The organism is Leptolyngbya sp. GGD, from assembly GCF_026735145.1.
Taxonomy (GTDB): Bacteria; Cyanobacteriota; Cyanobacteriia; order Leptolyngbyales; family Leptolyngbyaceae; genus Leptolyngbya; species Leptolyngbya boryana.
Genome location: NZ_JAPQKE010000002.1, coordinates 1205771 through 1261714, shown reverse-complemented (window position 1 = coordinate 1261714; position 55944 = coordinate 1205771). Strand labels below are relative to the sequence as shown.

At 47.0% G+C, this 55944-nt stretch carries 58 protein-coding genes and 1 tRNA gene (2 of these 59 only partly in view); 24 read left to right on the top strand and 35 right to left on the bottom strand.

What is annotated here, in order from left to right; all coding sequences use genetic code 11:
• Positions 1-83 carry the beginning of a hypothetical protein gene (locus tag OU814_RS14835; RefSeq protein ID WP_268183909.1) on the bottom strand. It extends 208 nt beyond the left edge of the window, so only the first 83 of its 291 coding nucleotides appear in the window; its start codon is at positions 81-83; the stop codon falls past the left edge of the window.
• 128 nt (positions 84-211) lie between these two features.
• Positions 212-283 (bottom strand) — tRNA-Val (locus tag OU814_RS14830).
• A gap of 174 nt (positions 284-457) precedes the next feature.
• Here OU814_RS14830 and OU814_RS14825 point away from each other — a divergent pair.
• Positions 458-673: a hypothetical protein gene (locus OU814_RS14825; RefSeq protein WP_017286758.1), complete on the top strand. Its 216-nt coding sequence runs from the start codon at positions 458-460 to the stop codon at positions 671-673.
• A 68-nt stretch (positions 674-741) separates the two neighbouring features.
• Here OU814_RS14825 and sppA read toward each other — a convergent pair whose 3' ends face one another.
• Entirely contained in the window at positions 742-2547 is a 1806-nt protein-coding gene (gene sppA / locus OU814_RS14820; protein ID WP_268183907.1) for a signal peptide peptidase SppA, read from the bottom strand.
• Positions 2548-2653: 106 nt separating this feature from the next.
• On the bottom strand, positions 2654-5293 hold the full coding sequence (locus tag OU814_RS14815; RefSeq protein ID WP_268183905.1) for a DUF4912 domain-containing protein: 2640 nt from the start codon (positions 5291-5293) through the stop codon (positions 2654-2656).
• A 256-nt stretch (positions 5294-5549) separates the two neighbouring features.
• On the opposite strand from OU814_RS14815, the gene OU814_RS14810 reads away from it, so the two are divergent.
• From OU814_RS14810 to OU814_RS14780, 7 genes are all read left to right on the top strand, one after another.
• Positions 5550-7052, top strand: coding sequence for a glycosyltransferase (locus OU814_RS14810; RefSeq protein WP_190651917.1), 1503 nt, complete (start codon positions 5550-5552; stop codon positions 7050-7052).
• Between the two features lie 57 nt (positions 7053-7109).
• A complete protein-coding gene (locus OU814_RS14805; RefSeq protein ID WP_268183902.1) occupies positions 7110-7943 on the top strand; it encodes a glycosyltransferase in 834 nt (277 codons plus the stop codon).
• Positions 7943-9358, top strand: a complete 1416-nt coding sequence (locus OU814_RS14800) for a NupC/NupG family nucleoside CNT transporter (RefSeq protein ID WP_017286753.1) — start codon at positions 7943-7945, stop codon at positions 9356-9358. Before OU814_RS14805 ends, OU814_RS14800 begins: the two co-directional genes overlap by 1 nt.
• Before the next feature lie 3 nt (positions 9359-9361).
• A complete protein-coding gene (locus OU814_RS14795; RefSeq protein WP_190651915.1) occupies positions 9362-10096 on the top strand; it encodes a hypothetical protein in 735 nt (244 codons plus the stop codon).
• Positions 10096-11436, top strand: coding sequence for a cobyrinate a,c-diamide synthase (locus tag OU814_RS14790; RefSeq protein ID WP_017286751.1), 1341 nt, complete (start codon positions 10096-10098; stop codon positions 11434-11436). The genes OU814_RS14795 and OU814_RS14790 overlap by 1 nt, the downstream gene beginning before the upstream one ends.
• A 7-nt stretch (positions 11437-11443) precedes the next feature.
• Entirely contained in the window at positions 11444-12322 is an 879-nt protein-coding gene (locus tag OU814_RS14785; protein ID WP_268183897.1) for a hypothetical protein, read from the top strand.
• Between the two features lie 81 nt (positions 12323-12403).
• Positions 12404-13315, top strand: a complete 912-nt coding sequence (locus OU814_RS14780; protein ID WP_017286749.1) for a TIGR04168 family protein — start codon at positions 12404-12406, stop codon at positions 13313-13315.
• A gap of 114 nt (positions 13316-13429) precedes the next feature.
• Here OU814_RS14780 and OU814_RS14775 read toward each other — a convergent pair whose 3' ends face one another.
• The 4 genes from OU814_RS14775 to OU814_RS14760 form a co-directional block, all read right to left on the bottom strand.
• Positions 13430-13633: a phycobilisome linker polypeptide gene (locus OU814_RS14775; protein ID WP_026148458.1), complete on the bottom strand. Its 204-nt coding sequence runs from the start codon at positions 13631-13633 to the stop codon at positions 13430-13432.
• A gap of 306 nt (positions 13634-13939) precedes the next feature.
• Positions 13940-14425, bottom strand: coding sequence for an allophycocyanin subunit beta (apcB, locus tag OU814_RS14770; protein WP_017286747.1), 486 nt, complete (start codon positions 14423-14425; stop codon positions 13940-13942).
• Between the two features lie 61 nt (positions 14426-14486).
• Positions 14487-14972, bottom strand: a complete 486-nt coding sequence (gene apcA, locus OU814_RS14765) for an allophycocyanin subunit alpha (RefSeq protein ID WP_017286746.1) — start codon at positions 14970-14972, stop codon at positions 14487-14489.
• 332 nt (positions 14973-15304) lie between these two features.
• Positions 15305-15523: a hypothetical protein gene (locus OU814_RS14760; protein ID WP_017286745.1), complete on the bottom strand. Its 219-nt coding sequence runs from the start codon at positions 15521-15523 to the stop codon at positions 15305-15307.
• A 182-nt stretch (positions 15524-15705) separates the two neighbouring features.
• Between OU814_RS14760 and OU814_RS14755 the strand changes: the two genes are divergently transcribed.
• Positions 15706-17301, top strand: coding sequence for an Hsp70 family protein (locus tag OU814_RS14755; RefSeq protein ID WP_268183892.1), 1596 nt, complete (start codon positions 15706-15708; stop codon positions 17299-17301).
• Here OU814_RS14755 and OU814_RS14750 read toward each other — a convergent pair whose 3' ends face one another.
• Positions 17302-18096: an Rpn family recombination-promoting nuclease/putative transposase gene (locus OU814_RS14750; RefSeq protein WP_268183890.1), complete on the bottom strand. Its 795-nt coding sequence runs from the start codon at positions 18094-18096 to the stop codon at positions 17302-17304.
• Positions 18097-18111: 15 nt separating this feature from the next.
• The gene (hisC, locus tag OU814_RS14745; protein WP_268183887.1) at positions 18112-19155 is read right to left on the bottom strand and encodes a histidinol-phosphate transaminase; all 1044 of its coding nucleotides are present in this window, start codon (positions 19153-19155) and stop codon (positions 18112-18114) included.
• 30 nt (positions 19156-19185) lie between these two features.
• Here hisC and yidD point away from each other — a divergent pair, with 30 nt between their 5' ends.
• Both yidD and OU814_RS14735 read left to right on the top strand, forming a co-directional pair.
• Complete coding sequence (gene yidD, locus OU814_RS14740; protein ID WP_017286741.1) at positions 19186-19443, top strand: membrane protein insertion efficiency factor YidD; 258 nt, start codon at positions 19186-19188, stop codon at positions 19441-19443.
• On the top strand, positions 19403-20089 hold the full coding sequence (locus tag OU814_RS14735; RefSeq protein ID WP_268183884.1) for a M15 family metallopeptidase: 687 nt from the start codon (positions 19403-19405) through the stop codon (positions 20087-20089). Before yidD ends, OU814_RS14735 begins: the two co-directional genes overlap by 41 nt.
• Here the strand turns inward: OU814_RS14735 and OU814_RS14730 are convergent.
• The 3 genes from OU814_RS14730 to OU814_RS14720 form a co-directional block, all read right to left on the bottom strand.
• Entirely contained in the window at positions 20086-20526 is a 441-nt protein-coding gene (locus tag OU814_RS14730; RefSeq protein ID WP_017286739.1) for a peptidylprolyl isomerase, read from the bottom strand. The two genes, OU814_RS14735 and OU814_RS14730, sit on opposite strands and share 4 nt — an antisense overlap.
• Positions 20527-20789: 263 nt before the next feature.
• Positions 20790-22295, bottom strand: coding sequence for a UDP-N-acetylmuramoyl-L-alanyl-D-glutamate--2,6-diaminopimelate ligase (locus tag OU814_RS14725; RefSeq protein ID WP_268183882.1), 1506 nt, complete (start codon positions 22293-22295; stop codon positions 20790-20792).
• A 30-nt stretch (positions 22296-22325) separates the two neighbouring features.
• Positions 22326-22580: a glutaredoxin family protein gene (locus tag OU814_RS14720; protein ID WP_190651901.1), complete on the bottom strand. Its 255-nt coding sequence runs from the start codon at positions 22578-22580 to the stop codon at positions 22326-22328.
• A gap of 31 nt (positions 22581-22611) precedes the next feature.
• On the opposite strand from OU814_RS14720, the gene OU814_RS14715 reads away from it, so the two are divergent.
• From OU814_RS14715 to OU814_RS14700, 4 genes are all read left to right on the top strand, one after another.
• The gene (locus OU814_RS14715) at positions 22612-23412 is read left to right on the top strand and encodes an SDR family oxidoreductase (RefSeq protein WP_268183879.1); all 801 of its coding nucleotides are present in this window, start codon (positions 22612-22614) and stop codon (positions 23410-23412) included.
• Positions 23413-23417: 5 nt separating this feature from the next.
• The gene (gene sbcD, locus OU814_RS14710) at positions 23418-24686 is read left to right on the top strand and encodes an exonuclease subunit SbcD (protein ID WP_268183876.1); all 1269 of its coding nucleotides are present in this window, start codon (positions 23418-23420) and stop codon (positions 24684-24686) included.
• Between the two features lie 253 nt (positions 24687-24939).
• Positions 24940-25743 carry a PEP-CTERM sorting domain-containing protein gene (locus OU814_RS14705; RefSeq protein WP_268183874.1) on the top strand — a complete coding sequence of 268 codons (804 nt, stop codon included), beginning with the start codon at positions 24940-24942 and terminating at the stop codon, positions 25741-25743.
• Positions 25744-25849: 106 nt separating this feature from the next.
• Positions 25850-26293, top strand: coding sequence for an SH3 domain-containing protein (locus OU814_RS14700; protein WP_268183872.1), 444 nt, complete (start codon positions 25850-25852; stop codon positions 26291-26293).
• A gap of 196 nt (positions 26294-26489) precedes the next feature.
• Here the strand turns inward: OU814_RS14700 and OU814_RS14695 are convergent, their stop codons facing one another.
• The 5 genes from OU814_RS14695 to OU814_RS14675 form a co-directional block, all read right to left on the bottom strand.
• Positions 26490-26855, bottom strand: coding sequence for a response regulator transcription factor (locus OU814_RS14695; protein WP_017286732.1), 366 nt, complete (start codon positions 26853-26855; stop codon positions 26490-26492).
• A gap of 11 nt (positions 26856-26866) precedes the next feature.
• Positions 26867-28243, bottom strand: a complete 1377-nt coding sequence (locus OU814_RS14690; protein WP_268183868.1) for an adenylate/guanylate cyclase domain-containing protein — start codon at positions 28241-28243, stop codon at positions 26867-26869.
• Entirely contained in the window at positions 28209-31055 is a 2847-nt protein-coding gene (locus OU814_RS14685) for an ATP-binding protein (RefSeq protein ID WP_268183865.1), read from the bottom strand. The genes OU814_RS14690 and OU814_RS14685 overlap by 35 nt, the downstream gene beginning before the upstream one ends.
• A 26-nt stretch (positions 31056-31081) precedes the next feature.
• The gene (locus OU814_RS14680; RefSeq protein WP_268183862.1) at positions 31082-32158 is read right to left on the bottom strand and encodes an AEC family transporter; all 1077 of its coding nucleotides are present in this window, start codon (positions 32156-32158) and stop codon (positions 31082-31084) included.
• A gap of 169 nt (positions 32159-32327) precedes the next feature.
• Entirely contained in the window at positions 32328-33488 is a 1161-nt protein-coding gene (locus OU814_RS14675; protein WP_268183859.1) for a pyridoxal phosphate-dependent aminotransferase, read from the bottom strand.
• A 106-nt stretch (positions 33489-33594) separates the two neighbouring features.
• Here OU814_RS14675 and OU814_RS14670 point away from each other — a divergent pair, with 106 nt between their 5' ends.
• Positions 33595-34329, top strand: coding sequence for a DUF561 domain-containing protein (locus OU814_RS14670; protein ID WP_268183857.1), 735 nt, complete (start codon positions 33595-33597; stop codon positions 34327-34329).
• Positions 34330-34395: 66 nt separating this feature from the next.
• On the opposite strand, the gene OU814_RS14665 is transcribed toward OU814_RS14670, so the two are convergent.
• From OU814_RS14665 to OU814_RS14650, 4 genes are all read right to left on the bottom strand, one after another.
• Positions 34396-34770 carry a DUF4870 domain-containing protein gene (locus tag OU814_RS14665; protein ID WP_017286725.1) on the bottom strand — a complete coding sequence of 125 codons (375 nt, stop codon included), beginning with the start codon at positions 34768-34770 and terminating at the stop codon, positions 34396-34398.
• A gap of 185 nt (positions 34771-34955) precedes the next feature.
• Positions 34956-35585 carry a lytic transglycosylase domain-containing protein gene (locus OU814_RS14660; protein WP_190649033.1) on the bottom strand — a complete coding sequence of 210 codons (630 nt, stop codon included), beginning with the start codon at positions 35583-35585 and terminating at the stop codon, positions 34956-34958.
• Between the two features lie 184 nt (positions 35586-35769).
• Complete coding sequence (fba, locus tag OU814_RS14655) at positions 35770-36852, bottom strand: class II fructose-bisphosphate aldolase (RefSeq protein ID WP_017286723.1); 1083 nt, start codon at positions 36850-36852, stop codon at positions 35770-35772.
• Positions 36853-37079: 227 nt separating this feature from the next.
• Positions 37080-37919 (bottom strand): acyl-CoA desaturase, encoded by an 840-nt coding sequence (locus OU814_RS14650; protein WP_017286722.1) that lies wholly within the window; start codon positions 37917-37919, stop codon positions 37080-37082.
• Between the two features lie 183 nt (positions 37920-38102).
• Here OU814_RS14650 and OU814_RS14645 point away from each other — a divergent pair, with 183 nt between their 5' ends.
• Positions 38103-39278, top strand: coding sequence for a TetR/AcrR family transcriptional regulator (locus tag OU814_RS14645; protein WP_268183852.1), 1176 nt, complete (start codon positions 38103-38105; stop codon positions 39276-39278).
• A 38-nt stretch (positions 39279-39316) separates the two neighbouring features.
• Here OU814_RS14645 and dnaG read toward each other — a convergent pair whose 3' ends face one another.
• A complete protein-coding gene (dnaG, locus tag OU814_RS14640; protein ID WP_268183850.1) occupies positions 39317-41221 on the bottom strand; it encodes a DNA primase in 1905 nt (634 codons plus the stop codon).
• A 128-nt stretch (positions 41222-41349) separates the two neighbouring features.
• Between dnaG and OU814_RS14635 the strand changes: the two genes are divergently transcribed.
• A complete protein-coding gene (locus tag OU814_RS14635) occupies positions 41350-41955 on the top strand; it encodes an HD domain-containing protein (protein WP_268183848.1) in 606 nt (201 codons plus the stop codon).
• Positions 41956-42074: 119 nt separating this feature from the next.
• Here the strand turns inward: OU814_RS14635 and OU814_RS14630 are convergent, their stop codons facing one another.
• Genes OU814_RS14630 through OU814_RS14610 form a run of 5 tightly spaced genes read right to left on the bottom strand, consistent with a single transcriptional unit; the run spans position 42075 to position 45169 of the window.
• Positions 42075-42266 (bottom strand): type II toxin-antitoxin system PrlF family antitoxin, encoded by a 192-nt coding sequence (locus tag OU814_RS14630; protein WP_190649047.1) that lies wholly within the window; start codon positions 42264-42266, stop codon positions 42075-42077.
• 9 nt (positions 42267-42275) lie between these two features.
• Positions 42276-42611 carry a cupin domain-containing protein gene (locus OU814_RS14625; protein WP_268183846.1) on the bottom strand — a complete coding sequence of 112 codons (336 nt, stop codon included), beginning with the start codon at positions 42609-42611 and terminating at the stop codon, positions 42276-42278.
• On the bottom strand, positions 42596-43813 hold the full coding sequence (locus OU814_RS14620; protein WP_268183843.1) for a caspase family protein: 1218 nt from the start codon (positions 43811-43813) through the stop codon (positions 42596-42598). The genes OU814_RS14625 and OU814_RS14620 overlap by 16 nt, the downstream gene beginning before the upstream one ends.
• A gap of 48 nt (positions 43814-43861) precedes the next feature.
• Positions 43862-44704: a M28 family peptidase gene (locus OU814_RS14615; RefSeq protein WP_268183841.1), complete on the bottom strand. Its 843-nt coding sequence runs from the start codon at positions 44702-44704 to the stop codon at positions 43862-43864.
• Positions 44705-45169, bottom strand: coding sequence for an acyl-CoA thioesterase (locus OU814_RS14610; protein ID WP_268183840.1), 465 nt, complete (start codon positions 45167-45169; stop codon positions 44705-44707). It lies immediately after the preceding gene.
• Positions 45170-45305: 136 nt separating this feature from the next.
• Here OU814_RS14610 and OU814_RS14605 point away from each other — a divergent pair, with 136 nt between their 5' ends.
• Positions 45306-46151, top strand: a complete 846-nt coding sequence (locus OU814_RS14605) for a universal stress protein (RefSeq protein ID WP_268183838.1) — start codon at positions 45306-45308, stop codon at positions 46149-46151.
• Positions 46152-46240: 89 nt separating this feature from the next.
• Here OU814_RS14605 and OU814_RS14600 read toward each other — a convergent pair whose 3' ends face one another.
• On the bottom strand, positions 46241-47587 hold the full coding sequence (locus OU814_RS14600) for an HlyD family secretion protein (protein ID WP_268183835.1): 1347 nt from the start codon (positions 47585-47587) through the stop codon (positions 46241-46243).
• Between the two features lie 248 nt (positions 47588-47835).
• Here OU814_RS14600 and OU814_RS14595 point away from each other — a divergent pair, with 248 nt between their 5' ends.
• The 3 genes from OU814_RS14595 to sixA all read left to right on the top strand — a co-directional run bounded on the left by OU814_RS14595 (position 47836) and on the right by sixA (position 50376).
• Positions 47836-48345 carry an HNH endonuclease gene (locus OU814_RS14595; protein ID WP_017286710.1) on the top strand — a complete coding sequence of 170 codons (510 nt, stop codon included), beginning with the start codon at positions 47836-47838 and terminating at the stop codon, positions 48343-48345.
• Between the two features lie 221 nt (positions 48346-48566).
• Positions 48567-49817, top strand: a complete 1251-nt coding sequence (locus tag OU814_RS14590) for a DHH family phosphoesterase (protein WP_017286709.1) — start codon at positions 48567-48569, stop codon at positions 49815-49817.
• A 70-nt stretch (positions 49818-49887) separates the two neighbouring features.
• Entirely contained in the window at positions 49888-50376 is a 489-nt protein-coding gene (gene sixA / locus OU814_RS14585; RefSeq protein WP_190649061.1) for a phosphohistidine phosphatase SixA, read from the top strand.
• Positions 50377-50482: 106 nt separating this feature from the next.
• Here the strand turns inward: sixA and OU814_RS14580 are convergent, their stop codons facing one another.
• From OU814_RS14580 to OU814_RS14560, 5 genes are read right to left on the bottom strand one after another with little or no spacing between them, the layout of a single operon-like run.
• Positions 50483-50701, bottom strand: coding sequence for a type II toxin-antitoxin system HicB family antitoxin (locus OU814_RS14580; RefSeq protein WP_190649063.1), 219 nt, complete (start codon positions 50699-50701; stop codon positions 50483-50485).
• The gene (locus OU814_RS14575) at positions 50698-50925 is read right to left on the bottom strand and encodes a type II toxin-antitoxin system HicA family toxin (protein ID WP_190649066.1); all 228 of its coding nucleotides are present in this window, start codon (positions 50923-50925) and stop codon (positions 50698-50700) included. The genes OU814_RS14580 and OU814_RS14575 overlap by 4 nt, the downstream gene beginning before the upstream one ends.
• A 57-nt stretch (positions 50926-50982) precedes the next feature.
• The gene (locus OU814_RS14570) at positions 50983-51642 is read right to left on the bottom strand and encodes a pentapeptide repeat-containing protein (protein WP_017286707.1); all 660 of its coding nucleotides are present in this window, start codon (positions 51640-51642) and stop codon (positions 50983-50985) included.
• The gene (locus OU814_RS14565; protein ID WP_268183828.1) at positions 51643-53004 is read right to left on the bottom strand and encodes a DICT sensory domain-containing protein; all 1362 of its coding nucleotides are present in this window, start codon (positions 53002-53004) and stop codon (positions 51643-51645) included.
• Positions 53005-53013: 9 nt separating this feature from the next.
• Complete coding sequence (locus tag OU814_RS14560) at positions 53014-54585, bottom strand: photosystem II high light acclimation radical SAM protein (protein ID WP_268183825.1); 1572 nt, start codon at positions 54583-54585, stop codon at positions 53014-53016.
• 358 nt (positions 54586-54943) lie between these two features.
• On the opposite strand from OU814_RS14560, the gene OU814_RS14555 reads away from it, so the two are divergent.
• Together OU814_RS14555 and OU814_RS14550 are read left to right on the top strand one after the other, a co-directional pair.
• Positions 54944-55264: a DUF1830 domain-containing protein gene (locus OU814_RS14555; protein ID WP_017286704.1), complete on the top strand. Its 321-nt coding sequence runs from the start codon at positions 54944-54946 to the stop codon at positions 55262-55264.
• 147 nt (positions 55265-55411) lie between these two features.
• Positions 55412-55825 (top strand): DUF4079 domain-containing protein, encoded by a 414-nt coding sequence (locus tag OU814_RS14550; RefSeq protein WP_026148455.1) that lies wholly within the window; start codon positions 55412-55414, stop codon positions 55823-55825.
• A gap of 17 nt (positions 55826-55842) precedes the next feature.
• Here the strand turns inward: OU814_RS14550 and OU814_RS14545 are convergent, their stop codons facing one another.
• Positions 55843-55944, bottom strand: the 3' end of a protein-coding gene (locus OU814_RS14545) for an adenylate/guanylate cyclase domain-containing protein (RefSeq protein ID WP_017286702.1). Its footprint extends 888 nt past the window's final position; only the last 102 of its 990 coding nucleotides appear in the window; its start codon lies off the right edge, out of view; the stop codon is at positions 55843-55845.

The window sequence follows — 55944 nt, the reverse complement described above, 5'->3', positions numbered from 1 at the left end:
ACGTCCACAACTTGCAGGTTGATTTTATAAGTGCAAGTTGTGGACGTAACCGGCAAAACTGCGATATCAGTCTCGGTATTCATGACTTTTTAGTGGGGTTTCTCCCCTTAAGAAACTGTGAATACGCTTTGATATCGCGTCTCACTTATTCAGTTGTGTTTCAATTTGGGGATTTTTTAGGGATTTCATAAAACCGATATCTTGAAACCGATGGGCGATACTGGATTCGAACCAGTGACTTCATCCCTGTCAAGGATGCACTCTACCACTGAGTTAATCGCCCGCAGTTATTTACAGTAGCAAACTTCTCTCGGCTTGTCTAGTCCTAATTTTTTATCCGCAAATCCAATGTGAAACGTAAACAACTTTAAAGAAGTATGGCGCAATTTGGGGACTTGCTGGAATAATCAGTTTGTAAGCTAAACATCTGTCGTGAGTTTGATAGGGAGAATACGTTTTGGATTCGCGCACTCAGCAATCGGCACACTTGCCCTCTCAAGTCGCTGCTCAAGAGGACTTCAGTGAATACGTCGCTCATCTTCAACTTCATATGGCGTTACAAGCTCGGAATCTCGTTCCCCGACTGACCAACACTCCGGATCATCGGGAGCAGTTACTCCATCAAACCCAAGCAGATTTTGAGAAGTTCGCTTCTCGGCAAATGTTTTTCTAACTGGGCTTCCATCGATAAACGCTTCAATGTAGTCAGAGCACGAATGCTCTGACTTTTTTATTTCAGATTTATTTGATGAATAAATCCACGGGTAATCGCAAGTAAACGTTTTGAGGATCATTCATCGATTTCAGGCTTTCTAGCTCGGCTTGGAACTTTTTCATCTCGCTGGTGAGCGGATCGATCGCGGTAGATTCTTCAATGCTCGATCCCATCAAACTTTCGAGCAAGCGCTCTTCAAACGATCGCGGTTTTGGAAATTCTTCAATTTGCCAATCTTCCCCAAGGTTTGCTCGCTTGGCTGCGGCTCGAATTGCGTCTTGCAACCCACCCAATTGATCAACTAAGCCCAATTGCTTCGCCTGAATCCCTGACCAAACCCGACCTTGAGCAATTTCTGCCACCTTGGACTTCTGCAACTTGCGAGAAGCTGAAACCTTGGTGAGAAACTGATCATAAATACGATCGACACTCTTTTGAATCAGGGCTAGCTCTTGAGGAGTTTTCGGACGAGAAACGGTTTGAGCATCCGCAAATCGACCCGTTTTGACGACATCCCAAGTAATTCCATTGCGATTCGCAAGTTGCTGCACATTGAGAATTCTGCCGAAAACGCCAATCGACCCTGTAATCGTCGTTGGCTCTGCAAAAATCTCACTCGCATAGGTAGAAATCCAATATCCACCCGATGCGGCAACATTGCCCATCGAAACAATCACAGGTTTGACCTGATTGGTCAAAATTGCCTCACGCTGAATAATCTCTGAAGCGGTCGCACTACCACCTGGACTATTGACTCTCAGCACGACAGCTTTCACATCGTCATCTAACCGTAATTCTCGCAGTTGTCTCGCTAAGCGATCGCCTCCGATTTGCCCAGTCGCACCTTGCCCATTGACAATTTCGCCTTCAGCATAAACAACGGCGATTTGATTGCGACTGGATCGATCATTGCGGTTGCTCTCTGCAACTCGTGCATAATTTCTTACGCTAATTTGTCGAAACGACTTGGTATCATCGTCTTGACCCGTAATCTTCTTCAGGTCTGCAATCACTTCATCGAAATACGCGACTCGATCGACTAATTTCTGTTTGACGGCTTCTTGAGGGTCTAACAGCCCGGCGCGATTTGTGATTGCTTGCAGTTGTCGAGGAGTCAGCTTTCTAGCTTTGCTCGTTGTACCTAAGATCTCAGTCCAAATGTCACTTAATAGCTTCTGAGTTTGTTGGCGATCTGCCGGACTGCGACGATTCTGCAAAAATGGCTCAACCGCCGATTTATATTTACCGACCCGCGTCACCTGCACACCTACCCCAAACCGTTGGAGAGCCTGAGCAAAAAACACGCCCTCAGAACTTAATCCATTCATTTCCAGCCCACCGATCGGATTCATGGCGATCGTATCTGCGGTAGAGCCTAAATAATATTCGCGTTCCTGCCAATCGACATCATACGCGTAGATTCGTTTGCCGCTCTGTTTGAAGCGCTCTAGAGCGGAACGGACTTCTCTTAACGTTGCATAACCTGTCGTATTCGGATTGTTGCCCCCATTCAGATATAGCCCGACAATCCGATCGTCTTTTGCTGCCTCATTGATCGCATCTAACACCGATCGCAACCCAATCACATTGGGACGATTTCCAGCGATCGCATCATTGAGAACATCCCGAGTACTAGCACTAGCAGGCGCATCCGTAATTGTCTGCGAAAGGTCAAACACTAAGACAGATTTGTCTCGCACCGTCGGAGCCGAATCACGAGCCGCCATCATCGAAATCGAGATGAGTAGCAGTAAAAGCCCACCCACGCTGATACCTAGAAAAATAAACAAACCAAGTACAGTGGCGAGGGTGTGTTTCAGAAAGTCACGCATACGTTAGAGAAGCATGGGAAGAAGTCGCTTTTCCATGCTACATCTGTTTTTGCAGAATCAGTTGGAAGGCGGGGGAGTGGAGATATCTCTCTATCCCCCTATCTCCCTAATTTTCTGGAACATAAGCTGGCAGCGATCGCACCAGACTCGTCCACTCCTGATTTGCATTCACATAGCCAATCTCAGCCATATAAGTGCGATCGCCTTGCGAAATCGGCACATCACAGCTCAATGCCATATCGTCGATGTCATGTTCCTCATAGCGAGCAGGCAATTGCGTTCCTGCATCTGTCACATCGTACAGCCGCAAGACCAGATTCTCACCAGAACTGATATCCAGTCGAGAACGCAACGATCGAGGAATATCCCAGGACGCATAAGCCCATCGAGAATTTCGAGGAGTCAACACCAAACGCCCTTCACTGATGCTTGTCGTAAATGAATTCGGTTCACCTGAGACAAACACATTGGTATCCACGAGATCGGGATCAAATTCATGGGAATCGATCGCTGTCTCGCCCGTGACAAACTGATTCGGTTCAGTGACAGCAGCGTCTTGCGAGTCTTTGCGTTGACCCGATAAGAATGACCAAGCTGCGGCTCCTGCTCCGGCTGCTGCGGCTCCTGCAGTTGCTGCGCCTCCTGCAAAAGTATTCACCCCTGTTTGAGCAGTATCGCTAGCAGTCTCCCCGGCTCGATTCGTAATTCGTTGGAACCAATTCGGCGAGTCAGAAGGTTCTGCTTCAGGCAATTCAGTAGACGCATCATCGAGATCGCCTGACAAGAAAGATTTTGCAGAATCGACTGCACCTGTTGCAGCTGCGGCTCCGCCTGCCACTGCTGTACTACCCGCGTTCGCTATATTGCCCAGGAAATTAGAACTCGAAGTTGCCGGAACGCGCACATGGGTCGATCGAGCTAATCCCAACCATTGACCTTCTGGAGTGAGATAGCCAATTTCAGCGAGATAATCGCGATCAGGGAGTGCGATCGGCAAGCGTTGACGTTGGGTTAATTCATCACAATCAAATTGTTGAACACTGTGAGCAGGCTGATTTTCCAAGTCGATATCGGTGACATCGTACAGCCGGAGCGCTAGCTTCTCGCCCCCCTGCTGACGCATTGCCTGACGCTCCTCGCTCGGAAGATCCCAAAATGCCTCAACTTCTTGAGGGCTACGCGATTTGAGCACGACTCGGCTCTGCTGACCCCGATTACCAAAGGTTGACCAAGCGGCGGCGCCTCCCGCGATCGCAGTTCCTCCCGCGATCGCAGCGCCTCCAAGATTGCCCCAATCCCCGAATCCATCTTGACCTGCCCGAGTCGCATCTCCGACGAAATTTGCGTCTGCATTGGCATCGACACCTAGCCCAGTCCCGAATTCAGGCGCATCAACCGCTGCGGAGCCATTGCGATCGCCGTGGAGCGGATCAAACCCACCTTCTACATAAGGGGCGCTGAACGTATCATCGCGTTCTGGTAAATCTCCGGCGGCATAGCCAGGAGCATTAAAGCTACCTGTTGCACCTGCATCGACTGGACCGCGACGACTGCGAGCGAGCATCCAGAGCAGGGTTGCACCAGAAGCAATTGGGAGGAGCCACCAGAGCCAGTTCGGTAAGCCCCCTGTGCCTGCTCCTGCGCCATTCGCCCCGGCTGTATCGCTACTTGGGAACAAGAATGCTAAAGGATTGCTGTCCCCAGTTTGCGAGGTTCCATCTTGAGCGTTATTGCCGCTTGGAGAGGTAGCTGTGGTTCCCGCTGTGCCTGTTGCGTTCTTTTCAGTTGCAACTGGGGCTTTTTTATCGTCTGTACCTGCTTTGGTCGGTGCTTTTGCCTCAGGTTTAGCCTCTACTTTCTTGCCTGAAGCTGGAGCGGCAGCACTCACCGCGATCGCCTCCGCGACTCCGGATTGGGTGAGCGTTTTTTGTCCGACTGGAGCCGTCGCAAATCCTAAAAAGGCTTTCACGGCATCGTTCGGTTCACCTTTATAAACGTAGTAAAGCGCTTGCGAGAAGGGATAGCGAGGATCGGTTGGGGCGACATTATCCAAGGCTATTGCCTTCGCGCCCGCCAAACCTTTCGTTTGATTCGCCGTCACGTAGCCGATACCAGTGTTGCCCAGTCTAGAGACAACTGCTTTCGTCGTATCTTCGTTCAGTTTCTCAACCGTTGCGCCTGTTGCAAAATTCCCTTGTCTGAAGACAGGATAGCTTTTGAACGCTTCGCGGGTGTCGCTAGAATCCGGTCGATCGACAAATTTCACCGGGGCAGAAGATCCACCCACTTCTGACCAATTTTTGATTTCGCCGCGAAACATTTTGGCAAATTGGGTAATCGTGATGCTTTTTGCGAAGGGGTTGTCTGCACCGACCAAAATCGCAATTTTGTCTCGTCCCACGGGTACAGCCGTTAAGCCTTGCGCTTTTTCTTGCTCGTTGAGCGGTCGCCCGATCGCTGCGAGATCCACTTTTCCTTCAACAACGGCTTTGATGCCTTCGGGAACTCCGTTAGCCGCAACGTTAACTTTCGTGCCTTGAAATCTCTGCTCGAATCCTTTCTTCAAAACATCGTTGACCGCTGCCATGCTGGTTGAGCCATCGATTCGGACATTGGTGCCCGCTTTCACGGAAGCCGGAAGTTGGAAGGTGGGAAATTGTTGTGCTCGAACCAGTTGTACTTCTGCGACGGTGGTGGTCAAGAGAAGTGCAAAGCCGACTGCGGAGGAATATTTTTTATGCACCATACTTTTTACCTGTGGGAGCAAAAACTTTTTTACACCGTTGCAGCCCATAAAGACAAGTGCAACTGGATACGAACGGCTCTGAATCGAACCCTGAATCGAACCTGAGAACGTCCGAATTCATATCAATTCATACCATTAGATTCGCGTATTGATCACCATAGGATGAATTTAATCGTTTTGATCCGCTGTTAAGAGTTTATTAATGGTTGGATGAATATGGGAAGATTGGGGCGTTCAAAATATCAATCAGTGTGGAATGCAGAATTCGCAGCGGCAAGAAGAAGTCACGCTCACGATGTCAGGCAAATTGATCGATTCAGGCTATCAAAATGCTTTTAAAGCAGAGGTGCGATCGTATTTCGATCACATTGCAGCGCAGATCGATCGCTGGAATCAGCGCAATCAATATTATTATCAAGACCTTGATCGCTTGCATCAATTCTTCATTCCACCGGGTCGCCGAGTCCTAGAAATTGGCTGTGGAACTGGAAATTTACTCGCTGCACTTGATCCTGCGATCGGAGTCGGCATTGACTTTTCTGAACCCATGATTCAGATTGCTCAAGCAAAATACCCTCATCTCCAGTTCTATTGCTTAGATGCAGAAACGCTCAGTCCGGATGATCTCAATCCGGCAGAATTCCAGTTTGATTTTATTGTGCTTTCTGGAGTATTAGGACACTTAAGCGATGTGCAGCAAGTATTAACAAGACTGCATCCTTTTTGCCATCCTCGAACCCGATTGCTTCTAACCTTTCACAATTTTTTATGGCAGCCTTTGTTGCACTTCGCTGAGAAAATTGGTCAGCGTCGTCCCCAGCCTGCTCAAAGTTGGTTATCGATGACCGATGTGCAAAATTTACTTCAAATTACAGGCTACTTACCGCTGCGATCGAGCAGGCGTTTCTTGTGTCCCAAGCAGATTCCCGTAATCGCACCCTTTTTTAATCGATTTTTGGCGCATCTGCCGATCCTGAATCATTTAGGCCTCACCAATTACATTGTGGCAAAGCCTCAGTTTGGAGCAAATACACACCATTACTCTTGCTCTGTCATTGTGCCTGCTCGCAATGAGGCAGGCAATATTCGAGATGCGATCGCGCGTTTACCGCAATTAGGAAGTCATACCGAAGTCATTTTTATCGAAGGACACTCTCAGGACGAGACTTGGAACGAGATTCAAAACGTGGTCAGTCAAGGGCATCCGCACTTTACTTTAAAAGCTTTACAGCAGACGGGAAAAGGTAAAGGAGATGCGGTGCGGCTTGGATTCGCACAGGCAACGGGCGATATTTTGATGATTTTGGATGCAGATTTGACGGTGCAACCCGAGGATTTACCCCATTTCTTTGAGGTGATTGCTCGCGATCGCGGCGAATTTATCAATGGCTCAAGGTTGGTTTATCCGCGATCAGGCAAGGCAATGCCTTGGTTAAATAACTGGGCAAATAAGTTTTTTAGCTTGGCATTTTCTTTCTTACTCGGACAACCGATCAAAGATACGCTATGCGGCACAAAAGTTTTGCGGCGAGATGATTACGAAAAAATTGCAGCCGGACGAAGCTATTTTGGGGATTTTGACCCGTTTGGTGACTTTGATTTACTCTTTGGGGCAACCAAACTGGGCTTGCATTTAGTCGATGTGCCTGTTCGGTATCAACCTCGAACTTATGGCACATCTAATATTGCGCATGTTCGTGAGGGATTAGTTTTATTGCGAATGTGCCTCTACGCCTCTCGGAAAATTAAGTTTTTCTAGGGTTGAGCGTTTCTAAATCCTGTATCTTGAGTGAAGCGGCAATTTGCACAATAAAGCATGAAAAGACCTTGGAACCCGATCGAGGCTTGGGCAAAACTGACGAATCCGCGTCCTCCCCAACATGGACATGAATCTGCTCCACATTCGCCCCGGTTGAATCCACTTGAGCAAGTCTCGATCGTGCTTCCGGTTTATAACGAACAAGCTTGCATTCAGCGAACGTTTGAAGCGGTTTTGCACTATCTCAAAACGCATCCCAATTTTACGTTCATTTTTGTAGATGACGGATCGAGCGATCGCACGAAACACATCATCACCGCCGGGATTCGGATTGCAAAAACGCCTCAGATTAAATTGCTGTCTTACAAACCGCGAGCAGGCAAAGGGTATGCGATTCGGCGAGGAGTTGAATATGCAGATGGTGATTTGATCTGCTTTCTTGATGGCGATTTGGCTTATTCACTTGCCCACCTAGATAAATTGATTGAAAAATTGCAGACTTGCGATGTCGTTATCGGCAATCGCGCTCTGATACGAGGTCGTCACCAGCCCGAGAACTTCGATCGCAAAATTACCGAAAAAGTTTTCAACTTCTTATCCCGTAGGATTTTGAACTTGCAATACAGCGATATGCAGGCAGGGCTAAAAGGATTTCGGAGATCGGCTGCGAAACAATTATTTTTTTACCAAATTTTAACCGGATTTTCGTTTGATGTGGAGCTAATTTATTTAGCGAAACAGTGGGGATATACGATCGGAGAAGTTCCGGCGATCGTCTCGAAACAGCATCAGAAAAAAATGTCGAAAGTTCATCTGTTACGCGACTCGATTAAAATGCTTCTGGATCTGCTCAAAATCCGATTTAATGATCAGCTAGGTCGATATCAATAATGTCTTGGTTAAATTTAGTATCGTTTGCTGGAATCTTTATCCTGTGTGGAATTGCCTGGATCGGGTCTGAAAACCGCCGTGTGATTCCGTGGAAAGTGATTCTCTGGGGCATCGCACTGCAATTAATTCTCGGATTGCTGGTGTTTTCGTTTCCTGTCACCCGCGCGGTTGTGACCGTGATTAGCAACAGTGTGAATGCCATCTTAGATGCCACTGAAGCAGGAGCAAGGTTTCTGTTTGGCTCGCTCTTGGTTCCAGATGTCAGCACACCTGGTCCAATTTTAGCGGGGCGCTGGATTGCCCGCGCGATTACGCCAGCTTATGTTCCAGTTGCAGGCGATCGCTTAAGTCCAGACAATCTCAATTTAGGCTACGTCTTTGCCTTCCGAGCATTACCCTCGGTGATCTTTTTCTCGGCATTGATGTCTTTGCTATATCATTTGCGCGTCATTCAACCGATTGTAAATTTCTTTGCAAAAATCTTTCACCGATTGTTGAATCTCAGTGGTGCAGAAGCACTCAGCGGGGCAACTAATATTTTTGTCGGAATTGAATCTGCGTTAGTGATTCGTCCGTATCTCGCCAATATGACTCGTAGCGAACTCTGCGCGATTTTGACTTGCTGCTACGGGAGTATCGCTTCTACTGTTCTTGCACTTTATGCGGGATTGTTACGTCCAACATTTCCGAATATTACTGGGCATTTGGTTTCAGCCTCGTTCATGGCAATTCCAGCGTGTTTTGTCGTGTCCAAACTCTTGGTGCCGGAAACAGAAACGCCTAAAACGATCGCTGCTTTACCCAAAGAAGAAGAACCTGAAGAGAGTACGTCGAGCGCGATGGAAAGCGTGATTGCAGGCGCATTGGACGGTGTGAAATTAGCGATCGCGATCGCGGCTTTGCTCGTTGCTGTGCTCGGTTTAGTGGCGATCGTCAATCTCTTTTTTGCGAACTTAGGTGGACTTGCCGAAAGTAACAATTTAACGATTCGGCGCATTGGCATTATTTTCCAAATTGTGACGCTGCAAAATATCGTCGGTGCACTGTTTGTTCCACTAACGGCAATCACAGGTGTTTCTGCAAACTGGAACGAGATCTGGGAAACTTCGGTGTTGATTGGACGCAGATTGCTCGAAACAGAAGTGCCGGCTTATCAACAGCTTGGGGTATTAGCAAGTCAGGGGAGAATTAGCGATCGAGCTTTAGTGATTACGAGCTATTGTCTCTGCGGATTCGCGCATTTGCCTTCAGTTGGAATTTTCGTCGGTGGATTTTCTAGTTTGATTCCATCGCGTCGTAAAGAACTCGCAAGTGTTGGCTGGAAAGCGCTTTGGGCTGCAACTCTCGCAACTTTGATGATTGGTTGTGTGGCGGGTGTTTTTTATCTTGGTAATCCATCGGTTTTGAGAGGGTAGAACATGAAACGCAATTGGCTTATTGGATGGTTTGCTCTCGCAATTGTCCTATTCACAACTCTCTCCAGCATTGCCCAAACTCCTGCCCCTACCCCAACTGGAGCTTTAGGCGTTCCGGTTGCTCCGATTCCGGTTGATCCGTCTTTACCTGCGAATCGTCCGCCAATTCCGACAGCTTCTCCTTCACCTACAACTTCTCCGGTTGCGTCTCCTGGGGCATCCCCTGCGCCAATTCCAATTGCGCCTCCTGCGCCTGCGCCGCTACCTGCTGCACCCACGGCAGATCCACTGCCGACCAGTGGCGACTATAAAGATCCCAACGGACGTTTTATCGTTGGAATCCTGAAAGACTACAAAGTCAGTCCGCTTGCTGGAACGGTTCTGATCGAATCTCCAGATGGAAATTTAGCTTATAGCGTTCTTGCTCAGCCTCAATCTCAGTTGGGTGTCGCTGGAAGTATTATTCCAAATGAAGCATTAGTGACTGCTGCACAGAATGCATTTCGCCAGGGGGAAGGATTTCAAACAGGTGAAGTGCGATCGATTCCTGGTGGTGTGCAGATCGATTGGACAGGGAATTTGACGATCGCAGGTGCAACTCAACCGGTTGGCGGTGTAATTGTGGCAAGACAGACCAGTAATAGTGTTTTGCTCGTTTTAGTTGCAGCCACAAACGAAGGGGGAAGTCGCGTTTTAGGTGCAGCAACTACAATTGCAAATAGTTTGCGGGCAAGTTAATGGCGTTTGTAATAGCAGGAGAACGGAGTGGAGCAGGCAAAACAACGGTCACGCTCGCGTTGTTAGCTGCATTGAGACGGCGCAATCTGACAGTGCGGTCGTTTAAAGTTGGACCTGATTACATTGATCCGATGTTTCATCGTCATGTGACGGGGCAAGCTTGCTATAACCTTGATCCGGTTTTAACTTCGGAAGCTTATGTACAGCAGTGCTTTGCTCAACGGGCTTCCGAGTATTCGATCGTAGAAGGGGTGATGGGCTTATTCGATGGAGCCGCTGGACACAAGGATTTTGCCAGTACTGCTCATATCGCTCGATTATTAGATCTGCCGATTTTGCTCGTGGTTGACTGTCGAAGCTTGTCTTACTCGGTTGCTGCGATCGTGCATGGCTATCGATCGCTTGATCCGCGATTGAAATTTGCGGGAGTCGTTTTAAACCGAGTCGGCAGCGATCGCCATTTAGAACTGCTGAAATCTGCCTTAATAGATGTGCCGATTTTGGGAGTTTTACGGCGACAAGACGCGATCGAGATTCCCGATCGCCATTTAGGATTAGTTCCAACCGATGAACTGCCAGGATTGACTGAGTTAATCGATCGCTTAGCCGAATTAGGGGAATCTTGCTTCGATTGGGACGCATTGATGCCCTATTTGAAAACAGCAACAACCCCAAAAGTCTCAGTTCCTGAATCTTCAAGATCTGTCAAAATCGCGATCGCAAGAGATGCCGCGTTTAATTTTTACTATCAGGACAATCTTGATCTGCTGAGGCAAGCAGGAGCGGAACTAATCGAATGGAGTCCTTTAAGAGATACATTCCCCAATGATGTAGATGGACTGTATTTTGGTGGTGGCTTTCCTGAAATGTTTGCAGAAACGCTGAGCGAAAATCATGCAACACGACACGCAATTCGAGCAGCCATTCAATCGGGAATGCCAACTTATGCAGAATGCGGTGGACTGATGTATCTCAGTGAAAAAATTATCGATTTCTCGGAACAAGCTTTTTCAATGGTTGGAGCAATTCCAACCACAACCGTCATGCGATCGCGCTTAACCTTGGGATATCGCAAAGCGACCGCATTACAAACAACCCCGATCGTCAAAAAAGACGAAACACTACACGGGCATGAATTTCATCGATCGAGTCCTACAACTGAATCAGAGAAACCTCTATTTGAATTGACAGGCCTTTCTCGATCGTCGATGCAATACGACGGTTGGCAAACACCCAAATTACACGCTTCCTATCTGCATCTACACTGGGGCGCAACCTCGCAAATCCCACAGCGATTTGTTCGATACTGTACTAAATTCCGCAGCGATCGCTATCCTTAAAAAGAACATGGATAACAGATTAGACATGGCTGGATCGATTCAAGAAATTGCTCAACGTCTTACCGCCCTAGATCAGAAAATTGAGACAATGGGCGACACCTTCACCGAAACCTATCGCAGCTATCTTCAGCAACTCGGTCAAACCGTGCGGCAGCAACTCATTCTGTCGTGCTACAAAATCTGTACCGAAAATTATCCCAAACGCTTTTTAGCTCTCCCCCTCAGTCAGCGTCAACAACTCCAAGACGACCTCAAAGCGCTCGCCGATCAAACTGCAACCGATTTACAAGAACTGCTTCAACCGATCGAGCACACCCAACCCGAGCCAGTCGAACTCCCCGACGAACTCGCAGCCCTGCTCTCGGACGAAGATCTCGATGACGAGGACGACGAATATCAAGAAGAACTCGAACCTAAAACCCCTCTGACCCCGATCGAAGCATTGACCATTTGGCAAGAACAACTCGATCGCTCCATTCACAAGACCCTAAAAACTGCCTCGAATCGCGCCAATCAATATCTCCAAGACGCTGAAATTCTGCAAAAGCGCATTCCCCAAGCGGTAATTGATGCTGCATCCAAATCCGAAGGCAACGATCCCAATTCTCCTAACCTACTCAATGTGCTCGTCAGCGCGAGTGAAAAATCTGGTACAGATGGAACTCCCGCAGCAGCGGCAGCAGCACTGAATGCACTCATCCATGTCGTTGCCGTCAATCTCAAGCTAAACGAATTAGAATTCAATGACATTCCGCTGATGAACTTGCGAAACAAGATCCGAGATCTCAAGAAACAATTTCAAGTGATCGCGCGTGAGTATCAGAAAAAACAGCGGGAACACGCCGTTCTCGAAGCCCAACATGCCTGGAAATCAACCTGGACATAAACCATCCTCAATCAATCGAGCTATGCCAAAATTCCCCACCCCGCCTATCCTAGAAAGAAGGAAACCAAGGGGAGGCGCGTAGTGGTAAAGCAAACCATTAAATTAGCCGCGATCGGAGATGTTCACGATCGATGGGAGGCTGAAGACGAAGCAGCGCTGAAAGCTTTAGGAGTAGATTTAGCTCTGTTTGTCGGAGATTTTGGCAATGAATCGGTTGAAATCGTCCGCTTAATTTCTCAGGTGCAAATACCAAAAGCAGCGATCATGGGCAATCACGACGCTTGGTATAGTGCAACCGATTGGGGTCGTCAAAAAAGCCCCTACGATCACCGCAAAGAAGATCGCGTTCAGCAACAGTTAGATTTGCTCGGTGAAGCTCATGTCGGGTATGGGAAGCTTGATTTTCCCAACTTCAATCTCAGCGTCGTGGGGAGCCGTCCGTTTAGCTGGGGTGGCTCGAAGTGGAAATATGAGCAATTTCATCATGAACGCTTCGGAGTCGAGAGCTTTGATGAATCGGTGAATCTAATCATGAATGCCGTGGAACAAACCGCGAGTGATACGATTCTCTTCATCGGACACAATGGACCCAAAGGACTAGGAGATCGACCTGAAGACCCTTGCGGCAAAGATTGGCAACCGATCGGGGGTGATCACGGTGATCCAGATTTTGCAGACGCGATCGCGCAAGCTCGTCAACTCGGAAAAAAGATTCCGTTCGTGACGTTTGGGCATATGCATCACACGTTGCGTCACACGCAAACCGAACTCCGTCGCGCCATTCACGTTGATACTGCTGGAACGGTTTACTTAAATGCTGCCAGCGTGCCCAGAATCATCAAACAAGACGGACAAAAACTGCGGAATTTCTCGATCGTCACCCTCGAAGATGGCATCGTCACCCAAGCCGAACTCCTTTGGCTCGATGCCAACTTTAAAACTGCATCCAAGACTGTTCTCTATCAAATCCAGGAAGCAGAAGCGATCGCCTAGCAACTTGCATCTAAGCCGAGGAAAGCACAGGTAGCATTTAGCAATAAAAAAGGAGGTTCAAAAAACCTCCTACGAGTGCTCAGAGTTAGCAAACGTTAAGAAACGGCATCAGCCTTAAGCCAAACCTGTATTCATCCCAGGTCTGCCAGTTGCCAATTCAACCTTGACAATCTTGCCGCCCATCTTCTGGATGCGTTGCTGTTCTTTAAACCAGTTTTCGTAAGGAACAAGCTTCGTGAAGAACGTATTTTGCAATTCTCGCTGAGTCCGGATGCGGGTCTGGCTGGGGACGCAAGCCGTAATCTTGAACATTCTCATGAGTCGGTCTCTCCTAATGGATAAAAAGGTAGGAAGAAGTGCCCCTACGAATGAAGGGAAGTCGCGTTTAGAAAGATCTCAAAAATAGTGCGATCGCTTAGACTCAGCTATTGATGATAGCGCCTTAACAAATCGTAAACGAAATCGCATCACAGAACAATGCTGTTTTTAAAAGGTTGGAAGCCAAGAGTCAAGATTAAATCGTAAAAGCCAAAACGAGCCTCAACAACCTAACCGTCACTCCAGACTTCCAAACTTAGAAGCTAAAGAACAAAAGCGATCAGCATTTCGTTCTGTAACTTAGTCTTAGCTCAAGCCAGAGCAGATGTAGTCGAAGTAAACGCCCATTTCTTTACCAGCGTCTGCACCAACCAAGCTAGCGGTGACTTCTTTCATTGCTTGGATTGCTTGTACAGTCGAAGTAACAGGCACGCCCAAGCTGTTGTAGGTTTCTTTCAATCCGTTGAGAACGCGCTCATCGAGGATCGAAGGATCTCCAGCCAACATTGCATAGGTGGAGTAGCGGAGGTAGTAGTCGAGGTCGCGGATGCAAGCAGCATAACGACGAGTCGTGTACATGTTGCCACCGGGACGGGTTACATCCGAGTACAACAAGGACTTAGCAACTGCTTCTTTCACAATCGCTGCTGCGTTAGCAGAGATGGTGGTTGCTGCACGAACGCGCAGTTCGCCAGTTGCGAAGTAGCCTTTGAGTTTGTCGAGCGCAGAGCTATCCAGGTATTTACCCTGAACGTCAGAAGTGTTGATTACCGAGGTAATTGCGTCTTGCATGATTTCAAGTTCCGTAAGTCGCGTGGTCTTAAATTAAAAAAGAATCGATCGTGGCGAGCAATTACTGCATTGCACCGACGAGGTAGTCGAAGTAAGCACCTGCTTCTGCTGCATCATCAGCTGAGAGCAAGGAGGTTGCAACGCTCTTCATAGCACGAACGCCTTCTGCAACTGCGGGGATCGGGGTTCCCAAAGAGTTGTACATTTCTTTGACACCAACGACTCCGATTTCTTCGATCGGGGTTACGTCGCCTGCTACGATTCCGTAGGTTACGAGGCGCAGGTAGTAATCCAAGTCACGCAAGCAGGTTGCGGTCATTTCTTCGCCGTATGCGTTTCCACCAGGAGAAACAACGTCAGGACGCTTTTGGAACAATTGGTCGCCTGCTTGCTTCACGATGCGCTCACGAGCACCCGTCAAGGTTTCAGCAATGCGTAGACGCTTTTCACCAGTGGTGACGAAGCCTTTGATCCGATCCAATTCGCCGGGGCTGAGGTAACGTGCCTCAGCGTCAGCATTCACGATTGATTTCGTGACAATACTCATTGATGGATTCCTCCAAAGAAATGTAACCGAATTTGTTTAAAAGGGAGTTCCCCAAGTGGTTTTGGAGTCACGCGATTGGGTTGAGCCACCGCCTTTGACTTCGCCACCTTCCGAAAATTATTGTGCGGCATTGCGTTAACCTTCCTGGGCGCTCTGCAACATTTTGTAATATCTTTACTCAGGTTTGAGGCAAGTTCTGAAATTCCGATTAAAAACGTGCCACAAGTTTGTATAATTTCTACCGCTAAAAATCGTGTGCTCGATTGCTAGCCCATTCTGTAGCGAGGTGCGATCGCTGGCAACCCTGGTTCAGTTGCCAGATTTGATTCCAGCTAAAAGAGTTTTGTCGGTTTGAGAAAGAGCCAACTCACGAAGAAGAACGAGGCTGTGAACAGTTGTGCGATGTCGAGTGCTGAGAGGTAGCCGTCCATTAAAGCAGCGATCGATCGGTCTGCGATGCCAAAGAGCCAGGATGAAATGCCGAGAATCCAGATACTAGAGCGCAGTCGCGCCAAAAACGCGACGGATTCGCCAGAAGGTTTGCGAAACATAATGTGGGTTCCGAGAGAGTGCAACAGGTTCAAAGTGCCTCTATGTTACAAAATATTATTTATGCTTGCCATAAGTCCACCGATATACATAGTGAAGTTCTGACTTTTGGAGTCTTGCTCTAGAGGCAGGAGTTGTGATTTGGTGAGGTCAGAAGAATCTGTTCGTTTCACCTTCATCTCCAATGCCCTACGCGATCGATTTCGGAACCAGTAACACCGTCATTACGCGCTGGAATGCTGTGACTCAGCAGCCAGAAACTTTAGCAATTCCAGGAATTTCTCAACGTCTCGCCCAGAATCCATCGCTGATCCCCAGTTTGTTGTATGCCGAAAATGCAGCACAGGGCAAAGTTACGATCGGGCAGGAGGTACGCGATCGCGGTTTAGATATCAGTCAGGATTCACGATTTTTCCGCAACTTCAAACGCGGGATCGGAACAGAGGTGCAAGGATTTCTGCCCGAATTAGATGGTCAGGTGATTCGATTTGAGCAGGTGGGCGAGTGGTATCTCACCCAAATTATCAATCAGTTGAAAACGACCGATCCAGAGATTGCAGAGTCAATTGTCTTTACTGTCCCAGTGGATAGTTTTGAAGCGTATCGGCTTTGGCTCGGGCAGATTTGTGAGTCTTTGGATATTAATCAGGTGCGGATGATTGATGAGCCAACAGCAGCGGCATTGGGCTATGGATTTGTCGATCGACAAACTTTACTCGTGGTCGATTTTGGTGGGGGAACGCTGGATTTATCGATCGTTCAAACAAATGTGAATCAATCGTCAAAGCCGACAGGATTCATTTTGAAATGGGGACAGAAATCATTTAAGGAACAGTCAGGACAACAAGCAAAGACAGCGAGAGTGATTGCAAAAGCTGGACAAAATTTAGGCGGATCGGATCTGGATAATTGGCTTGTGGATTATTTTGTGAACACGCAAGGATTAACAGCAACGCCATTGACTTCGAGATTAGCAGAACGATTGAAAATTCAGCTTTCGCTCTCCACTGAAGCGCAGGAAGTTTTCTTTGATGATGAGCGTTTTGAAAGCTATGACTTGTCTTTAACGCGATCGCAGTTTGAGCAGATTTTGAGCGATCGCGGTTTCTTTACGAAGCTCGATGAATCGATGGAACAAGTCTTGCAACAAGCCCGCAGACAAGGGTTAGCTGTGAGTGATATTGATGCGGTTTTACTGGTCGGTGGAACGGTTCAAATTCCAGCAGTGCAGAACTGGGTGAAGCAGTATTTTGATGAGCGTTTGATTCGGTGTGAAAAGCCGTTTGAAGCGATCGCTCAAGGGGCATTGCAACTGAGTCAAGGAATTGAGCTAAAAGATTTTCTCTATCACGGCTATGGAATTCGCTACTGGGATCGGCGGCAGAATCGCCATAATTGGCATCCTTTGATTAAAGCAGGACAGCCTTACCCGATGGAGAATCCTGTGGAATTGGTGCTAGGAGCGTCGTTAGAGAGCCAGCCAAGTATTGAACTGATTGTAGGTGAGTTAGGAGCCGAAACAGTTCAGACCGAGGTTTACTTTGATGGCGATCGCTTAGTCACTCGCAATGTTTCAAGCTCGCAAACGCAGGTGCAGGCATTGAATGATAAAGATGGCTCACGGAGCATTGCTGAACTTGATCCGCCGGGAAGTCCGGGAAGCGATCGCATTAAGGTGCAGTTCATGGTCGATCGCGATCGATTTCTGCGCATTACAGTTGAGGATTTATTGACCGCTCGAACATTGGTCGAGGATCAAGCTGTTGTGCAATTGAGTTAGCTACTTTGCTGATTGAGTTTGAGCGGCTTCTCTGACTTGCTCGATCGTCAATTCCAAAATTTCTGCAACTTTTTCTTGGCTCAAACCATATTCGAGCAATTTTGGCACTGTCTTGAGCTTAGTTTCTAGACTACCTTCTGTTTTACCTTCTGCTTTGGCTTCTTGGTAAACTTTAGTTTCTTCTAGTCTCAATCCCATCATGGCTTCTACCTCATCACGGCTTAATTTTGAGAACCTGTAGACTGCAATCGTCGTGATGCTATCTATTATCTCTCGTCTCGTTAGATCTGACATCGATTCTTGCTGAACCTGCTCAATCAATTGTCTTGCTTGACTGGGGAGTTTCTTCTTTGTCGCTAGCGTAAGTAAGACGATTTGTAGATTGATCGGCAACTCGTTGGGATTGCCTAATTCGTTCAAGTAAATGCGCTGCACTTGCGGACCATTCAACAGAGATCGATGAATTTCTGTTCGTTTTGGTTCCAGTCTCCGCGATTTCAGCAGAATCACACCATACCAATCGTCATAAATAGGGTTGCGATGGAGGTAGAGCATCGATTCGGCAAAGAAGCGATCGTAGAGTGTTTCATCACGCTGAAACTGCACCTCCGTGAAGAAGATAGTTTTAGAAGCAGCCGATTCAGGAGGAAGAAAGACTCCATCAATGCGAAAGGTGGGTTCTTTCACTTCCACCGAATCAAAGCGATATCCCTCCATTTGGGAACGACCAATCAGATCGAAGAACAAATTTGGAAATCGCTGAAATAGCTGATAAAAGATAACGTCTCGTTTCACAATTCGGCGCAGTAATTAAAGTATCTGGGAAAGAGTATTGATTAGAATTCGATTCTGCTCATCTGTGCCAACGCTGATCCGAAGCTTGTCATCAAGGTTGGGTTGGTTGAAATAGCGTACTAGGATGTTTTGCTGCTTAAGCGCCTCATAGATTTTTGCAGCATTGCCGGGAGGTTGAGTGAGGAGAAAATTCGTTTGGGAATCCCATACCTTAAAACCCAGTTGTCTCAGTTCGATCGCTAATTTTTCCCGCGATCGCTTCACTTTTTCCGCACATTCATTTTTATAGTTCTGATCCCGCATTGCAGCAGCACCGACTAAAGTTGCGATCGCATCGACACTATAACTATCGCGAACTTTGAATAAGCCTCGAATGAGGTGAGGTTGCGCGATCGCAAATCCAAGCCGCAATCCTGCTAAACTGTAGCCTTTTGAAAGCGTTCTCAAAATGATCACATTCTGGAACTGTTCTATTAAAGGCAAAGCTGTCTCTTCAGCAAAATCGACATATGCCTCATCAATCACAAGTACGCCGTTCAAGTTTGTTGCAAGTTGACGCAAGTCGGACATTGCAACTACATGCCCTGAAGGACTATTCGGAGAAGCAATAAAAGTTACAGCCCCTTGGGCTGCAATCAGTTCATTTAGTGGTAATTGATTGTTTTCACCATAAGGAATTTCTAAGCGATCGGCATCTTGAATTTCCGTCAAAGTCCGATACAGGACATAAGTCGGCATCGGATACACGACTTTACGCCCCGGCTCTGCACAGGCTCTCACGACAACATTCAACATGTCATCGCTGCCATTTCCTACCATGATCCAATCTTTGGGAATGTTCAATGCTTCGCTTGTCGCTTGTCTGAAATCATTTGCATAAGGATCAGGGTAGCGGCGAAGCCATTCGGGATCGAGATTTTTCAGAACTGCGATCGCATTCGGCGAAGGCAAATAGGGATTCTCATTCGTATTTAGCTTAATGATGGGCGTTCCAGGTTTCGGCTGTTCTCCTGGCACATAGCCCGCCATTGCATCCACACTTGGGCGAAAGTAAGACATAGGATAGAGTTTTGAACTACGATCGAAGACATGAAAATTCTGCTGATCGGATTGGTAAGAGGCTATCGTATCGCAATTTCACCGTTGTTTCCGCCGACTTGTCGGTTTTACCCAACCTGTTCACAATATGCGATCGAGGCTTTAGAAACACATGGCGTACTCAAGGGCAGTTGGCTCTCGGTGCGTCGAATTTGTCGCTGTCATCCGCTCAATCCGGGCGGTTATGATCCTGTTCCACCGAAAAAAGATGAAACCTTATCAGAAAGTTGCGATCGCCGAATGCCATGAACCTCTGGTCGAAATTTCAGAGCAGTTCGATCGAGTCACCCCACATCCTTATGCAAAATTAGGCGCACCTTATGGAGAGAAGTCGCCATTTTTTGTCAGAGCAGGAATTCTCGATCGCTTAATTCAAGCCGATGCAGAATTGCAGAAAATTCGACCCGGCTGGAAAATCCAAATCTTTGATGCCTATCGCCCAGTTGCAGTTCAGCAATTTATGGTCGATTACACGTTTACAGAATTAGTCAATGCAAATGGATTGCCATTAGAAACACTTTCAGAAACGCAGAGAGAAGAATTTCAGCAACAAGTCTATCAATTTTGGGCAATGCCGAATCTAGATCCTGCGACACCTCCACCTCATAGTACGGGAGCCGCGATCGATATTACCTTAATTGATGACAATGGCAATGTTATCGATATGGGATCAGAAATTGATGAGATTTCAGAGCGATCGTTTCCAAATCATTTTCCACCAGATTCAGAATACGGTCAGCATCGCAAAATTCTATTAAACGCAATGACCGCTGCCGGATTTAAGCAGCACTGGAACGAATGGTGGCACTTTTCTTATGGAGATCAGATTTGGGCATGGCTGACAAATCAAGCAGATTCATCAGCCCATGCGATCGCGAAATATGGCAGAGTTTAGCCTTCGATCTTGACGGAAAGAATGCGATCGTTTCCACGAATTGCATTCACAACATCCATATCTTCGGTTTTACCAAAGACGGTATGCACGCCATCGAGGTGAGGCTGTGCAGAATGGCAGATGAAGAATTGGCTGCCGCCCGTGTTGCGTCCAGCATGAGCCATCGATAAGCTGCCTGCTTCGTGCTTGTTCGGATTGATTTCGCAGTTGATTTTGTATCCAGGGCCTCCGGTTCCTGGCATTCCAGGTGCGCCTTCCCGCGAGTTTGGACATCCACCTTGGATCATAAAGTTGGGAATGACGCGATGGAATGCAAGCCCATCGTAAAAGCCTTTGTTTGCTAAATCGACAAAATTCTTGACGGTGTTTGGGGCATCCTTGTCAAACAATTCGAGATTGATTGTGCCCTTGTCGGTTTCCATGATTGCGCGAGTCATAATCTAAGCCCTTCGTTTTCGGCTTTTCCATCCTATCAGGGAGATTGAGGATCGAGGCATGGGTGGGAGGGGAAAATGGTGGGGAGTGGGGAGTAGGGAGTAGTCAACCGCATGAATTTTGCAGAGTGGGGAACTAGAGAGCACTCTGAGTCCGGTTTTTTCTAATCCCTCTATCAGATTGATTGTGGTAAACGAGTAGGAGAGTCAGGCAATTTCTCATTCCCCCACTCCCCACTCCCTACTCCCTACAGCTATCACTCAAATTAATACCGATCGCTCAACGCCGCCCGCGCCTGTTCTCGATCGTCAAAATGAATCTTCTCCGTTCCCAAAATCTGATAATCTTCATGTCCCTTGCCTGCAATCAAAACTCCATCTCCTGGTTTTGCCTGTAGGATTGCAGTCTTAATTGCAGTTGCGCGATCGGCAATCACTGTCGGATTGACTGTATCGGAAATGCCTGCAACGACATCCTTCAAAATCTGCTCTGGATCTTCAGTTCTCGGATTATCAGAAGTTACGATTACTTGATCTGCCAACGTCGCAGCAATATTTCCCATCTTCGGGCGTTTGGTACGATCGCGATCTCCTCCACAGCCAAACACACAAATCATCTGCCCCGAAATAAACGGACGAGACGCTTTCAGCATGTTTTCCAAACTATCAGGCGTATGGGCATAATCCACAATTACGCTAATGTCTTGATCTGGTTTAATCTGCACTTGCTCCATGCGTCCTGGAACACCAGAGAAACCAGGCAGCGCTTCGACGATCGCGCTTAATTCCAATCCAGAATGCAATGCGGCTCCAACTGCGGCGAGTAAATTTGCCAGGTTAAATTGTCCAACTAAAGGCGATTTGAAGGCTGCATCTCCCATTGGCGTGTGCAAGGTTCCACTCACACCATCAGACTCATATTGCAGATTGCTGGTGCAAAGGTCGGCTTTCTCTTGAGTGCTATATGTCCAAACTGATTTTGGATCTAGCTTTTCCACCAATTTCTTACCATAGGCATCATCCAGATTGACGATCGCTTTTCCTTTCAAATAGCCCGAATCAAACAACAATGCTTTTGCCGCAAAGTAGTCATCCATATCGCGATGAAAATCGAGGTGATCTTGCGTCAAATTCGTAAAGACTGCCACCTCAAATTCACAACCCAAAGTTCTCCCCTGCGCCAACGCATGAGAACTCACTTCCATCACGGCAAAGTCACAACCTGCATCGATCGCGCTTTTCAACTGATGTTGTAATTCAACCGGAAAAGGAGTGGTATGCAGTGCCGTTTGTTGAAAGCCTTTCCAACGGGTGTACAGCGTTCCTAATAAAGCTGGAGATTTGCCCGATCGCTCTAGCAGATATTCGATTAAATGCGTCGTCGTCGTCTTACCATTCGTGCCAGTCACTCCGATCATTTTGAGCTTTTGGGCAGGAGAGTGATAGAACGTCGTTGCCAGTTGGGCGCAAGTTTGAGCCATATCACTAGACGGAATCACCAAAGGCGGATTCTCAGATTGAAAGGCAGGATCGCTTTTCGCTTTTTCAGCAGCTTGAGGTGAAACAACGGCAGCGATCGCTCCAGCAGCGATCGCACTTTGCCAAAAATCGCCACCATCCACCCGCGTCCCCGGCATTCCGATAAACACATCTCCAGGCTGAACCGCTAATGAATTCGTCGTAAGCCCCTTCACTTCAGCCTCTAACGCAGGATGATTCGGGAGTTCTCCCAACGTTGCCAAAAGTTCTCCCAAAAGTTCTCTGAGTTGCATCGCTCTCTCCTTGCCTGAGTTTTTCAGTTTCTAATCGTTTGCTGACATGTAATTCTGTAACATAGATTCCAATTGTGCGATCGACGACCTTGGCGAAGGACGGGGCAGAGCGCGATCGTCGAGATACAAAACCGGAATTTCGTACTGATAAGCCGCAAACCAATCCTCACGAGTGGTGATATCTCGAACCTCAAGATCAAAAGCAAGCGAGTGAATTTGCTCAAGTTTTTCTTGCAGTCCTTCACAGAGATGGCATCCTGGCTTACTGTACAGAATTAGTTTCATTTGGATTCTCGTCGTAACTCACTGAAATCTTATGTCTAAAACAGTTCTCATTACGGGTGCATCGACGGGAATTGGTCGATCGACTGCGATTTTGTTTGCCGAAAAAGGCTGGAACGTGATCGCAACCATGCGAAATCCAGAAAAGGCAAATTTCTCATCCGATAAGATACATGTTTTGCCGCTGGATGTGACAAATTTAGACTCGATTCGCGAGGCAATCTCAAAATCTCTCGAATTCAGCAAAATTGATGTTCTCGTTAACAATGCAGGCTATGGTCTTATGGGCGCATTCGAGAATTGCTCCCCTGCTCAAATCCAACGGCAGTTTGACACGAATGTATTCGGATTAATGGAAGTCACACGCGCCTTATTGCCGCATTTTCGGGAGTCCCGGTCGGGCGTGATTATCAACGTTGCCTCGATCGGTGGAAAAATGTCTTTTCCAACTTACTCGCTCTATAACTCGACAAAATGGGCAGTAGAAGGCTTTTCAGAAGGATTGCAGTACGAATTAGACCAATTCAATATTCGAGTCAAACTGATCGAACCTGGCCCGATTAAAACCGATTTCTACGATCGCTCTCCTGAGATTGCAACTTCAGATCTCAAGGTTTACGACGAGTACGTCAACAAGATCATTCCGAAGATGAACCAAGCTGGAGAAAAAGCACCTGCACCCGAAGTCGTTGCCAAAACGATTTACAAAGCTGCAACCGATCCGTCTCGAAGACTGCGATATCCGGCTGATCCGGGCGCATGGACTGCGGTCATCTTAAGAAAGCTCCTGCCCAGCCATATCTTTAGTACAATTATTCGCAGTAACTTTCACTGATCGGTATGGTCAAAATTCTCCACCTGTCGGACATTCATCTTGGAAGCGGGTTTGCTCACGGCAAGATTAACCCTGAAACTGGGTTGAATACTCGACTGGAGGATTTTGTCGCCACCTTGACGCGCTGTATCGATCGTGCGATTTCTGAATCAGTTGACCTAGTGTTATTTGGTGGCGATGCCTTCCCAGATGCCACTCCGCCACCTTACATTCAGCAAGCCTTTGCCCGTCAATTTCGTCGCTTAGTGGATGCAGATATTCCAGCCGTTCTGCTCGTTGGCAATCATGACCAGCATTCTCAAGGGGTTGGAGGCGCAAGTTTGTGCATCTACCGAACCTTGTGCGTTCCGAATGTGATTGTGGGCGATCGCTTAGAAACGTATCGCCTTCAAACCCGCAGCGGAGACGTGCAAATCATTACCTTGCCGTGGTTAACGCGATCGACGTTATTAACGCGACCCGAAACCGAAGGATTATCCATGTCGGATGTCGGGCATTTATTACTCGATCGATTAAGAGTTGCAATGGAAGGCGAAATTCGCAAGCTTGATCCAGAAATCCCAACGGTTCTCCTCGCACATTTAATGGTCGATGCTGCTCACTATGGCGCAGAGCGGTTTCTTGCGGTTGGAAAAGGATTCACAATTCCATTGGAGTTTCTAACTCGCGACGCGTTCGATTATGTGGCATTGGGACATGTGCATCGACATCAAATTTTGTCAGAAGATCCGTTCGTCGTGTATCCAGGAAGTATTGAACGAGTTGATTTTAGTGAAGAACACGAAGAGAAAGGCTTTGTTTTAGTCGATCTAGAACGTGGTGCTACAGCGATCGAGTTTTGTCCTTTGCCAGTGCGATCGTTCTGCACCATTGAAGTAGATTTAACCGAATCCGACACGCCTCAAGCCGATTTACTCAAAGCGATCGCAAAAAGAGGCATCGAAGATGCAGTCGTGCGCGTCATTTATCAAGTTCGCCCAGAGCAGATTGATTTGATCGATGATGCAATTTTGCATGAAACGTTAGAAGTTGCTCATACTTACACGATTCAGGCAGGCTTAATCAGTCAAATGTCGCGATCGCGCTTACCTGAATTAGGCGTTGGCAGCGCGATCGCGCCTTTAGATGCATTGCAGGCCTATTTAGCCAATCGAGAAGACCTGAAGCTTTTAGCAGAACCGATTCTAGAAGCAGCAAAAGCTTTGCTCGCTCAAGAAGAGTTTTACATCGAAACAGAAGCAGGCGTTGAAGAGACGCAGTTGCGGTTACTGTAGACGAGCAATACTAGTAAAAACACTGATTTGCGGAGTTTAAAATATACAGTACTACTACTTACGTATTAGCTTCACGATTCGGGCAATTTTAATAAAGACTTAGTTAATTGCTTTAGAGATCAAGGTGATTTCTCGACAGTTCGCTAAGATTTAGTCATGAAAGCCCCATAGAAACGACGAAATCTATGCAATTAGACTGCGTTCAGCAGGTCTAAAACATACCAGTATTCACCTAGATTCAGACTAGAGAATCATGAAAAAAATTAATAAAAGCAGCGTGTTTGCGATCGCTTGTACCGCATTCATGGGCGCTTTTGGCAATTCTCAAGCAACCGCAGCAACCCTAAATCTCAAAGATCCAATCTTGCAAAGTGGAACTTTGAACGGAGCACTCTTTCAAGAGATTGATCCAAATGATCCAGCCGGAACAGGCGTTTTGCAATCTTTCGTGCGGCTACAATCTCCTGGCAATAGCACTGTTGAAGAAGGCTACAACACAGATGGTCGCCCCCTGGAGTTCGATGAGAATAACAGCCCGCAATTTACGCGATCGCTCAAACTCAGCGATATTCCGCTGTTCACAATTGGAGGCGTGGAATATCGTCAGTTTCTCCTAGACATCAACGAACCGAATGCCACTCCGAGAGACCAAGACTTACCCCTGCTTGACCTTGAGAGCTTGCAAATTTTCTTGGGAAATGCAGGCAACTTGTTGAACTATCCAACCTTCGATGGCAATGCTGTAAAGATCTTTGATTTAGACAGCAATGAGGATAACATCGTCAACCTCCGGGATACCAATGCCGGAAGTGGCAGAGCGGATCTCTTGGTATACATCCCTAACAGCCTATTTTCAGTCAGCACAAATGAGTATGTGTATCTGTACTCGAAATTTTCCGGTGCAGAAGGTGGGTTTGAAGAATGGGCAGTGAAAGTAAAAGAAAAACCCGACACTCCACCCAAATCTGTACCAGAACCCGCAACGCTTGCAGGATTGGGCTTAGTCGCTGGAGCAATGGCATTTGCTCGCCGCCGTAAGTCAAGCCAAACTGCTTAGACCAAATTTTTCGCTGATTTGCCTGTCATCTCGCAAATCAGCGAGAACTGCGTCAGTTTAGAAAATCTGGTGTTAAAATCTGGTCGATATCCTAGAGTCGATCGTTATGCGCTGGTCTACAGTTCTGAAATTCTTCCTTGGTGTGCTGCTTGCGATCGCAATTTTGGCGGCTGGCGGGCTAGTTGCAGCACGGGTGATGATTGCACGGCTGTCTGTGCCGCCCTCAAAACCGATGTTTCCGAACGATACACCCACCACGAAGCCACCAGCAGCAAAGCCTGCGGCAACGGCAAAACCAGCAGCGGCAAAAGCCGAAACTCCTGCAACCCCGCTTCCAACTGGAGCTTTCCCGGCAAAGGTAACGCAATCGATCGGGCTAGTGATCCGCGATGCACCTTCGCTGGACGCTGTTTCTATCGGTGGGGTTGATTTTAATCAGCAAGTGACGGTGATTGAAACCAGCGCAGATGGAAGCTGGCAAAAAATCCGTTTGGCTAACAATACAGAAGGATGGGTGCGCGCTGGAAATGTCGAGAAAGTGAGTAACTAAGTTCGGAACATATCCTGCTTGAGTTTCGACCTCGCTCAAACCGTGAAAAAACTTAGCGATCGATCACGTGTTGAGCGGACTTGAATCGTGGAAACTCTTCATTGAGATATAGCAATGCTAAAAAGAGTGGGGAGTTCTTCCTAAGAGATCAAAACTTCCCACTCTTTTTAGCATTTACACTTCAAACAGAATTGCTCTACAAACCCAAGACTTCAACAGCCTTTGCCATGACTTCATCAGGATCAAAAGGTTTCGTCAAATAGAGATTTGCTCCCACTTCGGCTCCTTTTTGCTTGTCAAATTCCTGACCTTTGGCAGTCAGTAGAATGATATAGATATCTTCAATCTCCTGCTTGACCGTCTGACACACTTCAAACCCGTTCATAAAGGGCATCATCACATCCAAAAACACAAGTTGTGGACGTTCCGATTGGATCACCTCGATCGCTTCTTTTCCATTCGTCGCAGTCAAAAGCTCAACATCTTGATCCTCAAGCTCCTCTAAAGTCTGTTCTAGTAACAAACGGATATGAGGCTCATCGTCAACAATCAAAATTTTCATGATTCTATCCTCTAGTACAGTACTTCAAATACATCAACCGTCTGGGTTTTACCTTTCACAGTCAATGTCCCAACCTCTCGAAACGAAAAGCAATCTTTCGCTGCCTCATAGACATTGCGATTGACTAAAATCTGTCCCCCCTTCGCAACCGACTGCAAGCGAGAGGCAACATTCACTTCATCGCCGATCGCCGTATAGTCCATATGCTGCGGAGAACCAATATTGCCAACAATCACGCGCCCTGAACTAATGCCAATCCCCGTCAGAAAATGCTTCTGAATCCAATCAATCGGGATTGTCCGAATTCTTTGCTGCATCGCGATCGCGCTTTTGATCGCACAAGTCTCATGATGACTCACCTCAAAAGGCGCACCAAACAACGCCACAATCATGTCACCCACAAATTTATTGACCGTGCCTTGGTGAATAAAAATCTCATCCACCATATGCGTAAAGTAAGTGTTGAGATATTCCACCATCTCAGTGGGTGGGAGTTGTTCGCATTGCTGAGTAAAATTGCGAATATCCGAGAATAAAACGCTGATTTGTCGATACTCTGGAACCAGCGAAAAGCTCCCACTCGCATCGAGAATCGCTTGCACAAGCTGCGCGGGCACATAGCGCTCAAGATTACTTTTGACTCGTTCTTGATGCAATCGTTGCTTGTGCAAAAGCGCATTCTCTAGAGCGGATGCGGCTTGCGAAGCTAGCGTATTGAGTAACTTTAAATCAGCTGCGGTGTACGTAATCGCCTGTTCGCTGCCGAGCATCATGACCCCGATCGTGCGATCGCTCACCTTCAAAGGAGCCGCAATCAACGCATGGAGTTTTGCTTCTTCTGAATTACATCTCGCATCTGAGAAAACTTCGTTGACGATATCGCTTTTTTGATGCTCTAGAACCGCTTCTAGGATTCCACCCTGCAATTGAGTCGGCGAATTTCCAAATGCAGTAACAACCTCCAACTCAGACGACTTCAGAAGCATCACAGCCCCACAATCGCTTTGAATCGATCGCCTCGCTTCACTGAGCACTAAAGCCGCGACTGCTTCGACTTCTAGGCTTGCAGTCATTTTTTCAGAAAGATTGTGGAGCAGAGTTACTTCTTTATAGCGATCGAGCGTTTCCTGAGCCAACGTTTTTTTCTCAATCTCTCGAGCAGCAATGTAGCTCAGAACCGATGCAAAAGTTGCTTCACCAATCACATAGCCGATCAGTTCTCCATCGACCTGAATCGGATATTTCGATGATTCAGTCGGCGTGCCCCAAATTGTCTGCCCTTCACGATCTTGAATTGAAACTGAAGTTGCACTGAGCGCTTGAAGACGAGCCAGAATCTCCTTGACCTCAGATTTAGCAACGAGTCGTTTCAAGCGAATGGGAACCATGATGTTCTGCAACTAATAAAAACACAGCGTTTTGTAACCCTTCAGCTTGTGAAAGATCCTGCGCCCTATCTGAGTGTTCCCAAAATTTGACGCTGGCAATGACCATATCCGGTTGGGTAGATGCAACTTTCTTGAGTAATTCTGCATCGTTCGTTGCTTCAACTGCGGTAAAGCCTTTCGAGCGAAGAATATCCACAAGAATCTTCGAGGTCGTTTCATTCTCATCGACTACCAGAATTTTGCGCGGGGATCTCCCTTGAGCGATTAACGATTCGACTTCTTGGCAAAGCACTTCTAAGTTGATGGGTTTCGTGAGATGGCGATCGATTCCCAACGAATGACAGCGTTCAGGCGCATCGACGATCGACAAAATAATCAAGGGAATTCCCATCGTCTGAGGATGATGTCGCAAGACCGCAGCCACATCAAACCCGTTCATTTCAGGCATCATCACATCCAGAATGATCAAATGAGGAAGCGATTCCTTCGCCATCTGAATCGCTTCTTTACCATCTCTAGCTTCTTCGACCTGATAGCCTTCTGTTTCTAACTGTTGGCGCAGCAGCGCACGAATCGGAGCTTCATCATCCACGATCAAAATCCGTTTTTGCGTTGCATTGACCTCACTACCCTGCTGTAATTGCTGAATCAATGCACTGAAATCAATTTCTCTGATGTGAGTCGGAGAAGCAGAACTCGGCAAGCTAAATGAGAACGTACTGCCTTTGCCAATTTCACTCTCGACCCAGATCTGTCCATCATGATGCTCGATAATTTGCTTACAGATCGGCAACCCTAACCCGGTTCCCGTTGGCTTATCGGTCAGCGTATCCCCCACTTGCTTAAACTTCTCAAAGACTTTGGGCTGATCTTCAGGACTGATGCCAATGCCCGAATCTGTAATGCTCACCACAATCGTGTCGCCTTGCCGAGCAACTTTACACGTAATATCGCCGCTGTCGGTAAATTTGATCGCGTTCGAGAGCAGATTGATCACAACTTGGATTAAGCGATCGCGATCGCCAACCAATTGCGGCAAATGTGGATCAAATTGTTCTACTAAGGTGAGATTCTTCGCTTGCAGTAAGGCAGACGTTGCCGCGATCGCACGCTCTACAACTTCGGTAATCTGAAGTGGCTCAGATTTCCAGTCCACTTTACCTGCTTCCATTTTGGCAATGTCGAGCACATCGTTGATCAACGCGGTTAATCGCATTCCTTCAGACACGATGATGTCGATATTGTCATTGACCTGACGTGCCGCTCGCTGCATTTTCTTATCAGTCGTATCCAGTGAGGGGAAAACAACCTCCTCTAGCTTTTTCTTAATGAGTTTGGCAAAGCCTAAAACTGAAGTCAGCGGTGTTCTCAGTTCATGAGAAACCGTTGAAATGAAGTCGGTTTTCATCTGATCGACTTCTTTTTCAGCCGTAATATCATGAATTAAAACAACAGTTCCAATCTTAATTCCTGTCCCATCCAGAATTGATGTAGCAACTGCCTTACCAACACTGCCTTGAGCAATTTCAACTTCAGTCACCAGTGTTTCTTGATTTTGCGATCGCTCGATCAGATTCACTAAGTCTTGCTTAAAAATGGCTTGAACTGACTTGCCATTCAAAGATTGTTCTTCTAAGCCAAACAGTTTAAGCAGTGCCGGATTGTAGCAAGTAATACTTCCCTCGGTATCACTAACAAGTAATCCATCAGCCAAGTTATCTAGAATTGTTGCTAGATATGCCAGAGTCGATTGCAGTTGCTGACTGGTCGCTTGTAATTGATTGTTTAATGCCGTTTCTTGCTCAGCTCGCTCGCGAATTTCTTCCCAGTGCTTCAACTGTGTGAGTGCAGTAATCATAACTACAACGAGCAGTCCTGCCATGACCATCGTTAGCGTATTCAACGCATTTAATTGCTCTTCTAAGTTCTCACGTGGAATGACTAATGCAACTGACCAATTTGCACGACGAATCGGCATATAAGCAACATAAACCGATCTGTGATCGAGTGTGACCATTTCAACGCCTTGTTTGCGGGCTGTCATCGACCGAGCGATCGCGGCAAGAGTTGGATCAGTATTCTGGGTTAAACTCTTTAGCCCTTCAGTAAATGCTGAGTTAGGATGAGCGATCGCAACGCCTTGAGCATCGAGCGCAAACGCATAGCTTCCTTTGCCAAGCTGAGTTGCTGAAATTGCTCTTGTTACTTCAGCAATGGGAATGTTTCCTGCAAGAATACCCGTTACTTTCGACTGCTCATTTACGGGTAAATTGTAGAAAGATAAGCTTTTCGATCGCATTTCTGCTCGATCTTTGTCCGTTGCTTTCGCCAACGGAATTGACCAAACTGGCACAGCAATATTAATTTGCCGTTTGCCTGTGGTACGGGAAATAATCAAATCGGAGACGTTCGATTCTCCTTTCATAGATTTTTGGAAATATTCGCGATCGCTCAAGTTCTTCCCGGTTGCAAATCCACCGCGTGTGGTGGCATACGAGCCATCCGGATTGACTAAGATAAACATCCAGAAGTCAGCCAGTCGATCTTGTTCTAGCTGTAAGAACGGCTCTGCAATCTCCCAATTCATCGATCGGACTTCGACGCTATTCGACATTGACTCGACTTCGCCTAAGCGCCGATTCAGCCAAGAATCAATCTCTAATCCCGCAGATTGCACTTTCAGTAATGCATTTTCTTTGAGGGTGCTGAGAATAATACCCCGCACAATCCAATAGCTCGTAAACGCAGTCACTCCCACAGCAGCGATAAAGCTACCATGTAGTAGTAAAGATACGATTTTACGACGAGTCATTGATTTCATAGGATTCCTCTGGCAGGTTATTTAGCGAATAGGGCAACCGTGAACTTTCGAGCAGCAACAAACAGCAGAAATACTCCCAAACAGAACATCCCGGCTAAGTTCAAGTGAGCAGGTGCATAGAAAAACTGATCAGCCGAAAAGATAAAGAGTAGCGTGATCACCGAAAAAGGCATTGACATCGCCAGCATTGCTGTTGCAAAGCCTAAGTCAAAGAATTGTTCAGCTTGTGCCGGGTATAGTTCATTAATTTTGGTGGTATGTAACAATGCCCAGAGGCTACAAGATGCTTGCGGAAGTGCCACATACAAAGCTGTTGCTTCGATCGAAGTGGGTTGCAGCACCACGATCGCGCAGCTACTCAGTAGAAATCCTACGCCTGCTCGCCCAAGCAAAATCGCCAAGATTTTACTTGCTTCTAGTAACTTCAATTTCAACGAGATCCCCACATACATCAGAATGAGAGGAGTTGAGCAAAGAGCAATTTTCTGAATTGTCTCGACTAAAACACTGGGAAGTGTTCCTGCATTTAGCCCCAACGTTGCCAAAACCATCCCCAATACGATCGCAATATTCACAGGTTCAGTTAGTAAAAATTTTCCTAGTTCAGCCCACTGAATTTTGTTATCTTGCTTCTGCGATCGAGCGACCCATAAGTAAGCCAGAATATACAACCCAATCAGCACAAAAATCTTATTCCCCATATCTGCCAACGCTGCCCAAGCCAGCCCCTGCCGCCCGACAAACTGCTCAATGAAGGGGTAAACAGTAAGACCCGGTGCTAGCGATGGAAACATCAAAATTAAAGCTCTCGCTTGCGCCGCATTCTTCCGGTCGAGCACTAACGGCGTAAATAGAATTCCGAGAATTAAGAGATAGAAGTTAACACAGAGCGCAAACGCAGGAAGTAAAACTAAATTTAGGCTAGTGTTGATCTCGATAGTCGATAGAAAAATGGTTGCAGGTAAAGCAGCATTTAAGATAAATGTGCGTAAAACTGCGATCGAATTAGGTGCAGAAAATTTCGGTTTGAGCAGATAGCCAATGCCGATGAGCAAGAGAAGGGAGACAACTTTTTCGAGGATTAAGGGGTTCATGCGCGGGTAGCTCTCTGAACGTTTCCTTAGTACCCAAAAATTGCCTCTGCAACGACATTTTCGGAATAATCACCGAGTCTTTACGGAGTGAGGAGATGGAGAGAACCCAGACTCAGATCCCTCCCTATCTCCCTATCCGATTGATTGGAATGAACTACTAAACGATTCCTTAAGTCTCCAAGATTGTTTTCAATCCTGTGACCAATCGTTGAATTCCTTCGATCGCGGTTTCCTTCTCCAATGCTCCATAGCCAACTCGGAGATAACATCCCTCTTTCAGCCCAAACGTGAATCCTGGCAAGACTGCGACCTGATGATCTCGAATCAATTGCTGGACTAACTCCATCGCATCTAAATCAGTCTGCACTTTCAGCAAAAAGTAGAATGCTCCCTCTGCTTTTGGCACGGTACACAGATGCGGAATGGTTTCTAATTTTGCCAAAACAATTTCTCGGACTTGGGCGATCGCGTTTAACTTTTCCTGACAATACGCTCTCCCCGCTTGCAATGCTCCCACCGCTGCAAACTGAGACACCACCGCCGGACAAATCACATTCGTATCCTGAATTTTTTGCACGGATTCCAACAAAAATTTCGGAATCACCATATACCCAATCCGCCAACTCGCAAATCCATACGCTTTTGACAAACTAAAGATCGAAATGGTATGAGCAGCGCTTTCAGCAATGCTGCCTGCTGAAAAATGTTCAACCCCATAAGTGAAATATTCGTAAGCCTCATCTGTAATGTGAAAGCAATTGTGTTGGCGACAGATCTGATTCACTTCTCGCAATGCCGATTCAGCATAAACTGCCCCAGTCGGATTATTCGGTGAAATCGTCACGACTGCGCGCGTTCGCTGCGTCATTGCTGCCCGAATCAAATCAGGTTGGATTTGATAATGTTCATCCGTCGGTACAAGAACGGCTCGACAGTTTGCCAGATCGATCGCCATTTCATGATTAAAGTAAAACGGCGTTTGCAAAATGATTTCATCGCCTGGATCGGCGATCGCCAAAACCACATTCAAAAACGCCATATTGCTGCCAGCGGTCACGACAATTTCGCGATCGCTCAAATCGATTCGATTTTCTGTAATTAACTTCTGAGCGATTGCCCGCTTCAATTCTGGAATTCCTTCTACCGCTTGATACTTGTGATTTGCAGGATCAGCGAGGAAATTTGTAATTTGTGCGATCGCCTGATCAGGGGGCGGATAATTTACGACACCTTGCCCTAAGGAAATCGTTCCGGGGGTTTGCCGAATCAACTCTCCTACGATCGGAATAATTGGCGACTGCACCGCTCTCATCCGCATCGAATCCTGCATCTTTCAATCTCTCCCTCTGCAAATCCAAAATTCAAACTTTCAAAATCCAAAATCCTTCTCTAACTCTGGCACAATGTTCTGTACTCATTTACTCGAATGAAGCAACATGATTTCTACGCTACAAACCGCGCTCACCAACCGCCACGCACTCAAAATCATCAGTGGCTTAAACAACTTTGATGCCAATAACGTCGCCTCGGTGATCAAAGCTGCCGATCTCGGTGGTGCGACCTTCGTTGATATCGCTGCCGATGCGACCTTGATCCGTATGGCAAAACAACTGACCGATCTGCCAATCTGCGTCTCTGCGGTCGAACCTGAAGCCTTCACAATGGCAGTCGAAGCAGGCGCAGATTTAATTGAAATCGGTAACTTCGATAGCTTCTACGCTCAAGGTCGCCGCTTTGAAGCTGAAGAAGTTTTAGCCTTGACTCACGCGACTCGTGCGCTCTTGCCGAACATCATGTTATCGGTCACGGTTCCCCACATCTTGCCGCTTGACCAGCAAGTTGAACTGGCAGAACAGTTAGTCAAAGCAGGCGCAGACGTGATCCAAACCGAAGGCGGCACTTCTTCGAGTCCCGAACACGCGGGCGCATTAGGCTTAATCGAGAAGGCTGCTCCAACCTTGGCAGCGGCTTACGAAATCTCTAGAGCCGTAAGCGTTCCCGTTCTCTGTGCATCGGGTCTTTCTAGCGTCACTGCGCCTCTCGCGATCGCGGCTGGAGCTTCTGGAATCGGAGTCGGCAGTGCCATTCACAAACTCAACGATGAACTGGCAATGATCGCTGTGGTTCGTTCGTTAGCCGAATCTCTGACCCGCGCATCCGTCAACGTTTAAAGACAAAAAACCGGAACGGCTTAAACCTGTTCCGGTTCTCATCTTTGAGCAACTGATTTGAGCACCTTAGAGCAAACGGAAAATAAACGGGTAGCGATACGCTTCATCTGGCTTGGCAATGCAATGGAGCAACGCCACGATCGTTAAACCCCAGTGCAGTAAGAATCCGAATGCAATCACCGGAAAGAACAGCAACCCACCTAATCCGAAGGTAATAAATGAGAGGAATGCGATCGGTGTCCCGATGACGATCGCCCAGAACCAAACATTCAAGTGAAAATTCATCGATTCTTTTGCGTTGGCTTTCACCACTGGATCATCTGAAAGCAAATTGATCGCAAACGGTACACCAAACGAAAACAGAGTGGTACTAAAGAAAATTGAGCCGTGACTGAGGCAGGATAACAAGCGGCGCTTATCGGGATTAAAAGTGGTTTGCATCCTGGAGTTCTCCTATAGTGCTTTCGATTTACAGGTTGATCTTATCGTTTTGTATCTTGCCTGTAGTAGTGAAGCTTACCGCACTTCTAACTGTTCTCGCCTTTTCCTTTAGGCATATTAATTTCAGACTAAACGGAACTCTCACGAGAGCGGTTAGCCGAAATCCTCGATCGATTTCAGACCGATTAAACGCCTCGTTGCGGCTGCGATGGATTTTGTGCATTCAAAATGAGCTGATATCGTCGCAAAATCGACTGGCTATAAGCCGCAATACTCGGATATCGATGTCCTGCATAATATTGCGTCTTAGTTGAGGTATATTTCTCCGGTTTCCCGCTGTACCACCAAGCGGCAACACGTTGAATTGCGATCGCAACATTTCCACGACTTGCCACAATTGACTTCTGCCAGTACTGATTTAGCTTAAAATCCACGATCGCGATTTGCAATTCAGGGCTTGCCAAAAAGTCTTTTCTTGACACAGAAAAGCCCAACGCTTCTTTCGACCATTGCGGCAAATTTTCTGGCATGACTTGAGCATATCCCAACGCACCAGAATGTCGATTAACCGCTTGGAAATTTGCACCACTTTCCTGCCCAATAATTGCTTGGCGGATCAGCATAACCTCTGGTGCAATCTGCGTTTGAGGTTTAATTTCTAAACTGATGAACGTCGAAAATGAATCAACAATATCTGCCGCATAAACAGGCGAGTTTGTAACAAGTGGAGATGCGATCGCAAAAACAAGAATACTCGTAATCTCAGGCAAACGAAATCGGGTACAAAAGCTCTTCGCTTGAAAATTCAGACTCATTCAGGTAAAGAAGAAACGAACTCAAAAAGTCTACAGGTATCTGTGTCTTTTGTTGAATATGATTGAAATTTCTGATGCGTTCGATCGAGGAAAACAGAATAAAAAAATCGTTTTTATAAGAGATTTTCATAAAAAAAGCTGGATGTCTAAGACATCCAGCCCTCCCAATTCACATGAAAAAGAATTAGACCGCAGCAGCCGTTTTGTTGGTTACTGCATTCAATTCGCCTTTCTTGTACTTCACAGCAAACAATTCCATCGGTTGCTGTTTGATTTTGCTCGCTTGACCTGCTGCACCAAACTGGTTGTAACGGTCAGCACAAACTTTTTGCATGTACTTGATCGACGGTTTCAAGAAGTGGCGGGGGTCAAACTCTTTCGCGTTTGATGCCAAAGCTTCACGAACCGCAGCAGTGATTGCCAAACGGTTGTCGGTATCGATGTTGACTTTACGAACACCCGACTTGATGCCTTTTTGAATTTCTTCAACAGGAACACCATAGGTTTCAGGAATCGCACCGCCATATTGGTTGATCAACGCGATCAAATCTTCAGGAACTGAAGAAGATCCGTGCATGACCAAGTGAGTGTTCGGCAAACGACGGTGAATTTCTTCAATCCGGCTGATTGCCAAGATTTCACCCGTCGGCTTACGAGTGAACTTGTAAGCACCGTGGCTGGTTCCAATTGCAACTGCCAAAGCGTCTACTTGAGTCCGCTCAACGAAATCAACCGCTTCATCGGGATCGGTCAACAGCATCGAGTGATCCAATTCACCTTCAAACCCGTGACCATCTTCCGCTTCACCTTTTCCGGTTTCGAGCGATCCGAGACAGCCCAACTCACCTTCGACCGAAGCGCCGATCGCATGAGCGACCTTCACCACTTCCGAAGTCACAGCCACGTTGTATTCGTAGCTCGAAGGAGTCTTCGCATCTGCTTCCAAAGAACCGTCCATCATGACGCTGGTGAAGTTATTCTTCAGCGCCGTGTAGCAAGTTGCAGGCTCATTTCCATGATCTTGGTGCATCGCGATCGGAAGATGAGGATAGGTTTCAACTGCCGCCAAAATCAAGTGGCGGAGGAAATTTTCACCAGCGTAGTTCCGTGCACCACGCGAAGCTTGCAGAATGACCGGGCTATCGGTTTCATGGGCAGCAAACATGATCGATTGGATCTGCTCCATGTTGTTGACGTTAAATGCAGGGATGCCGTAACCGTTTTCAGCCGCGTGATCCAGCAACAGCCGCATCGGGACAAGCGCCATATCGAATTCTCCTGGTTATCTCAGCAAGGTCTGTTTTCACAAACTTAATTGTTACGATAATCTTAAGGCAATTTTTGCCTCTGTAGTCGTCGAATTTCTAGGTTTGTTAGGTAAAAATAGCTATTAAATATTCTGATAGGTTTTAGAAGCATTAATAAGTCGGGATCAAAACGCGATCGCAAAAGTCGATTCAAACCTCCACATTCGCGTTTTGACGCTCAGTAGATTCAATGCGGTGGCATGATCACGCGACGAGCCAAACCAAGCGATTGCAACGCTCGAATCGCCCACCAGGTCATATCAATCTCCCACCATTTCCGTCCAGCTTTCGCGACATTCGGCTGAGCGTGGTGGTTATTGTGCCATCCTTCGCCATAGGTCAGCAGCGCTGCCCACCAGAGATTTCGCGAATTATCCTCAATCTCATAGGTCTTGTACCCAAACACATGGGTTACGGAATTAATGAACCAAGTGCTATGCCACAGCAAGACTGCCCGCAGCACAAATCCATAAATCACAAATGACCATCCCCCCAACCAGTAGAGAAACAGCACCACTGGGATTTGCAGCATCAAGAAATTGGGCGTGCGATCGAGCCAGCGATATAAGGGCTCTTTGTCGAGATCGGGGGCAAACTTTCTGTAGGAGTTGTAATCAAAAAACTTTTGTCGGGGATAAAGCACCCAGAGCATATGGCTCCACCAGAAGCCGCGTTGTGCGGAATACGGGTCGTTATCCACATCTTCCGTATGCAAATGGTGCATCCGATGTCCCGCAACCCAGAAGATTGGGCCGCCTTGCATTGCCAAGGTTCCAATAATAGTCAACACGTATTCCAAAGGCTTGGGAACTTGTAAGCTCCGATGCGTCAGCAATCGGTGATAGCCCAAACAAATCCCAATACTGCCAAACAACCAATGCAACAAGAGCATCACGCCTAGCGCTTTCCAGGAAAAACAGAACGGAGCCAGCAGCGCTAGAGCATGAAATGCCCCAAAGAAAAAAACGTTCGTCCACTCCAATTTCAGGGCTGGTTCAGAGTTGACTTGAACAGAATTAGAAGTCATGAAAATCCCTTACTAACATTGACTCTCGATCGACCAACATTGAGGACGACCGAATTCGTATCACCCAACTTACGACAAATCCGTTAAAGTTGAGAAACGCAATTGCAAGTAACACTTACATTTTTAGACTAGCAACGACTGAATTTAAATGCAAGTGCCACTTGCATATTTATTTCTAAAGACATGCCTACCCCACGCAACTCGACCCGGGAACGCCTCATCCAAGCCGCCTTAGAGTTATTCACGGCGAACGGTATTACCGACACTACTACCAAACAAATCGCTGAATTAGCCGACGTAAATGAAGTGACTCTGTTTCGGCATTTTGGCAACAAACATGGGCTGTTACTGGCTGCGATCGAAGAAGCGGCGGTTTTTACTCAACTCGGTCAAACGCTGGTAGAACGGGCAGATCAAGCTGATTATATCGACCAAGCGCTGAAAGAATATGCGATCGCCTGTTTGGAAGCGCTGGAGCAGGTTCCAGAAATGGTGCGATCAGTGGTGGGTGAAGCGGGACAATACCCGACCGAAAATCGAGAAGCGTTAGGGCGGGGTCTGACCCAAGCCAATCGCTATGTGGCGGAATATTTCGATCGCGTGATTCATCGCCGCCAAATGCAGCCTAATTTATCGTCTGAAAGTCTTGCAAGTCTTCTAAATGGCATGCTGTTAGGCTATGCAGTGATCGAATTCACCAGCGAATTTCACGAGCTTTGGCAGAGTCGCGACGATTTTTTAACGAATCTTGTAACTTTATTTCTACAAGGAGCGATTCAGCCGACCCAGGTTGAATCTTTAGACGTTCGTGATTTGCCAGCGGACACGGTTCATCTCATTTTGCAACGCGCAAAAAAGCAAGGTGTTCAGGATTATGCGATCGCTTATGTTTTATTCGGTGCAGGCTTAAGTGCGCGAGAACTCACTGAATTGACGCGATCGGATTACCACGTCAAGCAAATTCAAGTTTCGACGCGCCAAGTTCCGTTAAATCAATGGATATTAGAAAAACGCTACGGTTCTCATACGAAAAATCCGCTGACTCAATGGCTCAAAACTCGTAAAGATGCGTTTCCTGCCATGTTTCTAGCGAGTGAGAATCAGCCCATTACCGAAGCTGATATTCTGCAACGTTGGACTGATTGGACTGAGGGAATTCCAAATGAACCAGGGATCGAACAAGCCTATCAAACTTGGTGTGTTGATCTCTTAATGCGAGGCATTACGATCGCAGATCTGAAGATTTTGACGCAACAAACCGAAGCGCAACTTCAGCCATTTGTCGATCGAGCACGAGAGAAATTAGCAATTGAACAAGCAATCAGACTTGATCAGCCACCTCGGTCAATTGCTAAATAGATGAAAACAATCTTTACTAATCTTTGTGCATTGCAAACTTAATCCACTGCGATCGGAGCTTGCACCAAATCCACAAAGCTAACTTGGCGTAAGCGATCGAGTTCTGTGATACGTTGTTTCTCAACGTAAGCTTTTTGCTGATAAAACTGTCCCAGATCAGGCGTAGTACTGAGATCCGTTTTCTGCCAAAGATCGAGGAAGTGGCGATAGCGTTTTTCACACATTACCCGCTCAATGCCTGCGGTAGCAGACCGAATCACAAGCGGCGCGCGCAAGATATCTCGCTGTGTTTTTTCATCGAGTTCAAACAGCGAATAGACTTGAGACATCTCGCGGGGGAAATTGTGTGTGCGATCGCGCAATCGTTCTAGTAAATCGACATCTAGACTATCCTGCTCAATGTCTGTGATTTGTCGCCAGAGAAATCGGTGATGAGACAGACTGAATTCTAGATCTTGAGCAGAAATTGCGTTGCGAAGTTCTACCCGGTATTCAGGAGCATGGAGGTAGAGACGCAGCAGTTGAGCTTCGCATTCTTCGAGTAAGTTGCGATCGCCCGGAGTTTGCCATTTCTGCGATCGACCATGCCAGCGCTGTCCTCGAACTTGAAGCCGCAGATTTTCTTCGATTTGTTGAGTGAGACGGCTATTGCCTTGGCTCAGCAGTTCTGAGCAATGATGAATATAATGCGTTCGCAGGGAAGGATTGGGCAGGTTTCCGAGAAGTGCCACGATCGCCATGACTGCCTGTTGAAATTGATCGGATTGTTTCAGATCCTGATTCGCGATCGCTTGATTAATTTGCCAATCGAGCCAGAGAGGAGCGTGATCGAGCAGATCTTGATACGCTTTTGCAGAGTGATTCTTAAGAAAATCATCGGGATCTTTTCCGTCCGGGAGATTTAGAACCCGAAGTTGCACTTCTCCTTGATAGGCAAGCGTAGCAACTTCTCCGATCGCGCGTTCTGCGGCTTGAACGCCTGCGCGATCTGCATCAAAGTTGAATACAACGCGCTTCGATTCGGTATAGCGAAGGAGTTGCTTGACTTGAGCAATGCTGAGCGCCGTTCCAAGAGACGCAACCGCATTCGTCACTCCAGCAGCATGGAGTGCAATCACATCGAAATAGCCTTCGACAACAACCGCTTGATCCTGTTTTGCGATCGCGCTTTTTGCTTTGTCTAGCCCAAACAGCGTCCGACCTTTATCAAAGAGTTCGGTTTCTGGAGAGTTGAGATATTTAGGCTGTTCATCCGTCAGAGTTCGTCCCCCAAAGCCAATCACCCGACCCTGACTATCTTGAATCGGAACCATTAAGCGATTGCGAAAGCGATCGTAATAGCCGTCTCCAGTTTTCCGAGGCACGAGCAGACCTGCTTTTTCGAGTAAGACGATCGGATATTTCTTTTGTTCAACTAAGTATTTGCAAAGAATGTCCCAACCCGCCGGAGCGTAACCGAGTTGGAATTGTTGAATCGTTTCGACAGAAAGTTTGCGATCGCGGCGTAAGTAAGCTAGAGCATCGGCTCCTTGAGGCTGCTGTAAGGCGTGCTCGTAAAATTTCGCGGTAATTGCCAGAATTTCGTAGAGCTGTTCTCGAACTGACAATTGACGTTGAAGTTCCTGGCGATCCTCCGCTTGTAGAGTTTGAACGGGGACTTGATACTTGCGTGCCAGATCGAGCACAACTTCGCTAAAGTTGCGTTTGCCTAACTCCATTAAAAACTTAATCGTATTGCCGCCTGCACCACAGCTAAAGCAGTAATAGAATTGTTTACTGGGACTAACTGTGAAGCTAGGGGATTTGTCGTCGTGAAATGGGCATAAGCCAACGAAGTCTTTACCCTGTTTTTTCAGGACGACATGTTCCGAAACAACGTCTACAATATCAGCACGTTGTTTGACTTGCTCGATCGTATCGGGATGCAGGCGAGGAACGTTCATGATCGGCTCTTCGTTGGTACACCTATTCTAGCAGATTCTTTGGGGAATACGCTGTAAATAGGAATGAGTTAATCCAGTGTACGCTATCTGTAGCGTTTGACCGAAAGTTTAACACTCTAGATTGGATCATGCAACTTACGACCACTCGACTTCAAGCTCAGATTCAATTCATTGTCGAAATTGACAAACTGAAGCATGTGCTCCGACAGACGATTTTGATGGATCAGTCACGGCGAGAAAATGATGCGGAGCATTCTTGGCATCTGGCGATGATGGCGATCGTGCTTTCTGAATACGCTGATCCAGCGGTGAATTTGCTGCGAGTTCTCAAAATGGTGCTGATTCACGATTTGGTAGAAATCGATGCAGGAGATACGTTCTGTTACGATGCGATCGCGCTGCAAGATCAAGAAATTCGAGAGCAGAAAGCGGCAGATCGATTGTTTGGCATGTTGCCGGAAAATCTTGGGGCAGAATTGCGATCGCTCTGGGAGGAATTTGAGGCGAGAGAATCTTTAGATTCCCAGTTTGCAGCAGCACTCGATCGGCTTCAGCCTTTATTGCATAACTACAATACGCAGGGTGGAACTTGGAAAAAGGCAGGGGTGACGGTTGAGAAAGTGAGAAAACGGATGGAGCCTGTTGCGATCGGATCTCCGGTGTTGGGCGAGTTTGTCGAAAGTTTGATTGAGGATGCAGTGCGGCAAGGTTTTATTCGTGAGGCTAGTCATTGAGCTTCTAGTGAGCTTCATTCTTCAGAACTCTCTTTGAACTGAAAGTTTTAAACTTCTGTAAGGTGGCTCAACTTAGCTTCTGCCAGTATTGATTACTATTGATGAAATTGAGGACAATTCTACTCATTATCTGGTAGAAGAACATCCAAATCGACATCAATCCCATTTGTTAAAGCGCGTATACGATCGATCAACTCGGAACTCACAGCTTGAATTCGTTGAGGATTCTTCTGCATATCTTCTGATAGAAACTCTAGGAATTGTTTAAGCACCGGACCATCTTCTTCTGTACGATCGCTGTAATAAGTCATCTCCTTCTCCTATTTCAACACTGCGTGAATTGCTAGCCAAATGCAAGCAGGATCATTGCTGGTATAGCTCACACGATGTTTTTGATGGGCTGGAATGAGTAGATAGTCTCCAGCTTTTAGCTCGATCGTACTTTCATCCTCAAACATCAATTGCGCTTCACCTTGGAGCAGGATGACCCATTCATCACGCGATTGGTCATACCACTGATCCGATGGAGTGGTTTGCCCAGTTGAAATAATTCGCTCGATCGAGATTTGATCCGTTTCACACAACGACTCAAACAATTCTCGATCGAGCTTCAATCCCGTTAAATCAAATATATTATCTATCAAGGTTTCCCCCATGAGCCAGATTCACAGCGTAGTAGACGATTTAAGGTTGCGATCGCTTTCGCATCTTTCGAGGTTTTCACTCGTCGCTCCATAGCAACATTCGTTAGTTCCATCGAGAGACGAACTAAGTACGCTTCATCTTCGGCTGTCTTCACTAGGTCGGGTTTCATCGCTTGCAGATTACCCCGAAACGATCGAGCTGGATCGAACTTGAATTGTTTGCTCAAAGACTCAATAACAAAGCGTTGTTCAGGACGGGCAATCTTAGCAAGCGGTGCGATCGGTTGTCCTAAAATCTGCTCTTGCATGGTTGGGTTGCTTACTTGCCGTTGTAGCCAAGCTTCAGAAGTAGAAATTGGTAAATCAGTCGTGAACTTATCGACTTTTGCATAAGCATGAGCTTCAGAGTATGCAATGCGACCGTCTTTGTTGTAGTCAGCAGAAGCAACTTTTCGTCCAACGCGATCGCGTCCTGTCAAGCCTGCAAAAAAGCTCGAACTATAGTCCCGATAATCTGCTTCGTTGACTTCTGGAGTACAGCCAACTGAAGGACGAGATTTGATCGTTGCAAAGAAGCCGCAGCGAGTTTGCAAAGCAACGCCTTTATTCGGATCACCACCTCGGTAAATCAAATTCGCAAATGAGCCAGAATAGCACTGAGACATCATGGTGACGAAAGGCTTATTCTGTGGCAGACGATCGAGCATTTGTGTGAAATTTTGCACATTCAATTGGCGATCGCGCCACATGAGTAACGTCGAATTGTCTTCGTTCACTCGATTATGTCCGCCATGTCCGGAAAAGTAGAAAAATAAGGGAGTTGAAGATTTCTCTTTTGCTGCTTCTGTCAGCCAAGTTCTCAGATTCGCAATGCTAGAAGCACCTTTTACATTTGGAATTGTATGAGTTTTGTACTGTTCCCGACCTCGCTCATCGAGATATCGCACGGTTTTCTCACCTGTGTTGCCATTTGCGAAGTAAATCGGCGCAACGCTCGGATTGTATCCTAGCTCTTTGAGCGATCGCTGAAAGTACAGCATGTTCTTCTCTAGCGCAATTTCGTTATAAGAAGGTCCACCACCACCGCCAAAGACCAAGAAATTTTGAGCATTCGATCGCTGACAGGTTGAAGCCTGGGATAAAGAAGGCTGACTAAGTGCTTGGGAATTGGTCAGAGTAACGCTTGCAAGCAAAACCGGGATAAAGCGTCGCATCATAATTGAGCAGAGATTGAGATGTAATTAGAGAAATGATACCCAAACCTATAAAGATTGAATGGCGTAAATCAGCCCCTGACACACCCGTGTGAGAAAGTCAAAATCGAGCGTTTCAATGCGATCGCTCGCTCGATGATAGTGCGGATTTCTCAGATTCGCTGTATCCGTCACCATCAAAGCCCGATATCCCCGATCCCAAAATGCAGCATGATCACTCCGGCGCGTATCCGGAATAATTTTGCCGCGCATTCCCGCAGGTAGCCATTCACAGCCCACTTGAGCACGCCGAATCGATCGACTGAGGCGCATCAAATCGGGAATTGTCGGAATATTGCCAATTAACGCAATGAAGTTCCCCTGATCCGGATAAAATCTCTCTAAACCTGCTGGATAGCGTTGTGAATTGCGTTCATGATTACAATACCCAAGCATCTCCAAAGCAATCATTAATCTTAACGGTTCACCATTCAACGACTGTGCATATTGAGTGTTACCAAATGTATCCGATTGTGTGAAAATTTCTTCTAAATCAAAAGCAACTAACCGAATCGGGTAACGGGCAGGCTTTTCAGAAAACGCTTTTGCCATTTCTAACAACACCGCTACTCCCGTCGCATTGTCGTCGGCTCCCGGTGAATTGGGAACCGCGTCATAATGTGCGCCAATCAGAATTGGCGGTTTTTTCTTCTGCCCCGGCAAGTTCAGAATCCAGTTGTAGTGAGTTTTCTGCCCGACTTGGAACGCATGAGATTCAACTGTTCCCCAGCGTGAGAACTGTTCGCGGATATAGTGTTGAACATAAAAATGCCCTTGCGTCGCGAAATACGGATCGCGATCGCGGGCAATGACTTCAATATGCGATCGTAATCGTGCCGTTAACTCTTGCATCTAATTAACGATCGTTAAAGCACTTTGAACATCGGAAGGTAGCCGTCTTAAAATTTTGCCTTTCTCCATATCCACAGCAACTAAAACCACTCGACCGCTGATAAACAGGACAGTATCATCCGTGGATCGAATCTCATACTCGATCGGCAGTCGCACCCCTTCGAGTGCAGTCAGACGAGTTTTGACGATCGCTTTCATGCCCATTCGCAACGGTTGATGATAGCGAATTGCCAAATCGATCACCGGAAGATTACACCCCATCGCGACCAACTTCGAGAAATCGATACCCCGTGCCTGCAAGAACTCAATTCGGGCTTCTTCTAGCCATTGGATATAGCGTCCATGCCATACGACACCTGCGTAATCCGTATGGTGCGAATAGACAGTAATCGGATAAATAAACCATTCCGGCGGAATCACGGATGGCACAAGATTAGATGTGGGAAGTTGAGGAGACTCTGACACGATCGTACTTCACAAACGATAACAAACGAACTATCAGGGGACAGCAGCCCCTAGACTTGAAACAGGCGCAACGTGGGATTTTCTTTCCCAATTGCCTCACCCTTTTCAAAGTCTACTGAGAAACGAGACAGAAGCGATGATAGAAAAAATCTTATTAGCCGATTCTGGCACTGGGCGTTCTGAAGATATGCTGAATGCACTGCTGGCGATTCCCTCCATTCAACGCGCGATGGTGACGGTGCTGCATGTGGTTCCACCCCAAACCAGTTCAGATTCGATGACGGAGAAATGGGAAGAAGGTGGAAAAACCTTAGCAACCGCAGTCCAATCGCTGAAGATTGATCAGAGCCACGTTTCGGCGATGCTAAGAGAAGGCGACCCGAAAGATCAAGTCCTGAAAGCGGCGGATGAGGTGAACGCTGATCTGATTATTATGGGATCGCGCGGATTGAAGCGATTAGTCTCTATTTTAGAGAATTCCGTCAGTCAGTATGTGTTTCAGCTTTCCTCGCGCCCGATGCTGCTGGTGAAAGATGACATTTTTGTGCGATCGATTAATCGCATTGCTGTTGCCGTTGATAAGTCTGAGTCGTCGAAGCAAGCTTTGAAGATGGCGCTGTTTTTGGCACGCGATATTAAAGGCGGACAAGTAACGCTGATTCACATCGATTCTAATCCCAAAGGGGCTGAGAAAGTGGGAGCAGAAGCAGAAAGAGATCCCGCGTTCGCAGATGCGATCACGCAAGCGAAACAAGCGGGAGTCGCCTACAAAGCAGTGGTTACCGCTGGAAAAGCAGGTGAAGCCATTTGCCGGGTTGCAGATGAGACGAAGGCAGATCTGCTGATCTTGGGATCGCCCGATCGCCGCCCTTCGATCGCGAAAGGATTGCCCGATCTCGATCGCTTATTAGGAACATCGTTGTCTGACTATGTGCGAGTCTATGCAAATTGCCCCGTGTTATTGACCCGAACGCTCGGGTAATTTCAATTTCGGTTCCAATAAACAATGGGTAGAGTATGGATGATTCCGTCTCTACCCGTTCTACGCTTCCAATTTGATCTGCATACAATCTAAGAGTTCAAATCGACTGTCACCTCAGCCGACATTCCAGGTGTCACTGCCGATTCAAATCCTCGAATCGACTCTCGATCGAACACAACTTTCACCGGAATGCGCTGCACGACTTTGGTAAAGTTCCCAGTCGCATTATCAGGCGGCAAGAGCGCAAACTGTGCCCCAGAAGCAGGAGAGACACTCTCAATCCGTCCTGTAAACTCATGATGCGGGAACGAATCTAATTTAATCTCAACTTTTTGTCCGGGATGCATCTTCTCAAGTTGGGTTTCCTTGAAATTCGCAGTCACCCAGTATTGATCATCCACGATCGCTAAAAGCGGAGTGCCCGCCTGAACCTGTTGCCCAGTCTGCACATTCTTCCGTCCCACTCGTCCACTGACCGGAGCCGTAATCGTCACATATTCCAACTGCTGCTTCGCATTCTTCAACGCGACTTGAGACTGATTAATCGCAGCTTGCGCTGTCTGATAATCACTCTGACTTACCTGGGTCTGAACATTTTGTGCCTGTGCCTGCTGCAATTCCCCTTGTGAAGATTCCAAGCCAGCTTGTGCCGTCGCAACGCCTTGTTCAGCTTGTGCGACCTTCGCCTGGGCTTGTCTAACGCCTTCACTCGCAGAATCGCGCTGAGCACGTGCCACTTCATACGCTTGCCGCGCAGTATCCAGCTCCCGCCGTGATACTGCACCCGAACTGAACAACTGATTAAACCGATTGTAGTCCGCTTGAGCCTTGGCTAAATTCGCATTCGTTTGCGCTAAGTCGGCTTGCGCTCTCGGCACTCCAGCTTGGGCTTCAGCAACTTGTGCCTGAGCTTGTGCGATCGCGGCTTGAGCCGTACCAATTCCACCCTGAGCTTTTGTATTCGATGCAGTTGCATTTTGACCGGAGAGCGCAACATTCACCTGTGCAGTATTCGCCTTCTGTTGTGCCGCCGCTAAATCCGCTTGCGCCTGTTGTAATTTAATTTGAAAATCTCGATCGTCTAGCCGAATCAACGGCTGACCCGCTTTCACGTCTTGGTTATCATCAACTAACACCTGATCGACCGTTCCTGAGACGCGAGAACCGATCGAGTGAATATTACCCGTAACCGTTGCATTATTTGTACTCTGGTGCGCTGAAGCGTACTGCCACCAGTTGTACCCAAAGCCGCTTGCTGCGATCGCACCAACACCCAAGCCTGCCAAAATTAGCTTCATTGGCTTCTTGCGGCGACTCGCCACAGGCTGCTCTGGAGGAGCAACAACTTTAGGAGTCACTTGATCGAGCTGCGGCGCAGGTTTAACTAACTTGTTTTCCTGAACGGGAGCATGATCATCAAAAGATGCAGAACTCATAATTCACTCAAAATGTGAGGAGCAGTAAAGCAGAAATCCATTTCCTTAGAACCCTAAGGATTTGCATAAATTCATAATACCACAATTTAATTCGAGCACTAACTGTTTGTACTATAACTATGGTCGGATTTCCGCAAAATTCAAAACCTGCTTCTAGAGAGATTTCTTAACTTAAATCCAGGCTTCACAGCCGTCTCAGGATTGAATATGTTAGCATCAGTGCAAATAAGCACGTCTTAGAAATCCGAATGGGAAAGGTTCTGGTGCTCAATGCCTCCTATGAACCGCTCAATATCACCAGTTGGCGGCGAGCAGTTGTCCTGCTAATCAAAGGCAAAGCTGAGCAAGTCGAGCATAACGGAAAGTTCGTTTATTCGGGGTTCCCACTCCCCACGGTGATTCGGCTGCGCCATTATGTGCGTGTGCCTTACAAAGAGATTCCCCTCACCCGCAAGAATCTCTTGCACCGAGATTCACACTCCTGTCAGTATTGTGGCTATACAGGCGATGACTTGACCCTGGATCATGTGATCCCGCGATCGCGAGGCGGAGCAGATACTTGGGAAAATATTGTGACTGCCTGTGTGCGCTGCAATGTGAAGAAGGGCAATCGCACGCCGAAGGAAGCATCGATGCCTTTATTCACGAATCCACACCGACCGCACAGTGGGCTTTATTTTGAGGTGACGAAGCATGTCAAAAATGGCGTGAACCAGGAATGGCAGAAGTACGTCATTGGTGGAGTGCGAGAAGATTAGTTCTAGCCAGAAGTGATGTAGTTTACGATCGCATTCTCTCTCTTATGAGAGAAATCGAACAAACCGATCTGCCGTTTTTTGAAGTTTTTTGCGAAGATCAAGAAGTGCCTACGATCGATCATGTCTAAACAGGATGGGATCGACTGAGGCTGGTTCTATTTTTCGCACAACTTTAACGTATGCAATCTGATTCAACTGTGCCCCTCTCTTCATTTGTAACAATGGAACCAGACTCCGGTATTTCTGGGCTGAATCCGACTGAGGTTCAAATTATTTCATCCCCTCAAACTTCTAACGGATCGAATTATACGACCGAATCGCGCGGAAGATTTCCTTACGAAGTGGTTCGATCGTCTGAGCAAGAACAAAAAATTGAAGCTTTTCGCCAAGTTCTCGAACGACATCGAGGCGAACGTCAAATTATTCTGCTTCAAGATTTCCCTGACCCAGACGCACTCTCTTCAGCTTGGGCATACAAATTAATCGCTCAAAAGTTTGAAATTCAGTGCGAGATTGTCTATGCCGGAATGCTTTCGCACCAGGAAAATATCGCCCTTGTTAAGCTCACAAATTTACCGCTCCAACGTCTACCGATTCAAACTGCGAAAACGAAAGATTTTTCAATTTATAAAGGATGTGTCCTGATCGACAATCAGGGAACGACGAGCCAACTTCTCACGTCCGTTCAGCAGGCGAATATTCCGATTACCGTGATTATTGATCATCACAGTATGCAAGATGACCTCAAAGCTGAATTTATCGATATCCGCACCTACACCCGTGCGACTGCCACGATTCTGACCCAGTACATTCAATCGGGAATGTTGAAGCTGGATACGAGTACGCCTGAGCATGTGAAGTGTGCAACGGCGCTCATGCACGGATTGCGCTCAGATACGAATCGCCTGATGCAGGCCCAGGAAGAAGATTTTCTGGCTGCGGCTTATTTGAGTCGATTTTACGATGCGCAATTGCTGAATGCAGTGATGCAATCTTCGCGATCGAAGCAAGTCATGGAAGTGATTGAGCGATCGCTGAAAAATCGCATGGTGCAGAATAATTTCTCGATCGCGGGAGTGGGTTATTTGCGATACGACGATCGTGATGCAATTCCGCAAGCTGCGGACTTCTTGGTTACTGAGGAGAATGTCCATACTGCGGTCGTTTACGGGATTGTTCACGACGAAGATGAAGAACTCGAATTCGTCGTGGGCTCGCTGCGAACGAATAAAATTACGCTTGATCCCGATGAATTTATCAAAGAAGCGTTTGGACAAGATGCTCACGGCAGATTCTTTGGCGGAGGACGATCGCAAGCGGGGGGATTTGAAATTCCCATGGGATTTTTATCTGGGTTTACAGAGAATAGCGACTATGCCAAAACAAAATGGTCAGTCTTTGATGCTCAGGTCAAACAAAAGCTATTGCGCCTAGTCAATCCGGATCAAAATTATCCAAAAGGCGTGAATTAATCCCAAGGTAGAGGATTGAGGGGCAAAGGGTGCTGTAATGATCCGTGTAGTCCTTCAATCTTCTGTAGATATGGAACTTTATCTGATCCGACATGGCTTAGCCGGACAACATGGCGACTATCCTGATGATGATCAGCGTCCTCTGACTCCAGAAGGGGAGCGTAAAACAGAACAGGTTGCAAAGCGAATGCGATCGCTCGATTTAAAATTTGATCTGATTCTGACCAGTCCTCTGACTCGTGCCAAGCAAACGGCTAAAATTTTGCAAAAAGCAGGGTTGAGCGATGCATTAGAAACTGCTGGCTACCTTGCCCCAGGAGGCGATATTCAGAATTGGCACGCTTGGGTTGAGAGTTGGCGATCGCCCGACAAAGCATTAGCGCTGGTTGGACACGAGCCGGATCTCAGCAGTTGGGCAGAGTTACTGATTTGGGGAGAAGTGCGCGATCGCTTCATTCTAAAAAAAGCGGGTGTGATCGGCTTAGAGCTTCCCGAGAGCGGAAGTGCGATCTCCAATAGCCAACTATTCTGGCTAACTCCGCCTCGGTTGTTTCTGTAAACAAAAAATGCGATCGCATCGTTCAGCATTGAGAGTTTGCCTCTGTTGGCTTGGCTAACTGCGATCGTGATGGACCTCTTGCCCATGTTTCCAATTATGGTAAGAGTTAAGCCGTTTGCAGCGTCATCGGTTCAGGAATCTGCTCACCTTCTACCTGCCAAGCTTCTAAATACATTTCGATCACGTCTTCACCATTACGAATCGCTTCTTCACGAGTTTTGCCAGATGTGCAAGGCATAACAACCAAGTCAGCAAATTCTGGAACAGTAACCAGGAACAGTTGATCTTCATCAGACCATTGAATGATCATGCTGTATCGGCTCATCTTTCCTGATCCTCCTCTCTTAAATTCTTGAGTTCTATCAGTAGTTTTTCGAGTTGTTTTTCTAGATAGAGTGGAACATCATCTCCATCTTTTCCTGGGATCGTCAATGTTTTTTTCAGGAGAGGATGCCGCCACCGCTCATGACTCCCTTTGCCACGCTTAGGCAGATATGTAAATCCTTCACGTCCAATCTGAGCTTTCAATTCTCGAATTTTTCTAGGCATGAATATTCGTTTAGATCGTGCCCTATCTTTTCAATCCTTTTTTTATTCTTACCTACTTCATTTGCTCTCAAGTTCGCCTTTCGATGCCTCCGCTAAGAGAGTTCCAATCACACAAGCTCCGATCAGATTTGCGCCTGTTAGGTTTGCATCCTGGAGTTCTGCACAAAGCAGATTCGCACCTGAGAGGTTCGCGCCTGCTAAATTCGCACCTTGCAAATCTGCTTCTTCAAGATTCGCTTCGCTGAGCTGTGCGCCTTGCAAATCTGCTTGAGTCAAGTTTGCACCCAGCAGATTGACTCCACTTAAATTTGCACCTCGTAAATCTGCACCTCGTAAATCAACGCCTTGCAAATTCACGCCCATCAAGTTTGTGCCGCTGAGAAATGCACCGGATAAAGCCGCACGAGTTAGGCGCGATCGCATGAGATTTGCCCCGCGCAAATTACTGCCGCGCAAATCTGCCTCAGTCAAATCTGCCTGCATCAAATTTGCACCCGTCATCGACGCGCGCAAATCCGCCCCAATCAGCTGGCATCCGACTAAATTCGCACCGTCTAAAATGGCTCCCGCCAGCTTTGCGCCTGTGAAATCTGCCCCCGCCAGTTTTGCTCCCGCCAAAATCACGCCGCCCAAATCTGCTTTAGACAGATCTTCATCCTGCAAATCTACACCCGCGAGTTGCGCTACTTTTCCCGATCGAATCGCCTGAATATCCATTTACCCTCGCTCCGTCACTTTCTCAGATAGATTCAGCAATTCTTCGTCAGAATGAGAATCTAACAACCACATTCCAGCCGCAATTTTCGGCATTTGAATCGGTAGGCTTAACCCTTGCTGAATCGCGCTGACAAGAAGCGTTAAAGCTTCGACGAGCTTTGTATCCCACCGCTCTCCTGCTTCCGCTTGGCACTGAGCGAGCGCATCGGTTAAATTGCTTTGAGTCACGCGCTGTTGAAACTCAGAGAGTAAGCCAAGGATTCTTGATTCTAAAGGAATTTCGTCGCCTGCGAGTCCAGCAGGTTGTCCTTTTCCATTCCAGTGTTCAGATTCATGCGTAATGATCGTTGCGATCGCATTCAATCTGCCCATATTTCTTAAAAGCTGAGCGCCTGGAACGATCGGACAACTCGGCGCGGCATCGGGATCAGGCTCAGTCACCCGTCCAAAGCTTCCTGGACTGAGTACACTATCTGCTCGCTGTAAGAATGCGAGTCGATGCAGCAAGGCAGAGAGCCGTAACCGATTCACCTGCCAAGCCGGAAGATCGAGCAACTGTGCCATCGCAACCGATAGTGAAGCCACTTCAGCCGCAGCATTTGGATTACTCACATCAGTTTGATCAATCAATTGAGCCAGACGGAGAAAGGCTTGTAGCTCATTGGAAACGAGATTGTTATCTAACGCTTCGTGCTTGTGTTTCGAGTGACCGTCTTGTAAATAGTTCACGACCATGGAAACCGCTTGATAGATTTCGTCTTGGTCGCTACTCTGAGCAGAAATTTCTGCGACTTTTGCCCGAAGTTGATTGGCTAAATCCGGGTTGTAGCGATCGATATGAGCGATCGCAATATTCACCGTCTCTTCGACTAAGCCCTGCTCAAATGTCCAAAAGCCGTAAAACTTCCGCTCTAAGTCTTCTTCTGGCACACCTTGAGTCCCATAGTCTTCAGGCGAGAGTTCCTGACAGAGCACCATGGCGGTATAAGACGGAGCCAAAATCATCAAGTGCCATTCTTGAGCAACCGGATCAGTGGGATCTAAATCGACTAAAGTGACATTCGATCGCTGACTGGTGGGATGTTCTGCAAATCCGGCATCTGCCGTCGCCATGATCACAATTTGCTCGGCTCGATTCGCGATATCGCCATAGCGATCGGCTTCAACGAGATACCATTTTCCCCGCTGGAAAGCAGTAATCACGAGAGGCGCACTCTGACAGGTGAGAATGCAGTCTTCCAGAGCATGACAGAGTGAAACCAGCGTATTTTTGTAATACACACCGAAATTGAGCGGGCGTTTACCGACCTCGCCGGACTGGTGCGCTACTTTTAAACCTTTGAGAATTGAGCCTTCTAACATGAGCGGAAATTAGGGAGCAGTAACAAGTTGAGGATTGGATTTCTCGATCGGAGCAGTTAAGGCTTCTTCTAGATCAGCACGTCCGAGACGTTCTTCTAAAATATCCATGACTTCCCGTCCGAAATCATTGGGATTGCGCTGCCAAGCTTGCAGACAAACTTCACCAAAGAATGATCCCAAAGGTTCTGGATTCCATAACAGTTTGCGAACTGTCCAAGGTTTCACATTCATCGGATCGTATCCCGGCTTCAGAATGTCATTCTTGAGCGCATATTCTTCTAGATGCGTATGAGGTTGCAGCCCGATAAAGAAAATCGCAGGCTCAACTTTGTCGGCTCCGAAGATTTTTTCTAATTCGCGATGATACGCGATCGTTTGTCGAATCGTTTCCGGTCGCTCATCAATCACGTTAAATGAATAATTCACCGAAACAAGATCGTTGAATCCTGCCGCTTTCAAATCTCGACAGTTTTCTAAGACGGTTCGGAGATTGTACCCCATTCTCATTTTGCGCACGAGTTCCTGAGAGCCGCTGGTAATGCCAATCTCAAAGTAATTCATGCCAGTCTTCACCATCAATTCGGCAAGCTTCGGCGTGAGATTATCCGCACGAATGTAAGCTGCCCAGTGAATATCGGTCATGCCCGCATCCACGATCTTTTGCAACAGCTCGATCGCATCATCAATATACTTCCTGGCTGGAATAAATTGAGCATCTGTGAACCAGAAGTTGCGAACGCCTTTTTTGTAAAGCTGCTGCATTTCTTTGACGACTTCATCAGCTGGATTGATCCGAACCTGTTTACCTTCAATCACTGTATAGACGCAGTAGCAGCAGTTGTGCGGGCAGCCGCGCTTGGTCTGGACTCCAATATAAAAGTCTTGAGATTGAAAATAGTATTCAAATTCGTCCCAGATCGACGCAATGTAATCGTAATCGCAAGCGGCTTTCTCGATCGGGGTGGGAAATTCGTGAATCATGCGATCGCGCGGTTTCGTCTCGCCGACGATATAACACCGCTCATCTAAGAAATCTTCACCCCGCAGCAGTTTTTCGAGCAGCGTTTCCCCTTCGCCCACCGATACGATCGTGCCTTTCGGCAAACTTCTCGCAACTTGCTCATAAAACACGCTCACTGCGCCCCCACCCACAACCAATTTGGCATCTGGATGATATTTGCGAGCGCGTTTGAAGCCCCGTTTGATCAGATTGGCATTGCGCCACAATTCGCCGTAATAGCCTGAAGCGATTCGCAGTAAGCCAAGCGCGCCTCTCGCCTTCAAGAACGGATTTAAAGCGTAGTAGTACTCAAAGGTGTATTGCAGTGGATTTCCCCCGCGCCCCCCCACAGGTGCGTAAATCTGAATGTCGCGCCAAGAATAGACCAACAGCGTTGGCTTGAACTGATCAATGCAATCATCCAGCGCTGAGGCGTAATCCAAAGGCGGGACTGTGCCCAAATCTAAGATTTTTTGGGTGATGTCAGGAAACTGCTTGTGAACGTGATCGGCAAGATACACGGCTCCAATCGGAAAAATCGGATTACAAGGCAACCGGACGTAGAGAATGCGAGTTTCCATAGCCTTCATGGGTGAGGAATCCATCAGCGTTGATTCATCGGATCAATGGATCCTGAGTAATTTTCACATAACTTTACGATATCACTGACTCTCGTTCTCTGCATGGATTGTCCTCAAGAAGCATCCACGCGATCGCAAAACAGCCTTAATCTTTTTTGAGAACTCTGTATTTTTACTGCACAAAGTATTCAGGTATGAACTAAATTTAATTTTTTGCGTTGAAGACTTACAAGTTCTCAATCTCAAAGCATAAATCGTCTTGAAAAGAAACCGTTGGTAATCACCTTTACAGTTGTTAGAAATCCGGCAATGTTAGTGTCAAGGTACTTCGCTACTTATCTAAGGGGTTTCAATCGCCATGCCTCAAATTCTTGATCCCGTTCCTTCTAATGGATCTGATCCCGTCCTTTGTTGTTATGTAAATGCTACAAGTCAAATTCAAATTGCTCGGATTACAGATGTGCCAAATTGGTACTTTGAACGAGTCGTTTTTCCAGGTCAGCGATTGATCTTTGAAGCAATCGTGACAGCTCATTTGGAAATTCATACTGGCATGATGGCAAGTGCGATTTTGTCAGATACAATTCCTTGTTCAACTCTGATTGTGACGGAGGGAGACGAGGATGCCTCCTTTCGCCAAGAGCTGAGGTCAATTCTGGCAACTCCAGCGGAATCCTAAATTTTTTCTGCAATTTTTATAAGAAAAACCGCTTCGTCTATCGATTTGCTTAGTAAAAGGTGTGGGGATTCGTTAAGAAACAACCGCGATCGCATTTTGATCGCGGTTGTTTTTTGCACAATGAGAAGGCGAGTTAGGTAGAACGTTTTGGATTTACCGTCCTTTCTTTGGTTATGGCGAATTGCTGCTTGGGCAATGGGTTTGACGATCGTGGCGTATTTGCTTCAAGCAGCAACAGGATCAGGATTATTATTTGGCATCAAATGGGTGAGATCGCTGCATATTGGCGTAGGAATTGCGATCGCGATTTTAGTCTTGGTCTTACTGGGAATTGGCATTGTCGGAACCCTAGGGCATTACGGCAGTTTAGGTCATTCCAATCATTTATGGTCGGGGCTGGCTGTCGTTGAATTGGTATTTCTTTCTGCCTGGAGTGCCGTACAGATTCCCACTCAGCCTTGGGCACGTTCTGTTCACATTGGCGTGAATTTTCTCTTATGCTTAGGGCTAATCTGGGTCTCGATCACCGGGTGGGAAGTGGTTCAAAAATATCTTTCTTGACTCTCTTTCTTGGATCTTTAGTAAAAGGTATCGAAATTACTCTTCAAAAAGCGATCGAGATCCGCAAACGAGCAAGCATGAGTCGGAGTTGGCGTATCGTAACCTTTGAGATCAACGTT

Excerpts from the sequence above, each read along its gene's own strand:
- OU814_RS14785 (WP_268183897.1), top strand. The coding sequence starts at position 11,444 with ATGGATAACAGATTAGACATGGCTGGATCGATTCAAGAAATTGCTCAA.
- OU814_RS14580 (WP_190649063.1), bottom strand. The coding sequence starts at position 50,701 with ATGAGCCGATACAGCATGATCATTCAATGGTCTGATGAAGATCAACTG.
- apcB (WP_017286747.1), bottom strand. The coding sequence starts at position 14,425 with ATGCAAGACGCAATTACCTCGGTAATCAACACTTCTGACGTTCAGGGT.
- OU814_RS14720 (WP_190651901.1), bottom strand. The coding sequence starts at position 22,580 with ATGAAACTAATTCTGTACAGTAAGCCAGGATGCCATCTCTGTGAAGGA.
- OU814_RS14695 (WP_017286732.1), bottom strand. The coding sequence starts at position 26,855 with ATGAAAATTTTGATTGTTGACGATGAGCCTCATATCCGTTTGTTACTA.
- OU814_RS14650 (WP_017286722.1), bottom strand. The coding sequence starts at position 37,919 with ATGACTTCTAATTCTGTTCAAGTCAACTCTGAACCAGCCCTGAAATTG.
- OU814_RS14590 (WP_017286709.1), top strand. The coding sequence starts at position 48,567 with ATGGAACCAGACTCCGGTATTTCTGGGCTGAATCCGACTGAGGTTCAA.
- OU814_RS14630 (WP_190649047.1), bottom strand. The coding sequence starts at position 42,266 with ATGACTTATTACAGCGATCGTACAGAAGAAGATGGTCCGGTGCTTAAA.
- hisC (WP_268183887.1), bottom strand. The coding sequence starts at position 19,155 with ATGTCTTACTTTCGCCCAAGTGTGGATGCAATGGCGGGCTATGTGCCA.
- OU814_RS14600 (WP_268183835.1), bottom strand. The coding sequence starts at position 47,587 with ATGAGTTCTGCATCTTTTGATGATCATGCTCCCGTTCAGGAAAACAAG.
- yidD (WP_017286741.1), top strand. The coding sequence starts at position 19,186 with ATGAAAATTCTGCTGATCGGATTGGTAAGAGGCTATCGTATCGCAATT.
- OU814_RS14805 (WP_268183902.1), top strand. The coding sequence starts at position 7,110 with ATGAAAAGACCTTGGAACCCGATCGAGGCTTGGGCAAAACTGACGAAT.
- OU814_RS14800 (WP_017286753.1), top strand. The coding sequence starts at position 7,943 with ATGTCTTGGTTAAATTTAGTATCGTTTGCTGGAATCTTTATCCTGTGT.
- sbcD (WP_268183876.1), top strand. The coding sequence starts at position 23,418 with ATGGTCAAAATTCTCCACCTGTCGGACATTCATCTTGGAAGCGGGTTT.
- OU814_RS14595 (WP_017286710.1), top strand. The coding sequence starts at position 47,836 with ATGGGAAAGGTTCTGGTGCTCAATGCCTCCTATGAACCGCTCAATATC.
- OU814_RS14725 (WP_268183882.1), bottom strand. The coding sequence starts at position 22,295 with ATGCAACTCAGAGAACTTTTGGGAGAACTTTTGGCAACGTTGGGAGAA.
- OU814_RS14570 (WP_017286707.1), bottom strand. The coding sequence starts at position 51,642 with ATGGATATTCAGGCGATTCGATCGGGAAAAGTAGCGCAACTCGCGGGT.
- OU814_RS14705 (WP_268183874.1), top strand. The coding sequence starts at position 24,940 with ATGAAAAAAATTAATAAAAGCAGCGTGTTTGCGATCGCTTGTACCGCA.
- OU814_RS14575 (WP_190649066.1), bottom strand. The coding sequence starts at position 50,925 with ATGCCTAGAAAAATTCGAGAATTGAAAGCTCAGATTGGACGTGAAGGA.
- OU814_RS14625 (WP_268183846.1), bottom strand. The coding sequence starts at position 42,611 with ATGGGGGAAACCTTGATAGATAATATATTTGATTTAACGGGATTGAAG.
- OU814_RS14690 (WP_268183868.1), bottom strand. The coding sequence starts at position 28,243 with ATGGTTCCCATTCGCTTGAAACGACTCGTTGCTAAATCTGAGGTCAAG.
- OU814_RS14815 (WP_268183905.1), bottom strand. The coding sequence starts at position 5,293 with ATGGTGCATAAAAAATATTCCTCCGCAGTCGGCTTTGCACTTCTCTTG.
- OU814_RS14620 (WP_268183843.1), bottom strand. The coding sequence starts at position 43,813 with ATGCGACGCTTTATCCCGGTTTTGCTTGCAAGCGTTACTCTGACCAAT.
- OU814_RS14810 (WP_190651917.1), top strand. The coding sequence starts at position 5,550 with ATGCAGAATTCGCAGCGGCAAGAAGAAGTCACGCTCACGATGTCAGGC.
- OU814_RS14670 (WP_268183857.1), top strand. The coding sequence starts at position 33,595 with ATGATTTCTACGCTACAAACCGCGCTCACCAACCGCCACGCACTCAAA.
- apcA (WP_017286746.1), bottom strand. The coding sequence starts at position 14,972 with ATGAGTATTGTCACGAAATCAATCGTGAATGCTGACGCTGAGGCACGT.
- OU814_RS14685 (WP_268183865.1), bottom strand. The coding sequence starts at position 31,055 with ATGACTCGTCGTAAAATCGTATCTTTACTACTACATGGTAGCTTTATC.
- OU814_RS14715 (WP_268183879.1), top strand. The coding sequence starts at position 22,612 with ATGTCTAAAACAGTTCTCATTACGGGTGCATCGACGGGAATTGGTCGA.
- OU814_RS14775 (WP_026148458.1), bottom strand. The coding sequence starts at position 13,633 with ATGAGAATGTTCAAGATTACGGCTTGCGTCCCCAGCCAGACCCGCATC.
- OU814_RS14760 (WP_017286745.1), bottom strand. The coding sequence starts at position 15,523 with ATGTTTCGCAAACCTTCTGGCGAATCCGTCGCGTTTTTGGCGCGACTG.
- OU814_RS14790 (WP_017286751.1), top strand. The coding sequence starts at position 10,096 with ATGGCGTTTGTAATAGCAGGAGAACGGAGTGGAGCAGGCAAAACAACG.
- OU814_RS14680 (WP_268183862.1), bottom strand. The coding sequence starts at position 32,158 with ATGAACCCCTTAATCCTCGAAAAAGTTGTCTCCCTTCTCTTGCTCATC.
- OU814_RS14560 (WP_268183825.1), bottom strand. The coding sequence starts at position 54,585 with ATGGAAACTCGCATTCTCTACGTCCGGTTGCCTTGTAATCCGATTTTT.
- OU814_RS14675 (WP_268183859.1), bottom strand. The coding sequence starts at position 33,488 with ATGCAGGATTCGATGCGGATGAGAGCGGTGCAGTCGCCAATTATTCCG.
- OU814_RS14665 (WP_017286725.1), bottom strand. The coding sequence starts at position 34,770 with ATGCAAACCACTTTTAATCCCGATAAGCGCCGCTTGTTATCCTGCCTC.
- OU814_RS14605 (WP_268183838.1), top strand. The coding sequence starts at position 45,306 with ATGATAGAAAAAATCTTATTAGCCGATTCTGGCACTGGGCGTTCTGAA.
- OU814_RS14735 (WP_268183884.1), top strand. The coding sequence starts at position 19,403 with ATGAAACCTTATCAGAAAGTTGCGATCGCCGAATGCCATGAACCTCTG.
- OU814_RS14615 (WP_268183841.1), bottom strand. The coding sequence starts at position 44,704 with ATGCAAGAGTTAACGGCACGATTACGATCGCATATTGAAGTCATTGCC.
- OU814_RS14645 (WP_268183852.1), top strand. The coding sequence starts at position 38,103 with ATGCCTACCCCACGCAACTCGACCCGGGAACGCCTCATCCAAGCCGCC.
- dnaG (WP_268183850.1), bottom strand. The coding sequence starts at position 41,221 with ATGAACGTTCCTCGCCTGCATCCCGATACGATCGAGCAAGTCAAACAA.
- fba (WP_017286723.1), bottom strand. The coding sequence starts at position 36,852 with ATGGCGCTTGTCCCGATGCGGCTGTTGCTGGATCACGCGGCTGAAAAC.
- sppA (WP_268183907.1), bottom strand. The coding sequence starts at position 2,547 with ATGCGTGACTTTCTGAAACACACCCTCGCCACTGTACTTGGTTTGTTT.
- OU814_RS14565 (WP_268183828.1), bottom strand. The coding sequence starts at position 53,004 with ATGTTAGAAGGCTCAATTCTCAAAGGTTTAAAAGTAGCGCACCAGTCC.
- OU814_RS14660 (WP_190649033.1), bottom strand. The coding sequence starts at position 35,585 with ATGAGTCTGAATTTTCAAGCGAAGAGCTTTTGTACCCGATTTCGTTTG.
- OU814_RS14700 (WP_268183872.1), top strand. The coding sequence starts at position 25,850 with ATGCGCTGGTCTACAGTTCTGAAATTCTTCCTTGGTGTGCTGCTTGCG.
- sixA (WP_190649061.1), top strand. The coding sequence starts at position 49,888 with ATGGAACTTTATCTGATCCGACATGGCTTAGCCGGACAACATGGCGAC.
- OU814_RS14755 (WP_268183892.1), top strand. The coding sequence starts at position 15,706 with ATGCCCTACGCGATCGATTTCGGAACCAGTAACACCGTCATTACGCGC.
- OU814_RS14635 (WP_268183848.1), top strand. The coding sequence starts at position 41,350 with ATGCAACTTACGACCACTCGACTTCAAGCTCAGATTCAATTCATTGTC.
- OU814_RS14795 (WP_190651915.1), top strand. The coding sequence starts at position 9,362 with ATGAAACGCAATTGGCTTATTGGATGGTTTGCTCTCGCAATTGTCCTA.
- OU814_RS14730 (WP_017286739.1), bottom strand. The coding sequence starts at position 20,526 with ATGACTCGCGCAATCATGGAAACCGACAAGGGCACAATCAATCTCGAA.
- OU814_RS14555 (WP_017286704.1), top strand. The coding sequence starts at position 54,944 with ATGCCTCAAATTCTTGATCCCGTTCCTTCTAATGGATCTGATCCCGTC.